The sequence below is a fragment of the Arthrobacter paludis genome (assembly GCF_056782315.1).
Map to the genome: position 1 here is coordinate 1 of NZ_JBXAEW010000021.1, position 51,778 is coordinate 51,778.

The window sequence follows — 51,778 nt, forward strand, 5'->3', positions numbered from 1 at the left end:
GGTTGCCACGACAGGGCGGTGAAAGGGTTACGGCGGCCATAGCGTGGGGGAAACGCCCGGTCCCATACCGAACCCGGAAGCTAAGACCCACAGCGCCGATGGTACTGCACCCGGGAGGGTGTGGGAGAGTAGGACACCGCCGGACAACCATTACCAGGACCCCCAACCCCCACCAGGGTTGGGGGTCCTGACGCTTAACCACCACAACCAACCCCAACGGCCCCGCGGACCGTGTCGCGCCCGCCCCGGCAGCGGATACGCTGGGGAGATGGACCCGATCTTCTCCCATGCCGGCCCGCCCGAGCGTCGCGGGGAGGACACCGCGCCGCCGCCGCCGATCACGGCCACGGTCACGGTCCCCGTCGAGCCGGACCAGGCGTACGAGGGCTTCACCGAGTACATCCACCTGTGGTGGCCCGTGAAGCGCTTCTCCCGCTTCGGACCCGCCACCCACGTCTCCTTCGAGGGGGACGTCCTGGGGGAGGAGGGCGAGGACGGCCGCGCGGCGGAGTGGGGCCGCGTCCGGGACACCGAACCGGCCCGGCGCATCGAGCTCGACTTCAGCCTCGGCATGGAGTCGGAGGCCCCGAGCCGCGTCGTCGTCGAATTCCGGCAGGCGGCGCCCTCGCGCACGGACGTGTCCCTCGTCCACGACGGCTGGGCCCGGGGCGACGCAGGCCGGCGGCAGCACGACACCTACACCGAGTGGCCGGTCGTGCTCGGGTTCTACGCCCGGTTCATGGGGGCCAAGACCAGCGGCTGACCGGGGCCCGGCCGGCGCCGCGCCGCCGTGCCGCGGCGTCCGGGGATTCGCTCGGTGAGACGGTCGCCACAAACCCGGCCCCCGATTTCGTTTCCACCGGATGAACCGGTAGGATCGTTCAGGTTGATAACCCCACGGGGTGTGGCGCAGCTTGGTAGCGCGCGTCGTTCGGGACGACGAGGTCGCAGGTTCAAATCCTGTCACCCCGACCAGTGGGAGAAGGGCTCCGATCCGCAGAGGATCGGGGCCCTTCTTGCGTCGGCGGACTCCTTGACCCTCTGCTTCCCCCGGCCGATGATGGGCACGTTCCCGATCCCGAAGCCTGCGCCGCCGCGGCGGGCGCAGGAGCGACCCAGGAGGCACCAGTGACCGAGCAGGGCCAGACACAGCACACCGGCGAGGGCACACCGAGGGGCGAGGGCAAGCCCACCTGGATCGACGTCTCCGTCCCGGACCTCAAGGCGGGCCAGGACTTCTACGGCCGCCTCTTCGGCTGGGAGTTCCAGGACCAGGGGGAGGACTACGGGCACTACCAGCTGGTCAGCCGGGGCGGGGCGACCATCGGCGGCATGATGGGGCCCATGCCGACCACCGACGGATCGGACCCCGCCGCCGTCCCGCCCACGTGGACGATCTACCTCGAGACGGCCGACCTCGAGGCGCGCCACGAGGAGGTCCTCGAGGCCGGCGGACAAAGCCTCGCCGCGCCGATGGACGTGGGGGAGCTCGGCCGGATGGCCATCGTGGCCGACCCCGTCGGCGCCGTCCTCGGGCTCTGGGAGCCCGGCCGGTACGGCGGCTTCGAGCTGCCGCTCACGACGGGGACCCCGGTCTGGTTCGAGACCCTGACTACCGGGTTCGACCGTGCCCTGGGCTTCTACCGCGACGTCCTCGGGTGGGACATCGCGTGGATGGGCGGCGTGGAGGGCGGGAGCGAAGGCGGGGTCCGCTACGTCACCCACGGGGCCGGGGACGCGGCCGTCGCCGGCCTGTGCGACGCGTCCGACTGGCTTCCCGAGGGCGCGCCGTCGTTCTGGCGCGTCTACTTCTCCGTGGAGGACACCGACCGCGCGCTCGAGCGGATCCAGGAGCTGGGCGGGGAACTCGTGGACGGGCCCATGGACTCGCCGTTCGGCCGCCTCGCGACCGTCCGCGACCCGTTCGGGGCCATGTTCCAGATCATCCAGCCGCCGCAGCGGGAGCCGCAGGCCTGAGACCGGGCGGGGGCGGTTAGGCTCGGGGGGCAGGAGCCACCCAGGGAGGACCATGATCGCCGAACCGCACCACGACGGATCCGCGCTGCACGTCGGGGACCGGCCCCGGGCGTTGGGCGACCCGGTGACCGTGCGCCTGCGCGTGCCCGCGGGGCACTGGGGCGTGGAGAGCGTCTGGCTGCGCAGCCTGCGCGACGCCGAGCCGCACTTCGACCGGGCGGTCCTCGCCGGCCGGGCCGCGGGGTGGGACTGGTGGGAGGCGCGCCTGCGCGTGCTCAACCCCGTCCAGTCCTACCGGTGGGTCCTCCGCGCGGACGGGCGGTCGCTGCACGTCAACGCCGCCGGGATGCACCAGCGGGACGTCCCCGACGCCCACGACTTCAGGATCGCCATCGACGGCCCGGCCCCCGACTGGGTGCCCGGCTCCGTGATGTATCAGGTCTTCCCGGACCGCTTCGCGCGCTCCGCCGCGGCCGACGCCCACCCCGTGCCGGACTGGGCCATCGCCTGCGACTGGGACGCCACCCCCGTCGTCGGGCACGGTCCCGAGACCCCGTACCAGTTCTACGGCGGCGACCTCGACGGCGTCCGCGAGCGACTCGACCACATCCAGGCCCTCGGCGCGACCGTCCTGTACCTGACGCCGGTCTTCCCGGCCCGCTCCAACCACCGCTACGACGCCGCCGACTTCCGCTCCGTGGACCCGCTCCTGGGCGGCGACGCCGCCCTGGTGCGGCTCGTGGAGGCGGCCCACGCCCGCGGCCTGCGGGTCATCGGCGATCTCACCACCAACCACTCGGGGGACGCGCACGAGTGGTTCCGGGCCGCCCGCGACGACGCCGACGCCCCCGAGGCCGACTACTACTACTTCAGCCCCGACCACACCAGCTACGTGGCCTGGCTCGGCGTGGAGTCCCTGCCGAAGTTCAACTGGAACTCCACGGCCCTGCGCCGCCGGTTCATCCTCGACGACGAGTCCGTCGTTGCCCGCATGCTCCGGCCCCCGTTCGACCTCGACGGGTGGCGCATCGACGTCGCCAACATGACCGGAAGGATGGGCGCCGACGACCTCAACCGCGAGGTCGCCCTGCTCGTCCGCGACGCCGTCCGGCGCATCAAGCCGGACGCGATGCTTCTGGCCGAGGCCACGTCCGACGCCGCCCCCGACTTCCAGGGCGACACGTGGCACGGCGCGATGACCTACACGAACTTCACGCGGCCGCTCTGGCAGTGGCTCGCCCGGGGGGAGGCGCCGGCGGTGCCGGACCCCGCCGCGGGGCAGGCGCGGATCGCCGCCGCGGACGCGGGTCCCCCGGAGGCGGGGCGGGGGCACGACGGCGGGGCACACCGTGGCGGCGCCCCCGACCGCGGGGACGACGCGCACCTGCACGCGACCGGCGACCTCGACGCGGCCGGGGACCCGGTGGACGACGACGAGGTCCCCGCCCCGGGCTTCGGGCCGGCGGGCGGCGCCTGGTTCTTCGGGCTGCCGCAAGACGGTCCCGACCGGATCGAGGCCGAGGAGTTCCTGGACACCCACCGGGACTTCGCCGCCGCCTTCCCGTGGTCCGTGCGCCGGGCCAACATGAACGCGATCGACACGCACGACACCGCCCGCGCCGCGACGGCCATGCTCGACGGCGGCCAGCCGGTGGGCGTCGCCCTGCAGTTCATGCTGCCGGGGATCCCGATGGTCTTCATGGGCGACGAGTTCGGCCTGCGCGGCACGAACGGGGAGGAATCGCGCACCCCCATGCCCTGGGACGACCCGGACCGGGTGCTCGACGACCTGCGGCCGCTGTATGCCCGGATGGCCGCCCTGCGCGCTGGGCACCCGGCGCTGCTCGAGGGCGGGATCCGCTGGCTGCACGCCGAGGGCGACGTGCTGGTGTTCGTCCGCGAGCACGCCGAGGCGTGCGCCCTCGTGGTGGCGTCCCGGGCCGGGTTCGACGGCGTGGAGCTGCCGGTCGCCCTCGTCGGGGCGGTGCCCGCGGGCGGGCCCGAGCGCCTCGGCGGCGTCGGCGGGGGGATCCAGGCCACGGTCCGGCCGGACGCGGCCGGCGACGTCGTCGTGCTCGCCGGCGCCGGGCCGGCCGCCGCGGTCTTCGGGCTCGGGGGAGTGGAGCTGCCCTAGGCGGGGGAGCCCGGCCCCCGCCCGGCCCCGGCGTCTCCGGCCCCGTTCGGGTCCCCGCTCCCGTTCGGTTCCCCGTCCTCCGGCTGGTGCCGCAGGTCGTAGACGCGCAGCAGCTCGGTCGGCGGGTTGAGCATGATCGCGGCCTCGTCGCGGCGGTGGCGGAGCACGTCGTCGACGTAGGCCTGGACGGCCTCCGTGAGCGGGACGTTGCGGCCCCTCCGTTCGGAGATGTACCAGCGGTGCTCCAGGACCTCGTGGACCACCTGGGCCGGCTCGAGCTTGCGCCGCAGCTCCTTCGGCACCATGCCCGTGATCCGCCCGAAGACCTGCTCCAGCCACAGCGCGGCGGCGAGGGACTCGTCGGCGTCCGGGTGCCGCTTGGCGCGGAACGCGTCGATGTCGTTGAGCAGCCGGCGGGCCTGCCGTTCCTGGACGTCGAGGCCGGTCAGGCGCATCAGCCGGCGCTGGTGGTGGCCGGCGTCGACCACCTTCGGCTGGATCTGCAGCTGGGCGCCGTCCTCGGTGGTGCGCAGGGACAGCTCGTCGACGTCGAACCCCAGTTCGTTGAGGCGGCGGATCCGCTCGTCGACGCGCCACCGCTCGGCCGCGTCGAACCGGTCCTTGCGCGTCAGCTCCGCCCAGAGCCCGCGGTACGCGTCCATGATCTGCTCACTGGTTTCCAGCGGCTCCACGGTGTCCTCGATGAGCTCGGCCTCCATGAGGTCCATCAGCTCGCCGGCGATGTTCACCCGCGCGATCTCGAGGTCGTACTCGCGCTGGCCCTGGGACAGCTCCGGGTAGAGCTCGCCGGTCTCCGCGTCCACGAGGTAGGCGGCGAACGCCTCGGCGTCGCGCAGGAACAGCGTGTTGGACAGGGACACGTCGCCCCAGAAGAACCCGGCGAGGTGCAGCCGCACCAGCAGCAGCGCCTGGGCATCGATGAGCCGGGTGAGGGTGTCCCGGGAGAGCCGTTGGGAGAACAGGGCGCGGTACGGCAGCGAGTAGCGCAGGTGCCGGGTGACCAGCACCGGGTCCAGCTCCTCGCCGTCGGGGGACGTGCGGCCGGTGATCACGGCGACCGGCTCGACGCTGGGCACGGAGAGCCGGCGCAGCTTGCGCAGCATGTGGTACTCGTGCCGGGCGATGTGCTCGCCCGTCTCCTTGACGGCGATCACCGCGTCGCCGAGCCGGGCGAAGCGCACGATGTGGCGGGAGATGCCGCGCGGCAGGGCCGCCAGGTACTCGGGCGGCCACTCCTCGAGCGGGACTTCCCAGGGCAGGTCCAGCAGGGCCGGGTCGGTGGTCGAGGAGGTGATGCTCAGGGAGCCGCGCGCGGAGGCCGCCGCGCGGTCGCGCGGGAGCTTGCCCCGCTGGGTGTAGTCGGTGGGCTCGTCGTTCCACTCGGCACCGGGCCGCCGCACGCCGCCCCCCCTACGCCTCGGCCGCCCCGCCGGAGAGCGCCGCCTCGACGTCCGCGAGCGAGGCCTCCGGCGTGCCGGCGGGGGAGCCGCCGAGCCGGAGCCCGGTGGCGGTGTCGAAGAGGTGGACCCGGCCCGCGGCGGGCAGCACGTGGAGGGTCTGCCCGGCGGCGGGCGGGGTGCGCCCGTCGACGCGGACGACGACGTCGTGCTCCGTCCCCCCGACCCGCGCCCGCCCGTAGACGTAGGCGTCGGCCCCGAGTTCCTCGACGACGTCCACGTCGACCGGCAGCCCCGCGCCGTCGTCGACCGGTTCCAGGTCCTCGGGCCGGACGCCGACGGTCGCCGTCGCCGCGCCGGCCACCGCGGCCTCCGGGACCGCGGCGTGGCCGGAGCCGAAGCGCACCCCGCCGTCCTCCAGCGGCAGCTCGAGCAGGTTCATGGCCGGGGAGCCGATGAACCCGGCGACGAACACGTTCGCGGGGCGGTCGTACAGGTTCCGCGGGGTGTCGACTTGCTGGAGGATCCCGTCCTTGAGCACGGCGACGCGGTCGCCCATCGTCATGGCCTCCACCTGGTCGTGCGTCACGTACACGGTGGTGACGCCCAGGCGCCGGGTCAGCGAGGCGATCTGGGTGCGGGTCTGCACGCGCAGCTTCGCGTCGAGGTTGGATAACGGCTCGTCCATGAGGAACACCTGGGGGGAGCGCACGATCGCCCGGCCCATGGCCACGCGCTGGCGCTGCCCGCCGGAGAGCGCCTTGGGCTTGCGGTCCAGGTACTCCTCCAGGTCCAGCAGCCGGGCCGCCTCCTCGACGCGTCGGCGGCGCTCCTCCTTGCCGATGCCTGCGATCTTCAGGGCGAAGCCCATGTTGTCCGCGACGCTCATGTGCGGGTAGAGGGCGTAGTTCTGGAACACCATGGCGATGTCCCGGTCCTTGGGCGGGACGTCCGTGACGTCGCGGCTGCCGATGAGGATCCGCCCCGAGTCCACGTCCTCGAGGCCGGCGAGCATGCGCAGCGACGTGGACTTGCCGCAGCCGGAGGGGCCGACGAGCACCAGGAACTCGCCGTCGGCGATCTCCAGGTCCAGGGCGTCGACGGCCGGCCTGGCGGTGCCGGGGTAGAGGCGGGTGGCTTTCTCGAACGTGACGCTGGCCATGGGCTGGTCCCTTCACGGGCACGTGGGTGCCCGACGGTCCGTGGTGGACGGGTGTTTAGCTTCTCACGCGGAGGACCTCGGCCAACAGGCCGGGGACGTCGTCGATGCCGGCCACGCGGTGCGCGGCCGCCGTCTCGCCGTCGCCGACCTTGACGCCGACGTCGCCGTCGCCGAGCACGGCGAACGCGTGCTCGTCCGTGACGTCGTCGCCGGCGAAGAGCACGGCGTCGGCGGCGGTGGCGCGGCGCAGCCACTCCAGGCCGGCGCCCTTGTCCGCGGCGACCACCGAGGTCTCCAGGACGGCCTTGCCCTCCGTGACCTTGAGCCCGTCGAGCCCGGCGACGGCGGCCCGTCCGGCCTCCAGGGCGTCGCGGGCGACGTCCTCCTCCGCTCCGCGCACGTGCAGCACCGTGCCGGCGGGCTTGTCCTCGCGCCGGGTGCCCGGGTGGGAGTCGACGACGGCGGCGAACCGGTCCCGCACGTCCTCCAGCAGGGCGCGCTGCGCGGCGTCCAGCTCGACGCCGGTCTCCCCGGCCGCGTCCGCGGGTGCCCAGCGTTCGGCCCCGTGGCTGCCGACGAGCAGCGTGTCGGGCCCCGGGGAGGCGACGTGGCGCAGTCCCGCGAGGTCCCGGCCGGAGAGCAGCGCCGTCGTCGTCCCCCGCGCCGACGCGAGGCGGCGCAGGGCCGCCGCCGACTCGGGCAGCGGGCGCGCGTCCTCGGGCCGCTGCACGAACGGCGCCATCACGCCGTCGAAGTCCATGGCCACCAGGAGGCGGTCGACGGCGGCGAGGCGCGCGATGGCCTCCCGCAGCGGATGCTCCAGCGCCACGGCTACTCTCCCAGCTCCGCGAGGGAGGCCAGGAAGGTGCGCTGCCACCGGTCCACGTCGTTCGCGACGATCTGCCGGCGCATGATGCGCATGCGGCGCGCCTTCTCGGCCTCCGGCATCCGCACGGCGTCCATGATCGACTCCTTGAGCCCGTCGATGTCGTGCGGGTTCACGAGCACGGCGTGCCGCAGCTGGTCGGCGGCCCCCGCGAACTCGGAGAGCACCAGCACGCCCCGGTTGTCGTGGTGGGCGGCGACGAACTCCTTGGCCACCAGGTTCATGCCGTCCCGCAGCGCGGTCACCAGCATCACGTCCGCGGCGAGGTAGAGGGCCACCATCTCCTCGACGGGGTAGGCGTGGTGGAGGTAGCGCACGGCCGTGTGGCCCATCGTGTCGTACTCGCCGTTGATGCGCCCGACCGTGCCCTCGACCTCCTCGCGCAGGGCCGCGTAGCTCTCCACGCGCTCGCGGCTGGGGCTGGCCACCTGGACCAGGCAGGCCTGCCCGACCCGCAGCTGGCCGTCCTCGAGGAGCTCGCCGAACGCCTTGATCCGGTGCCGGATGCCCTTCGTGTAGTCCAGGCGGTCCACGCCGAGCAGGATCGTCTCCGGGTTGCCGAGGTCCTCGCGGATCTCCCGGGCCCGGGCCTGGATCTCCGGGTCGCGGGCCAGGTCGGCGATGCGGGCCGCGTCGATGGAGATCGGGTGGGCCTCCGCGCGGACCAGCCGGTGCGGGGCGCCGCCGTCGTCCGCCACGTGCACGTGCTGGGCCTTGACCGTGTAGCCGAGGTAGCGGCGCACGCAGCGCAGGAAGTTGTTCGCGTCGGACTGGCGCTGGAAGCCGATCAGGTCCGCCCCGAGCAGCCCCTCCAGGACCCGCCGCCGCCACGGCAGCTGCGCGAAGATCTCCAGCGGCGGGAACGGTATGTGGTTGAAGAACCCGACCCGCACGTCGGGACGCAGCCGGCGCAGGATCGCGGGCACGAGCTGCAGCTGGTAGTCCTGCACCCACACCGTGGCGCCCTCGGACGCGGCCCCGGCCGCCGCCTCGGCGAATCGGCGGTTGACCTCGCGGTACCGGTCCCACCAGGTGCGGTGGAACTCGGGGGCGACGATCACGTCGTGGTAGAGGGGCCAGAGCGTGGCGTTGGAGAAGCCCTCGTAGTAGAGGGCGACGTCGGATTCGCTCAGCGGGACGGGGACCAGGTGCATGCCGCCCTCGTCGAACTCGCCCAGCGTCTCGTCCGGGGCGCCGTGCCAGCCGACCCACGCCCCGTCCGCGCTCTCCATCACGGGGGCGAGCGCGGTGACGAGCCCGCCGGGGGAGCGCCGCCAGGAGCGTGCCCCGTCGTCTCCGGTGACGCGGTCGACCGGCAGGCGGTTGGCGACCACGACGAAGTCGTAGTCCCCGGGCACGGTGGACGGGTGGGACGGTTCGGCAACTGACACTGCTGGCCCCCTCGGTTTCGGCGGACGTGCGTTTTGTCACCGAGCCTAGCCGCCCGTCGCGCTCTTGGCTGTGGTGGCCGTCATCTACACTGGCCGCAGGTTCTGACCCGCACTGGAGCTAAGGAACGGCAGTTGATGGCAGCGAACACCCCCCGCCCCCCGAAGGCGCAGCGGACCCAGCAGGCGCGGGAGGCCGCGCGGAGGCTGCACGAGGAGCAGCAGCGCAAGGCCAAGCGGAAGGGGATCCTGATCAAGGTCGGCGTGCTCGTCGCCGTCGTCCTGGTCATCGCGCTCGTCGCGGCCATCATCCTGCAGAACCGCAGCCAGGACATCGCCGACGCCGGCCCCGCCCCCGCGGGCGGCAACCAGTACGGCGGCATCACCCTGGCCGCGGACGGGCTCGAGCAGACCCCGGAGACCACGGTCGACAAGAACCAGATCCCGCCCGCCGGCGAGAACGGCCTGCCCGCCGGTGTCGAGGCCGCCCCCGAGGGCGAGCCCGCGCAGGTCGTCGTCTACGCGGACATGGGCTGCCCGTTCTGCGCCCAGTTCGAGCAGCAGAACCACGGCTTCCTCTCCGGGCTGGCCGAAAGCGGCGACGCCACGGTCGAGTACCGGATCGCCACGTTCCTGGACCGCGTCTCCACCACGAACTATTCCTCGCGGGCGGCCAACGCCGTCGCCTGCGTCGCCGACACCTCGCCGGAGGCGTACGGGGACTACGTCGCGGCCCTGTTCGCGCAGCAGCCGGCCGAGGGCGGCGCCGGCCTGGACAACGCGACGCTGGCCCGGATCGCGGGCGAGTCCGGCGCGGGCGACGTCGAGGGCTGCATCGAGGACGGCACGTTCCGGCCCTGGGCCCAGTTCACCAACGAGACGTTCAACGCCTACCAGGTCGGCGGGACGCCGACCGTGTACGTGCAGGGCCAGGAGTGGGACGCCCAGGCGGACCCGGACTTCGCCGCGTGGGCCCAGGAGGTCATCGGCGGGCAGTCGTAGGTCCCGGCCCTACGCCCGGATGTACGCCGGCGCCAGACGCCGACCTACGCCGGGCCCAGGCGCGGACCGCCGCTTGCCCTACGCGCGGACCGCGCCCGGCACGCGGTCGGCGACCTCGAACGCCGCGTGCGTGTACTGGCGGGCCGACCGGGTGGCGACGCTCTCGGCCATCCGGAACTCGGTCCGCCAGCGGTCCGGGGTGACGCTGCAGCGGACGTACCCGCGCCGGTCCCCGTCGAAGAACTTGATGTGGGGATTGAATTCGATCATGGGGCCGTAGTACGGCCCGTAGACCTCGCCGTCGCCGTTGGTGCTGACCGAGGTCCCGACGAACTCCGTGGCCACGACCGGGGAGCCGGGGCGGTCGAAGTCGAGGTGGATGTCGTTCACGAACGTCGAGTGCCAGTCGCCGGTGATGAAGACGGCGTTGCGCACCGACGGTCCGGCCACGGCGTCCAGGAGCCGCTTCCGGGCCGCCGGGAAGCCGTCCCACGCGTCGTGCCAGAGCAGGTCGCCGGCGGCGCCGTCGTGGTCGAGCCGGGAGACCATGACGTTGTTCCCGATGACGTTCCAGCGGACGTCCGAGGCGCGCAGGCCGTCGTCGAGCCACCGTTCCTGCTCGGCGCCGAGCATGCTGATCGACGGGTCGTAGGCCGCCTCGCAGGCCGGCGCCTCGCCCCAGCCGCAGGGCGGGGCGTCGCGGTACTGGCGGCCGTCGATCACGTCCAACTGGGCCAGCGTCCCGTACTGGAGGCGGCGGTAGAGGCGCATGTCGGCCCCGCGCGGCAGGGAGCGGGCGCGGAGCGGCTGGTGCTCGTAGTAGGCCTGGTACGCAGCGGCGCGGACGGCCGTGAACGCCTCCGTCTGTCCGGCCCAGCCCCCGGCGTAGTCGTTCGCGACCTCGTGGTCGTCCCACGTGACCATGAACGGGAACCGGGCGTGGGCGGCCTGCAGGTCGGGGTCGGACTTGTAGAGCGCATAGCGGGCGCGCCACTGGTCCAGCGTCTGCGGGGCGGGCCGGGCCGCGGCCGGGGTGGGGGTCCGGCGCAGGCCGCCGTCGGCCGGGACCTCGTACTCGTAGACGTAGTCGCCGAGGTGGACCACCAGGTCCAGGTCCTCGGCCGCGAGGTGGCGGTAGGACGGGAAGAAGCCGTGTTCCCAGCGTTGGCAGGAGACGAAGGCGAAGTCGAGGCGGTCGACGTCGGCGCCGGGGGCCGGCAGCGTCTTCGTGCGCCCGACGGGCGAGGTGTGGTTCCGGTGGCGGAACTCGTAGAAGTACTCGGTGTTGGGCCGCAGGCCCTCGGCCTCGACGTGGACGGAGTGCGCGAGCTCCGCCGGGGCGTGGCTCGTGCCCTGCAGGACGACGCGGCGCATGTCCGGGTCCGTGGCGATGCGCCACTGGACGACGGCGTGGCCGGCGGGCATGCCGCCGCCCGGCTCGAAGGGCGCCGGGGCGAGGCGGGTCCAGAGGACCACGCCGGAGGGGGTGGGGTCGCCGGAGGCGACGCCCATCGTGAAGGGGTTCCCGCGCGCGCGGCCGGGGGCGGCCGCGGCGTCGGACGCGGAGGCGGGGGCGGCGGCGAGGGCGGCCGCGGCGGAGACGCCGGCGACTCCCGTGAGGAAGCGGCGGCGGTCGACGAGGTGGGCGTTGCCGGGGAGAATCAGGGGCATGGGCCCACGGTGCCGTGGCGGCGTGAACGGACCGTGGCGTCCGGGTGGCGCACGGGCGCCACGGGGTGGCCGGGCGGTGTCCGGCCCGGTGGCGCCGCCGCCCGCGGCCGCCGACGGCACGCATGGAGTCGCCGGGCATCCCCGGCTACTGTCGGGCCGGCCGGGCCCGCTGTCCGCCGGCACCGTCACCGAGAGAGGGGCGCACCGTGTTTCTGTTGTTCGGGATGAATTCGTACCACCGCACCTCGGCCGCAGGCCCCGCCACGTGCCGCTTCTGCGGTCGGCACGCGCTGCAGGAGCTGACCGAACGCGGGACCAAACTGACCGTGTTCTTCATCCCGGTCTGGACCTTCGGCCGCAAGTACTCCGTCACGTGCTCGGCGTGCGGCGGGCACGCGCCGGTGGACCGCCGCGAGGCGTCGCGGATCCGGCGCGGGTAGGCGCCCGGGGCTAGAGCCGGTTGACGGTCAGCGTGGTGTTCGTGCAGCGGTCCGCCTGCCGGACCAGCGCCGTCTTCTCGGCGGAGTCGACCTTGAGGCCCCAGCGGATCTTCACGGCGATCCATTCCGCGATGTACCGGCACTTGTTGGCCGGGGGCATCCACTCCTCGGGCCCGCGGGCGGACTTGGAGGAGTTCAGGGCGGAGGTCTGCGCGTTCAGGGCGCGGGAGTCGCCCAGGTCGTTGTAGAAGGCCACCCGGCGCGCCTGCGTCCAGGACCTGGCGCCGGAACCCCAGGCCTCGTGGACGGGCACCGTGTGGTCGATCTGGACCGTGGACGCGTAGGTGTGCGTGCGGTTGTCCCAGGTCGTCACCCATTTGCCGGACTTCACGGTGCAGCCCGTGGAGCTGAACCGGGCCGTCACGCGGGACTCCTTCTGCAGCACCTCGGCCCGCGTGTTGCGGCAGTCCCGGTCGGCGTCCTTCCAGTCCCCGAAGTAGCGGTCGCGGTCGTAGCCCGAGTTCTGCTCGGCGGCCACCGGCAGGGACCGGGCCGCGGTGCGCAGCGGCGCCTTGTAGACGGTCGCGGCCTCGGCCGGCACGGCCAGGCCAGAAACGATGATCGCGCACGCAGCGACGACGGCAGAGATCTTCCCCCGCATGTGGCTCCCCCCGGGAATGCGGGCCGCTACCGGCTCCGGCGGACGCGCCGGGCCTCGGCCGCCCGCCGCAGCAACGATCCCACGGCCGGCCGGTGCGCGGAGCCGGGTGGGGCGATTCCTCGGGGATTCCTGCGGCAAAGCGCGGGCCCGCACGATTCCCGGAGGGGCGGCTGGGCAGGAAGGGACCCGCAGGGAGGGTTCCCTGGCGTCCGACCAGTAGGGTGGCTCCATCAGGGGGAGGGGGCGCCATGGCCGAAGGGCTGGAACATCTCGTCGCGGTGGTTCGGGCCGCCACGGCTCGGCGGCGAGGGGAGATGGTGCTGGCCACCGTGGACGTCGCCGGGGCCGTTCCCGAGACGTTCGAGGTGCGGGCGTTCACGCCCGAGGGGACCATCGAAGCGGAATCGGAGTTCCTCCGCGCCAGCTACCACCCGGGCACCCGGGTGCGCCTCCTGCAGGAGACGGGGCGTCCGGCCGCGGTGGAGAAGCTCGAGGCGTTCCCGATGCAGCCGATGGTGCTGGGCATGTTCAGCCCCTTGGATCTCCCGATCTGGGGCGGCTTGGACCCCAACCCTTCCGTCGTCTCCGCGACCCGGGACGCAAACCTCGTGCGGCTCGAGCTGTCCGGGCCGATCGGCCAGGGCCATGCCGTCGTGGACCTGGATGTGGGCGTGGCGGTGGATCTGCATTACCTCCGCTGGCGCTACACCGCGCGCAACGTCCGGGTCGTCGGCCACCTCTTCGCGGGCGAGGGCGCCTGAGGGGCGACATCTACAGTGGTGGAGCAGAGCCCCTTGCCGGATTCGAACCGGCGACCCCCTGTTTACAAGACAGGTGCTCTGGCCAACTGAGCTAAAGAGGCGCGGGACCATGGCGGTCCGTGGCACAAGGTTAACCCACCCGGCGCGGGCGCCGGAAACGGCAGGGGGAGCGGGCCCGGCCCCCGCGGGCCCCGGCGCCGCCTCCGCCGCCCCTTTCGGCCCCGACGGGCCGCCGCTAGCCTGACGGCACCGCCCGAGGAACGGCACCCGACCGAGGAGCAGCCCATGCGCGCACTGACCGTCACGCCCGGAACGAAGGACTCGCTGGAGCTGCGGGACGTCCCGGAACCCGACGAGGCGGAGGGCCCCGTCGTGGTCGACGCGCTCGCCGTCGGCCTGTGCGGCACGGACCGGGAGATCGTCGCCGCGGAGTACGGCGAGGCCCCGCCGGCGGAGGAGCACCTGGTGCTGGGGCACGAGAACCTCGGCCGCGTCCGCCGCGCCCCGCAGGAATCGGGGCTGGCGGCCGGCGACCTCGTCGTCGGCATCGTCCGCCGCCCCGACCCCGAGCCCTGCCGCGCGTGCGCGGTCGGCGAGTGGGACATGTGTCTCAACGGCGAGTACACCGAGCACGGCATCAAGGGCCTGCACGGCTTCGCCCGGGACCAGTGGCGCGCCCAGCCGGAGGCGCTCGTGCGGCTGGACCCGGAGCTGGGATCGCTCGGCGTGCTCCTCGAGCCCGCGACCGTCGTCGCCAAGGCGTGGGAGCAGATCCAGCGCATCGGCGACCGCGCTTGGTTCGAGCCGAAGACGGTCGCCGTCACCGGCGCCGGCCCGATCGGGCTGCTCGCTGCGCTGCTCGGCGCCCAGCGCGGCCTCGAGGTCCACGTGTACGACATCGTCGACAGCGGCCCCAAACCCGAGCTCGTCGCGGACTTGGGCGCCATCTACCACACCGACTCCCTCGGGGAATCGGGCCTGGACCCGGACGTCGTCGTCGAGTGCACCGGCGTGCCCGCCGTCGTCGTCGAGGCCATGACGCGCACCGGGAAGAACGCCATCACGTGCCTGACCGGGATCTCCGCGGCCGGCTCGGAGCGGCAGGTCGACGTCGGCGGCCTCAACCGCACCGCCGTCCTGGAGAACGACGTCGTCTTCGGCACCGTCAACGCCAACCGCCAGCACTACCTGCTCGCCGCCGACGCCCTGGCCCAGGCCGAGCGGCACTGGCTCGAGCGCCTCATCAGCCGCCGGCACCCGCTGGAGGACTTCGCGGCCGCGTTCGAGCCGCGCGACGGCGACATCAAGGTCGTCCTGGACGTGCAGGACGCCTGAGGATCGGCGCTGCCGATCGTCCGTCCCGCCGACCGGGGCGGCGGGTCCCGGGCTGACCGTCCGGGTCGGGGCCGATTTGGAGAGGCGCCCGGCGCTCGGGTAACCTTTCACGGTACGCCCGCGCGGCGCACGCCCCGGTTCCTTAGCTCAGTTGGTTAGAGCGCTCGCTTCACACGCGAGAGGTCGCTGGTTCGAGTCCAGTAGGAACCACCACACGAAAAGGCCCCCGCCTCGGCGGGGGCCTTTCGCGTGTCCGGGTCCGCGGCCGGACTCAGGAGCCGGCGAGCATGTCCAGCACGAGCGGCTTGACCTTGGTCCCGAGCAGCTCGATGCTGCGCAGCATCGGCCCGTGGGGGAGCGTGCCGGCGCTGTACTTGATGTCCAAGCGGGACAGACCGAGGCCTTGGGCGGCGCGCACGTACTTCCGCGCGACGGTCTCCGGGCTGCCCGCGAACAGGTTTCCGGCCGGCCCGGCCGAGGCCTCGAACCGGATCCGCGACGCCGCCGGCCAGCCGCGCTCCCGACCGAGCCGGTTCATGGTCCGCTCGTAGTGCGGCCACAGGATGTCGAGGGCCTCCTCGTCCGTGTCCGCCACGAAGCCGTGCACGTGCGCGCCCACGCGCCGGGCCGGCTGCCCGGCCTCGGCGAGGGAGCGGTGGTACAGGTCGACGAGCGGCCTGAACTGCAGCGGGTCCCCGCCGATGATCGCCAGGAACAGGGGCAGCCCGTGGCGGGCGGCGCGGACGACGGACCCCGGGCTGCCGCCGACGCCGACCCAGGCGTCCAGCCCGCCCTCCGTCTCCGGATACACGCGCAGCCCGTTGATGGCCGGTCGTAGGCCGCCGCGCCAGTGCACGGGCCGCTCCTTGAGCAGCTCCGCGAACAGCTCCAGCTTCTGCTCGAACAGCGACTCGTAGTCGTTGAGGTCGTAGCCGAAGAGCGGGAACGACTCGATGAAGGAGCCGCGCCCGAGGATCGCCTCCGCGCGGCCGTTCGAGATCGCGTCCACCGTCGCGAAGCGCTGGAACACGCGCACCGGGTCGTCCGAGCTGAGCACGGTCACGGCCGAGCCCAGGCGGATGCGCTCCGTCCGGGCCGCGACGGCCGCCAGGACCGTCTCGGGCGCTGAGACCGCGTAGTCGGCCCGGTGGTGCTCGCCCACGCCGAAGAAGTCCAGCCCCGCCTGCTCGGCGGCCACGCCCTCCTCGACCACGTCGCGCAACACCTGCGCGTGGTGCAGGAGCGACCCGTCCGGGCCCTCCGTGACGTCGCCGAACGTCTCGACACCGATCTCCAGTTGCTGCTCCATCAACCCTCCAGCCGTCGTTTCATGCAATCGCATGCATCAACGGGTGGGGCTCCCGGTGTATTCCCGCGGCCCGCCCGGGCGCGGCTCCGACCCCGGTCCCGGCTGCCGCCCCGGCTCCGGTCCCGACGGCGGCTCCGGTCCCGACGCCGGCCCGGCCCCGGGGTCCGGCTCCCGCCGTGCGCCCGTCCCGCCGCCGGCGTGGCCGGGCGCGGGCGTCCGGGCGGGCCACCACCAGCGCGGCCCCAGGTCGTACGCGAGCGCGGGCACCAACAGCGAGCGGACCACCAGGGCGTCCAGGAGCACGCCGAACGCCACGATGAACCCGAGCTGGACCAGGAACAGCACCGGCAGCACGCCGAGCGCGGCGAACGTGGCCGCCAGGACCACGCCGGCCGACGTGATGACCCCGCCGGTCGCGGCCAGCGCCCGCAGCACCCCGGCCCGCGTCCCGTGCGCGCCCGTCTCCTCGCGGGCCCGCGCCATGAGGAAGATGTTGTAGTCCACGCCCAGGGCCACGAGGAACACGAACGCGAACAGGGGGACCGACGCGTCCGCCCCGGGGAAGCCCAGGACGTGGTTGAACACGAGCGCCGAGACGCCCAGGGCCGTGCCGAAGGACAGCACGGTCGTGGCGACCAGCAGCAGCGGCGCCACCAGCGAGCGCAGCAGCAGGGCCAGGATGGCCAGGATCACCGCCAGGACCAGGGGCATGACGACGGCGCGGTCCCGCACCGCGGCGTCCCGCGTGTCCAGCGCGACGGCGGTGTCCCCGCCGACCAGCACCGAGCCGCCGAAGCGCGGCGCGTCGAAGTCGGCGCGCAGGCGCTCCACCGTGGCCTCGGCGGCCGCGGACTCGGGTGCGTCGCGCAGCGTCGCCTGGAACAGGACGGCCGGCCCGCCGCCGGTCTCGGCGGCGCCGACGCCGCCGGCCGCCGTGGCCGGACCGACGGCGGCCACGCCCGGGTCCGCCCCCAGCGCGGCGGCGACCGCGTCCTGGTGCGTGGCCGGGGCCGCGACGACGGTCGGGGACGCCGCGCCGGCGGGGAAGTGCTCCGCCAGCGCCGCCTCTCCGGCCTTCGAGTCGGTGGGGCCGACGACGAAGTCGGCCTGCGAAACGCCCGTGGCCTGCAGCTGGAGCAGGCCCAGGGCACCGAGGCCGAGGACCAGCGTCGTCGCCACCCACACGCGGCGCGGGCGCGCCGCGACCACGCGTCCGACCCGGGCCGAGACGCCGCCGTCGGGCTGCGCCGCCGCGCGCCCCGCCTGTGCCGCGGCCGCGACGGACGATGCCGGGACGGTGCCCCTGCCGCCGGGGAACTCCCGCGCCCCGGCCGGGGAGGCCGCCGGAATCCGCCGCGGCCAGTAGGCGGCGCGGCCCGCCGCGAGGAGGAGGGCCGGCAGCAGGGTCAGGGCGGCGGCCACGGCGCAGGCGATGCCCAGCGCGGCGACGGGCCCCATGGCGCGGTTGGACTCGAGCCCGGAGAGCAGCAGGCACAGCAGCCCGGCGGCGACCGTGCCTCCCGAGGCGAGCACGGGCCCGGCCGTCGCGCGGACGGCGGCCACGGTGGCGTCCCACCGGCCGGGGTGGCGCGCCAGCTCCTCGCGGTAGCGGGCGATGTAGAGGAGCGCGTAGTCCGTCGCCGCGCCGACCACGAGGATCATGAGCACGCCCTGGGTCTGCCCGCTGAGCCCGAACACGCCGGCCCGGGCCAGCGCCACCGTCGCGGCCATCGCCCCGGTCAGGGCGGCCAGCGCCGTGGCCAGCGCCGCCAGCGGCAGCAGCGGCGAGCGGTACACCGCCACGAGCACGGCGAGCACGACGGCGAGGGCCACGAGCAGCAGCAGCCCGTCCAGCCCGGCGAACGCGCCGCCGATGTCCGCCACGAGCCCGGCCGGGCCGGCGACGTGCGTGGCCACCCCCGGCACGGGGTGCCCGGCCAGGGCCGCCCTGATGGATTCGACGGACTCGCGGACGCCGGCGCCGCCGTCGTCCTCACCGCGCAGGGCGACGACGGCGACGGCCGCCTTCCCGTCGTCGCTGGGGCGCGCCGCCGGGGGCGGGCCGGCGACGACGGGCAGCGCGCCGACCGACGCCAGGGCCGACCGGATCCCCGCCAGGTCGGACGGGGAGAGCGGATCCGCGGAGTCGAAGACCACCACGGCCGGGGCCGGGGCGTCGCCGCGCAGCGAGCGCTGGATCCGGTCGACGGCGGTGGCCTCCGCGGCCGCGGGCAGGTGGGCCGCCGGATCGTTGGTGGAGACCTCGGACGCGGCCGAGAACGACCGGCCGCCGACGGCCAGGACGGCGAGCCAGGCCACGACGAGCAGGGCGGGGACGAGCACGCGCAGCCACCGCCGGGGCGGGCGGCGGCGGGCGCCGGGGGAGGGGTTCATGGGGGTCCTTCGCACGGGAGGGCCCGGGGCCGTCCCGGGCTCGCCACCGACGCTACGGACGGCCGGCCGGGCCCGGATCAACCGTTTGGTGGACCGCGGGCGTGGCCTCCGCAACACCGCGCGGACACCCCCGCGCCCGCGGCCCCGGAACGCATTCCGCCGCCCCGTGGAACGCCCCTCCGGACGCACCCCGACAGGCCCCCGCGCGGCGGTACAGTGGACGGGACCCCAGCAGCGAGAACAGGAGGTCCGGTGTCCGGCAGCGACGTTCCCGAGCCGCGCGACCACGGCACCCCCGAGTCCGAGCCGCACCCCGACGCGGGGCCCATCCGCCGCGTCACGACGGGCGAGATGCACCGCGCCGCCGCCCACCCCGGCGACACCCCCGGGTCCGGCGCGGAGGAGCCGGGGCAGGACGACGGCGAGGGGCCGTTGCACCCCGGCACGCCCAGCGCGACGCCGACGCTCGGGATCAACATCGACGAGCTCGAGGCCCCGGAGCCGGCCGCGCCCGAGGACGGGCCCGAGCGCCCGCGGACCTCCGCCGTCCTGCCCACCGGCAGCGTGGAGCTGCCGGGGTCCCCGGACGACCGCTCCAAGACGGAGCCGGACTGGGACGCCGTCGACCTGCCGGACGCCGCGCCCCACGCGCCGAGCGAGCCGTACCCGGGCGCCGAGATCCCCTTCGCGCCGACCGTCGCGCCCGAGCCGCCGCCCACCACCGGCCTCATCGACCCGGCCATCGCCCGCGCGTCCATGGTCGCCTACCCGTCCGAGGACGCCCCGCGGACCGCGCAGACGCCCATCGTCGAGGCCCCGGCCCGGCCCCTGCCCGCGCGCGAGGCCGGCCCCCGCACCGCCCCGATTCCCCGCGTCCCGGCGCGTCCCGCCGAGCCCTCGGCCCCCTCGCCGGCCAAGGCGCCCGGCCCGCCGCCGCCGTCGACCCGGCTGCCCGCCGGGCGGCGGCCATCGATCCACCTGCCCGGCGCGCGTCGCGTCATCTCCCGCCTGTGGCAGACCGAGTCGCCGCCCACGCAGGCGTTCTCGATCGTGGACCGGCTCATCGGCAGCCCCTACGCGAACCCCCGCGTCATCGCCGAGACGCACGACGTCACCGCGCGCCGCACCCTCGAGTTCACGGTGGACCTGGCGGAGACCATGTTCCGCTTCGGCGCCGGCGCCCTGGAGGTCGAGACCAGCGTCATCGCCGTGACCGCGTCTCTGGGCCTGCGCCACGTCGACGTCGACATCACCAACCAGTCGATCCACCTGAACTGGGCCCCCGAGGACCAGGTCCCGATCAGCATCCTGCGCGTCGTGCGCTCCTGGAGCGGGAACTTCGGGGGGCTGGCGCTGGTGCACCAGCTGGTTTCGGACATCGTCGCCGGGACGCTGACGCGGGGCCAGGCCATGGAGCGGCTCGCGGAGATCCAGCGCCAGCCCAAGCCCTTCCCCCGGTGGATGGCGCAGGCGGGCGGCGGCATGTTCTCGGGCGCGTTCGTGCTGTTCGCCGGGGGGTCGTGGCTCGGTGCGGTCATCGCGTTCGCGTCCTTCTACTCCGTCATGGAGGTCATGCGCGCGTTCGGGCGCCTGCGGGTCCCCGACTTCTTCTCCACGATGTTCGCCTCGGCCTACGTCACCGGCATCGCCATGCTGCTGTGGGCGCTCTCCGTGCCGATCGAGCCGTCGATCGTCGTGGCCGGCGGGATCATGCTGCTGCTGCCCTCGACCCGGTTCGTCTCGGCGATCCAGGACGCGATCAACGGCTTCCCCGTCACCGCGGCGGGCCGCTTCTTCTCGGCCCTGATCACGTACGGGGCCATCATCGGGGGGATCATGGCCGCGCTGGGCGTGGCCGGGATCCTCGGGCTGCCCATCCTCGACGTCACGCAGGTCGGGGCCATCACGTATCCGGGGTGGCTGCTCGCCGTCTTCGTGGGGGTGGCGCTGCTCCACGGCTCCGTGTACGAGCAGACCGCGCGCAGCCTGGCCCTGCCCACCGCCGCCGTCGGGCTGCTCTCCTACGCCGTGTACGTCCTCGCGCAGGCCGCGGGGGTGGGGGACCGCCTCACCCCGGCCGTCGCGGCCGTAGTGGCCGGCGCCGCCGGACGCTGGGTCGCGCTGCGCCTCGGGGCCCCGCAGCTCGTGGTCGCCGTCCCGGCCGCCTACTACCTGCTGCCCGGCCTGACGATCTTCCGGGCCATGTACGACATCACGATCAACGCCGGCACGATCAGCGTCGGCCTGATCCAGATGTTCAACGCCATGACCGTCATCCTGGCCATGTCCGGGGGCATCGTCCTGGGCGACACGATCGCCCGGCCGCTGACCAAGGGCTGGGCCAGCCACGAGCGGCGCCGGATCCGCCGCCGGTAGGCCGGGGCCGCTACCCGGGCAGCGACCAGTCCACGGGCGGCGCGCCCTGCTCGGCGAGCAGCTGGTTGACGCGGCTGAACGGCCGGGACCCGAAGAAGCCCCGCCGGGCGGACAGCGGGGAGGGGTGCGCGCTGGCGACGACCGGCACGCTGCCCAACAGGGGCGCCATGGCCTGCGCGTCCCGGCCCCACAGGACCGCCACCAGCGGGCCTCCCCGCTCCACCAGCGCGGACACGGCCGCGTCCGTCACGGCCTGCCAGCCCAGGGAGCGGTGCGAGCCCGAGTCGCCGGCGCGCACCGTGAGCACGCGGTTGAGCAGCAGCACCCCCTGGTCGGCCCAGGCCGAGAGGTCTCCGTGGCGCGGTGCGGGGACGCCGAGGTCGTCCTCGAGCTCGCGGTAGATGTTCGCCAGGCTGCGCGGCAGGGGGCGGACGTGGCGTTCGACGGCGAAGCACATCCCGATCGAGTGCCCCGGCGTCGGGTACGGGTCCTGGCCGACGACGAGGACCCGCACGTCCGCCAGGGGCCTCGTGAACGCGCGCAGGATGTTCGGGGCCTCGGGCAGGATCACCTCGCCTGCCGCGTGCCGCTCCCGCAGGCGCTCGCCGACCGCGGCCAGTTGGCCGGCCGCCGGCTCCAGCGCCGCCCGCCAGTCGGGCGCCATGGCCCGGTCCCAGTCCGGCGCCACCGGCCCGCGCGGGGCCCTGGCGCCAGGCACCGAGCCGCCGCGCGGGGCCCCGGCGTCCGGCGCCGCGCCCGCGCCGTCGTCGAACAGGGGCTGCTGCGGCTGCGGGACGTCCATGCGGCCATTGTGCCGCCCCCTCCACCGGTGAGCCCAAATGACAAGCCTGTTCTTCGGCGCTTAACATGGGAGCCGTGGCCCGCGCACCGGCGGGCCGCGGAAACGGAGAGGAAGGTGCGGGTGGAAGCCGAAGCCGCCGGGCTGGAGTTCAGCGTCGACGCCGGGAGCGCCCTCGGGGAGCGCGAACAGCGCATGCTCGCCCTCGAGCGCCAGTGGTGGAAGTACGCTGGGGCCAAGGAACAGGCGATCCGGGACCTGTTCGACCTCTCCGCCGCCCACTACTACCAGTTGCTCAACGCCCTCATCGACACCGACGAGGCCCTGGCCCACGACCCGATGCTGGTGAAGCGGCTGCGGCGCCAGCGGGCGACGCGCCACCGGGCCCGCAGCGCCCGGCGCCTGGCCGGCGAGGCCTGAGCCGCGCCGCCGTCGACCGACCTGCCCACCGACCCCTTCGACCCACGAGCACCGAGGACTGACGCGCGATGAGCAAGTACCCCAACGACGAGTTCGACCGGGTCCCCGAGTTCACCGACCGACAGGGGGTGCACCGGGAGGCCGGGCGCACCGTGCCGACGCGGCGGGGGCTCGGCGTCCTGATCGGGGCCGGCGCCCTCGCCCTGCTGGTCGGCGTGCTGTCCTTCTTCCTGCTTCCGGGAAGCAGCGACACGCCCACCGCGGCCTCGTCCGCCACCAGCCCGGCCGCGTCGTCGGCGGGACAGTCCTCCGGGGAACCGGGCGGGGGTTCCGGGTCCGCGGAACCCACGGAGTCCGCGGAGCCCACCGAATCCGCCGAACCGACCGAGTCCGCGGAGCCTACGGAGACCGCCGAGCCGACCGAGTCCGCGGAGCCCACCGAGTCGGAGGAGCCGGCCACCGTGGACCGATCGCTGCAGGTCGGGGTCTACAACGGGGCCGGGGTCAACGGACTGGCCGGCCAGGGGCAGGCGACGCTGCAGGGCGCGGGCTACACGTCCGTGGGAGCGGACAACTGGGTGCGGACCGAGGACTTCTCCGCCGTCTACTACCGTTCCGACGCCTCGCGCGCCACCGCGGAGGACGTCGCCGCGCAGCTCGGCGTCGGGACCGTCTACCAGACCTCCAACATCCCGGTCGAGGTCGCCGCCGTCCTCGGCACCGACTACCCGTAGGCCCCGCCCGCCCGGAGGGCCCGGGCAGCGCCCGTCCCGCCTCCCGGGGGCCGCGCGGCCGCGGGGGCGGCAACCCGCCGCGGCGGCTTGCACTCGGCGGGGTCGAGTGCCAAGATTGGGCCTAGCACTCGGGGAGCGTGACTGCTAAGGCGCTCCCCGGTGACCCGGGCCAGGCGCAGCGAGGGGCCCCGGGGCCGGCGTACCGAATCGCCTTCCCCGACCCCGTCCGTCGCGGGCGTTGCCTCCGGCCCACCGGTACGCATGACTGTCCCGAAAGGACCACAGCCGCCATGGCCAAGATGATTGCATTTGACGAGGAAGCCCGCCGCGGCCTCGAGCGGGGCCTGAACACCCTCGCCGACGCCGTGAAGGTGACCCTCGGCCCGCGTGGCCGCAACGTCGTTCTGGAGAAGAAGTGGGGCGCGCCCACGATCACCAACGACGGCGTCTCCATCGCCAAGGAGATCGAGCTCGAGGACGCCTACGAGAAGATCGGCGCCGAGCTCGTCAAGGAGGTCGCCAAGAAGACCGACGACGTCGCGGGCGACGGCACCACCACCGCCACCGTGCTGGCCCAGGCCCTGGTCAAGGAGGGCCTGCGCAACGTCGCCGCCGGCGCCGACCCGCTGAGCCTGAAGCGCGGCATCGAGAAGGCCGTCGAGGCCGTCACCGCCGAGCTGATCGCCTCCGCCAAGGAGATCGAGACCAAGGAGCAGATCGCCGCCACCGCGTCGATCTCCGCCGGCGACCCCCAGATCGGCAGCCTGATCGCCGAGGCGCTGGACAAGGTCGGCAAGGAAGGCGTCATCACGGTCGAGGAGTCCAACACCTTCGGGCTGGACCTCGAGCTGACCGAGGGCATGCGCTTCGACAAGGGCTACATCTCCGCCTACTTCGTCTCCGACGCCGAGCGCCAGGAGACCGTCCTCGAGGACCCGTACATCCTCATCGTCAACTCCAAGATCTCCTCCGTGAAGGACATGGTCGCGATCCTGGAGAAGGTCATGCAGTCCGGCAAGCCGCTGCTGATCATCGCCGAGGACGTCGAGGCGGAGGCCCTGGCCACCCTGGTCCTCAACAAGATCCGCGGCATCTTCAAGTCCGTCGCCGTCAAGGCCCCGGGCTTCGGCGACCGCCGCAAGGCCATGCTGGCCGACATCGCCATCCTCACCGGTGGCCAGGTCATCGCCGAGGAGGTCGGCCTCAAGCTGGAGACCGCCACCCTGGACCTGCTGGGCACCGCCCGCAAGGTCGTCGTCACCAAGGACGAGACCACCATCATCGAGGGTGCCGGGTCCGCCGACGAGATCGCCGGCCGGGTCAACCAGATCCGCGCCGAGATCGAGAACTCCGACTCCGACTACGACCGCGAGAAGCTGCAGGAGCGCCTCGCCAAGCTCGCCGGCGGCGTCGCCGTCATCAAGGCGGGCGCGGCCACCGAGGTGGAGCTCAAGGAGCGCAAGCACCGCATCGAGGACGCCGTGCGCAACGCCAAGGCCGCCGTCGAGGAGGGCATCGTCGCCGGTGGCGGCGTGGCCCTCATCCAGGCCGGCGAGAAGGCCTTCGCGCAGCTCTCCCTCGAGGGCGACGAGGCCACCGGTGCCAACATCGTCAAGGTCGCCGTTGAGGCCCCGCTGAAGCAGATCGCGTTCAACGCCGGCCTGGAGCCGGGCGTCGTCGCCGACAAGGTCAAGGGCCTGCCCGCCGCGCACGGCCTCAACGCCGCCACCGGCGAGTACGAGGACCTGCTGGCCGCCGGCGTCAACGACCCGGTGAAGGTCACCCGCTCCGCGCTGCAGAACGCCGCGTCCATCGCGGGCCTGTTCCTCACCACCGAGGCCGTCGTCGCCGACAAGCCCGAGAAGGCCGCCGCCGCGGCCCCGGGCGCCGACGAGATGGGCGGCATGGGCGGCTTCTAGCCGGTCCGCCGCACAGGCACCGACACCGCGCCGGCCGCGGCCCCGTCCTGGGGCCGCGGCCGGCGCCGTCATGTGGCGAGCGTGCGCAGCTCGGCCTCCAGGTTCCACCGCGCCGCCGCGTCCCACCAGCGGCGGGCCGTCGGCGTCGAGTACAGGTGCGGGCGCTCCAGCAGCCCCCGGAGCACCCGGGCGCGGCCGGCCGCGAAGTCGGCGTCCGGCACGTGCGCGTAGTCCCGGCGCACGGCCTCCGCGTAGCGCCGGTAGGCCGGCCCCGGGCGGGCCAGGACCTCGAGGTCCGCGTCGCAGAGGAGCCTCCCGGCGTCGTCGCCGGCTGCGGGGTCGTGGGCGGCCGTGGTCCGGACCAGCCGCGCGGCCTCCCGGCGCTCGGCCCCCGGCACGGCATCGGCCGGCAGGAGCGTCTCCGCGAGCGCCGCCGACTCCTCCTCGTCCCGGCCCGGCACCCCCTGGTACACGGCGTCGTGCAGCCAGGCCGCCAGCCGGACCGCCCGCGGCAGCGGCCCCGCCGGTTCCCCGGCCCCCTCCAGCCGCTCCAGGGCGTGCAGCACCGACTCCAGGTGCGCCAGGTCGTGGTAGTGCCGGTGCGGTTCGGACCACCGCCGGATCAGTTCGCGGCCGGCGCCCGGGCTTCCGGGAACGAGCCGCTCCCACGCGTCCGCCAGGACCCCCGGCAGCCGCTCCGGCCGCTGGCGGGCCGGCACCCGCAGCCCGCTCGCCACCAGCCGGCGCACCAGCTCGCCGCCGCTGACGGGCACCGCCCCGCGCGCCACGAGGTCCGCGTGCCGTTCGGCGGCGACGTCGTAGTGGTCGCGGTCGAAGGCCCGGCACGGGAGCCCTGCCGCCCGGGCGAACCCGTGCAGCTCCTCGAGCGACGCGTCGGAGACGAGGTGCGAGAAGTGCGTCCCGTGGGCGGGCCACCGGGGCGGATCGATGAACACGGCCATGCGCCCAGAGTACGGCCCGCGCCCGGGGGATGCCCGGCCGGACGCCGGGGGAAGGATCGTCCGGCCGGGCGGCTTGGTGGTCCGCTAGCGGGAGAACATGACCGTGTTGGCGGCCTCGGCCTGCTCGTAGTGCTCGGTCGCGCGCGCCAGGGCCTCGTTGATGCCGGCCAGCGACGCCTCGACCTGCTGCTGCGTGGCCCGCCAGTCCGTGACCACGGCCTGGAAGTTGGCGGACGCGGCCCCCTGCCACGTCGCCTCGAGCTCCCGCAGGCCGGCCTGCATCGCGTCGACCTCGGCCCGCAGCCGCTCGATCGTGCCCTGCACGGCCGCGGCCCGGGACCGCATCTCGTCGGTGTTGGTGGCGAAGCTGCCCATCGCTGCCCTCCTCGTCGGCGTCCGCCCCCCCGGGGCGGCACGGCGCCGGCGCGCCGTGTCCCGCGAGCGTATGCCCGCGGCGGTGGGCGCGGGGCCGCCCGGGCCCCGATGTGGATAACTACCGGGCGGGACGGTTCCCGCCGTCGTCCTCCGGGGGAGCGGCGAGCGGCAGGCGCACCGACATGGTGGCCCCGCCGCCGGGGGTCTCGGTGAGGCGGACGGAGCCGTCGTGCTGCGCGGCGATCGCGGCGACGATCGCGAGGCCCAGGCCAGTCCCGCCGGTCTCCCGCTGGCGGGACGTGTCGGCGCGGTAGAAGCGCTCGAAGACGCGGGCGGCGTCCTCCTCCGAGATGCCCGGCCCGTGGTCGCGCACCTCCAGGACGGCGTCGGAGCGGCCGTTGATCACCGGCATCACGCCCACCGCGATCTCCAGGTCGCTGCCCTCGGGCGAGTAGCGCAGGGCGTTGGTCATCAGGTTCGACACGACCTGGCGCAGCCGGGCCTCGTCGCCGCTCGTCGGCGCGCTCTCCGGGGGGCCGCCGTCGAGCCCCACCAGCCGCACGCGCCGTTCGGGCGCGTTGACGCGCGCGTCCTCGACCGCGTCCGTCGCCAGGACCAGCAGGTCCAGCGGCCGGCGCTCGAGCGGCCGGTGCTCGTCCAGGCGGGCGAGGGTCAGCAGGTCCTCGACGAGCTGGCCCATCCGCTTGGCCTCGCCCTCGATCCGGCCCATGGCGACGCCGACCTGGTCGGAGTCCTGCAGCCCGCCGTGGCGGTACAGCTCAGAGTACCCCTGGATCGTGACCAGCGGAGTGCGCAGCTCGTGGCTCGCGTCCTGGACGAAGCGGCGGATCTTCCGCTCCGACGCGGCGCGGGCCCGGAACGCGTGCTCGATGTGGGCCAGCATGGCGTTGAGGGAGCGGGACAGCCGCCCGACCTCGGTCTCCGGCGGGTACTCCTCGACGCGCCGGGACAGGTCGCCGGCGGCGATCGCGGCCGCCGTCCGCTCCACCCGGACCAGCGGCCGGAAGGTGCGGCTGACCACGCCGTACGCGACCAGGGACATGAGCATGGTGGCGAGCAGCCCGCTCGTGAGCACGAGGATGGCCGTGTACCGCACCGTCTTGCTGACGTCGGACAGCGGCAGGGCGATCGTGATGTAGGCGGAGTTGTTCTCCATGCGGATCATCCGCACGCGCCACCCGTCGGAGCCGCGCGCGGTCCCGGGCACGTCGAACGCCGCCGTGCCGCGGTCCTCCACCTCCTCGATCGTGGGGTTGCCCAGGACCGGCGCGTCGTCGTCGGTCGAGAGCGTGTAGAGCACGCGTCCGTCGGGGGCGCGCAGGGTCCCGTGGTAGCGCAGGAGCTCGATGTTCGCCGGGGGCGGCGTCGCCTGCCCCGCGACGCGGTCGCGCCACTCGCCCCACATGAAGTTCGCCAGCGGCGTGCTGTTGCCGCCCAGGTCGGCGTCCATCTGCTGGATCTGCGTCGCCCGCAGGGACACGGAGGCGGCGACGGTCGTGGCGGCCACGCCGAACGCCATGAGCACGGCCATGAGGGCCACGAGCTTCGAGCGCAGGGAGACCCGGCGCCAGAGCCGCGACAACCGGTGCACCGGCGGGCCCTAGCGGCGGTCGGCCGAACGCAGCAGGTAGCCCACGCCGCGCTTGGTCTGGATCATGGCCGGCCAGTCCTCGCGCGCGTCGATCTTGCGGCGCAGGTAGGAGATGTAGGACTCGACGATCGACGCGTCGCCGTTGAAGTCGTACTCCCACACGTGGTCCAGGATCTGGGCCTTGGACAGGACGCGGTTCGGGTTCATCATCAGGTAGCGCAGCAGCTTGAACTCGGTGGGGGAGAGGTCCACGACCTCGCCCGCGCGGCGCACCTCGTGCGCGTCGTCGTCGAGCTCCAGGTCGTCGACGCGGATGACGGCGGCGTCGTCGCCCAGGGGGTGCGTGCGCCGCAGGACCGCGCGGATGCGGGCCACGACCTCGTCGAGGCTGAACGGCTTGGTGACGTAGTCGTCCCCGCCCACCGTCAGCCCGGTGACCTTGTCCTCCGTGTCGTCGCGGGCGGTGAGGAACAGGACGGGGAAGTGGCGGCCCGCGGCGCGCAGGCGGCGGGTCACGGTGAACCCGTCCATGTCCGGGAGCATGACGTCTAGGACGGCCAGGTCCGGCTGGTCCCGCTCGACGGCCGCGAGGGCCTCGCGTCCGTTCGCCGCGGCCACGACCTCGAAGCCGGCGAAGCGGAGGGAGGTGGAGAGCAGTTCGCGGATGTTCGGCTCGTCGTCGACGACCAGCAGCCGCGCTTCCGGGGTCTTGGCAGTCATGGCTCCCAGTCTCCAACCGGAGTCTGGGAGTTTGCTGTGCGCCCGCTGGAGGGGTGGGGGCTAGGCGCGGCGCCGGTCGCGCGCCGCGAGGACGACGGCGGCGGCCAGCAGGGCCAGGGCCAGCGGCAGTCCGTACAGCCCGACCGCCACCAGCGCGGGCCACGGCGTTCCCTCGGCCGCGTACACCGCGAGGATGGCCGCCACGCAGGCGAGGGACACGAGGGCCACGACCCACGTCGCGGTGACGATCGCTCGGCGGGCGGGGGAGGCGGCGGGGTCGGGGTTCACGCCCTATAGGGTACCGCCGCGCGCGGGGCGATGCCGTAGGCTAGGCGGAAGACTTCCCCGGGCCGCCGCGTGCCCACCGGCAGGTGCCGGAGCGGCCGGCGCGCCCGGGATCCGGTACCGCCGCCGGGCGATGGGCCCGCAAGCGGCGACGCATGACAGCGCAAGGGAGCAACAGCAGTGCCACAGGGCAAGGTTAAGTTCTACGAGGCCGCGAAGGGCTTCGGGTTCCTCGTCACCGACGACGGGCAGGAGGTGTACCTCCCCAGCTCCGCGCTGCCCGCGGGCGTGCGGGAGGTGCGCAGCGGCACGCGCATGGAGTTCGGCATCGCGCAGGGGCGGCGCGGCGCGCAGGCCCTGTCCGCGCGGATCCTCGACGCCGGCCCCTCCGTCGCCCGCGCCAAGCGCAAGCCCGCCGAGCAGACCGCGGTGCTCGTCGAGGACCTGATCAAGGTGCTCGACGGGATCTCCAACGGCCTGCGCCGGGGCAACTACCCCGACCCCGCCAAGGGCGCCAAGATCGCCGCGGTCCTCCGCGCGGTCGCCGACGACCTGGACGCCTAGCCCATGGCGCGCACACCGAAACTCGACCCGGCGCTGGCCGCCGAGACCGACGCGGCCCGGCGGGCCCTGCTCGCCGAGGACGTGCCGGAGGCGGCGATCGGGGGGCACGTCTCCGCCGTCCCCGACGGGGAGCGGCTGGTGACCCACCGCTTCGCGGCCGTGCTGCCCGGCTATGGGGGCTGGGAGTGGTACGCCACCCTGGCCCGGGTGCCGCGCGGCAAGGTCGCCACCGTGTGCGAGACCGGGCTGCTGCCCGGCGCGTCGGCGCTCCTGTCGCCGGCCTGGGTCCCGTGGTCCGAGCGCGTGCGGCCCGAGGAGCTGGCGGCGCAGCGGGCGGCCGAGGCCGCGGAGTCCGCCGGCCAGGCCGGCGAGGCCGGCGAGGCGGCCGGCGGCCGGGACAACGACGGCGCCTCCGGCGGCGGGCCGGGCGCGGACCGGAGCCGGGGCGCGGACGCGAAGGACGACGGCGGCGCCCCCGCCCCGGAGCCGGCCGCCGCGGCCGGGAGCCCGGCCGGGCCGGAGGGCTCCGTCCCGGCGGGCACGGCAGTCCGCCACCCCGAAGGCGACGAAGGCCCCGCCGGCGGCCCGGAGCCCGGGGACGACGGCGGCGCAGGCCCCGAGGCCGGCGAGCGTCCCGAGCGGCGCCGGCGCCGCCGCCGGACCAGCGGCCGCACCGCCGGGTCCGGGACGGCGGACCAGGCCCGGAACGACGGCCCGGCGTAGCCCGACCCGGCACGCCGCGCACGCGAAAGGGTCCCGGCCCCCCAGGGGAGCCGGGACCCTTTCGCGTGCCCGGGGCCGCGGGGCGGACCTAGAGGCGCTCGAGCACGTAGTCGATCGAGCGGGTCAGCGCGGTCACGTCGTCCGGTTCGATGGCGACGAACGTGGCGATGCGCAGCTGGTTGCGGCCGAGCTTGCGGTAGGGCTCCGTGTCGACGACGCCGTTGGCGCGCAGGACCTTGGCCACCGCGGCGGCGTCCACGGAGTCGTCGAAGTCCACGGTGACGATGACGTTGGAGCGGTCCTCGGCGCGCTCGACGAACGGGCGGGCCACCGGGGAGGACCCGGCCCACTCGTAGACCCGGCCGGCGGAGTCCGCCGTGCGGGCGGCGGCCCAGGCGAGGCCGCCGTTCGAGTTCAGCCACTCCACCTGCGCGTTCAGGGTGACCAGGGTCGACAGGCTCGGGGTGTTGTACGTCTGGTTCTTCCGGGAGTTGTCGATCGCCGTCGGCAGGCTCAGGAAGTCGGGCGCCCAGCGTCCCGACGCGGCCACGGCCTCGGCGCGCTCCAGCGCGGCGGGGGAGAACAGGGCCAGCCACAGGCCGCCGTCGGAGGCGAAGTTCTTCTGCGGGGCGAAGTAGTAGACGTCCGACTGCGCGACGTCCACGTCCAGGCCGCCGGCCGCGCTCGTGGCGTCGACGAGCACGAGGGAGCCCGGGTCGGCGCCCTCGACGCGGCGCACGGGCGCGGCGACGCCGGTCGACGTCTCGTTCTGCGGCCAGGCGTAGACGTCGACGCCGGCCTCGGCCACCGGCTCCGGGCGGGTGCCGGGGGTGGCCTCGAGGATGGAGGACGCGTCCAGGAACGGGGCGCGGTCCGTGGCCTTGGCGAACTTGGAGCCGAACTCGCCGAAGGAGAGGTGCTGGGCCTTGCGCTCCACGAGCCCGAACGCGGCCACGTCCCAGAACGCGGTCGAGCCGCCGACGCCGAGGACCACCTCGTAGCCCTCCGGCGCGCGGAAGAACTCGAGCAGGCCCTCCTGGACGCTCTTGACGAGGTTCTTGACGGGGGCCTGGCGGTGGGACGTCCCGAGGAGGCGGGCCCCCGCGGCGGACAGGGCCTCGACCTGCGCGGCGCGGACCTTCGACGGGCCGGCGCCGAACCTGCCGTCCGCCGGAAGGAGGTCGGAGGGGATGGTGATGTCAGCCGTCATGGGGTTCCTGCCTGTCGTGCCGGTGGGGAGGCGGGGCCGGGCGCCCGGCGCCGCCCCCATCGTCGCGCAGGGGCGGCCCGCGCCGCCAACCGGCGCGCATTGTTTACGCCGGTAGAGTGGTGCCCACCGGTTCCCCCAACCACCACCCCACAGGAGCCTGCCCGACGTGACGGACCTCATCGACACCACGGAGATGTACCTCAGGACGATCCTCGAGCTCGAGGAGGAGGAGATCACCGCCCTGCGCGCGCGCATCGCCGAGCGCCTCGGCCACTCCGGCCCGACCGTCTCCCAGACCGTCGCCCGCATGGAGCGCGACGGGCTCGTCGTGGTCTCCCCGAACCGGCACCTCGAGTTGACGGAGCAGGGGCGCCTACGGGCCACCGAGGTCATGCGCAAGCACCGGCTCGCCGAGCGCCTGCTCTCCGACGTCATCGGGCTCGACTGGGAGTACGTCCACGACGAGGCCTGCCGGTGGGAGCACGTCATGAGCGAGCGGGTGGAGCAGCGCCTCTACGAACTGCTGGGGCGACCCACGGACTCGCCCTACGGCAACCCGATCCCCGGGCTGGAGGCCCTCGGCGGCTCCTCCGCCGCCGGCTTCGTCGCCGGGGTCCAGAACCTCGACGCGGCCCTGGAGGCGGGGAACACCGGCCCGGTCGAGGTCCTGCGCCTGGCCGAGACGATCCAGGTGGACCCGGAACTGCTGGCGCAGCTGGACGAGGGCGGCATCCGCCCGGGCGCGGTCGTCACGCTGGAGGCCAGCGGCGGGTACACGCTGGTGCGCGTGCAGGGGGTGGAGGGGGCCCTGGAACTGCCCCCCGAAGTGAGCGCGCACATCTTCGTGGCGCGCTGAGCCAGATCACGGAATTATTACTTTTCGCCGGACTCCGGTACGTTTGATGACGGAGTGGACTCGTCCGCTCCGTCCGGTCCGTACCGCCCTTCCCTGCCGGCGGGCCGGAGTCGTTCACCGTTCACCGGCAGGGTGAGGCATCCCTCCGGCCCCCCTGGGCCGTTGACTCCCGCCGGCTCTCCCTGTGCCGGATCGCCTCGCGGGCGGCAGGAGAGGTTTCCATTGACTGAGCAGAAGTTCCCGGGGCGCCGCCGTGCCGCGAACCCGGACGGCGTGCCCGCCGCCAGCCCCGCCGCGCCGACCGCCCCCTCCGGTCGCCGCGCGGCGCGCCAGGCCGAGGCCGGGCACCGTTCCGCCCATCCGTCGTCGCTGGCCGAGGCCCTCGCCGGGACGCAGGCGGCGCCGGCCGACACCGCCGCGCGCCGCTTTACCACCTCCATGCGCTACGGGCCGTCCACGGCCGAGGCGCGCCAGCCCCAGGCAGCCGCGGAGGCCGCGCCCGCCGTGGCCGAAGACGCCGCGGAGGCCGCCGCCGTCGTCCACCTCCCCGCGCCGCGCCCCCGCCGCGCCGTGCACCACCTGGCCGCCGCGGCCGCCGCCGTCTCCGGGCTGGCCCTCGCCGCGGCCTGGCCGGCCGGCAGCGCGCCGGAGGCAGAGGCGCGCGTCGCGCACACCACCGGCCCCGTGGCCGACGTCCAGGTCGCCCCGAGCGAGGACTACACGATCGCCCGGGCGTCCGTGACGAGCTCCTACAGCGACGACGACAAGATGGACCACGTCCTCTCCGCCGCGGGCGGGGACGTCACCACCGTCGACACCGGCGGCATGCTCGCGCAGCCCCTGGACACCGTCCGCATCACCTCGCGCTTCGGCCACCGGCCGGACCCGTGGGGAGGCGGCGGGACGGTGCCGCACATCGGGCAGGACTACGGCATCCAGTGCGGGACGCCGGTCAAGGCCTCCGCGGAGGGCAAGGTCGTGCAGGCCGCCTACGCCGGGCACTCCGGCAACCGCGTGCGGATCGACCACGGCAACGGCCTGCAGACCACGTACAACCACAACTCCGCGCTGAAGGTCTCGGTGGGGGAGAAGGTCGAGCGGGGCGACGTCGTGGCACTGAGCGGCACGACCGGCAATTCGACCGGCTGCCACCTGCACTTCGAGGTCCTCATCGACGGCGAGGCCGTCGACCCGGCGGGCTGGCTCTAGCCCTCCACAGCTCCGAAAGTCACCGGAAACATACACAACCGTGATCTGAATGTGACTTTTGGATTCCCTTCAGATAGGCTCGTCGTCGTGCCGGACCGCCCAAGGGTCCGGCACCCCCGGTCGGAATGCCGAGCACTGCCGCCGTCCGGGGTCCGTTCGCCAAGCAAATCCGGCAGTGGCGGGGGAACCACTTTGTGGGTCCCTACAGAGGGCCCTTGGGGTTAAGCGCACAGACAGCCCTGTCTCGACGTGTGCCGAGTGACTCCCACTCGAACCCGACAGCTCACCTCGCAGGCAAAGGGAGAGGTAACCACGTGTCCAAGCGCCAAGCCCTGGGTCGCCACCGCGCGACTCCCGTTCGCACCAACCCGTTGGAGTCGATCTCGAAGGCCGTCGCCTCGAACGCCGGCTCCGTGGGCCGCCAGGCCGCGGTCATCGCCGCCGCCTCCGGCCTGGTCCTGACCCTCGGCGTCCCCGCCCAGGGTGCGCCCGCCGTCCGCGAGGCCGCCCAGGCCCCGGCCGACGTCGCGGCCAACTCCAAGGCGACCGCCGCCGGCAACGTCACCGTCGCCGCCGTGAAGGTCTCCGCCGACGCCGACGCCGACCTCGCCATCGAGCGCCCGGCCATCGTCTCCGCGCCCGCCCCGGAGCCGGAGCCCGAGCCGGAGCCGGTCGTCGTGTCCACGGCCAACGAGGCCGAGGCGGAGGTCGAGACCGAGTCCGTCGCCCCGGTGACCCGCGAGAACCGGACCGAGGCCGTCGCCGAGCCCGCGCCCGCCCCCGAGCCGGAGCCGGCCCCGGTCAGCTCCAACCTGTCCGGCATCGCCGCCATCGCCGCGCAGTACGAGGGCGTTCCGTACGTCTGGGGCGGCAACACGCCCGCCGGCTGGGACTGCTCCGGCTTCGTCAAGTACGTCTACAACCAGGCCGGCATCGACGTCGCCCGCGGCACGTCCGCCCTGCTCGCCTCCGGCGACTTCGTCCGCACCAGCAACCCGAAGCCGGGCGACCTGGTGTTCCAGAACGGCGGCGGCCACGTCGGCATCTACCTGGGCGGGGGCCGCATGATCGGCGCCCAGAACCCGAGCGTCGACACGTTCAGCCACAACGTCACCCGCAACCCGCTCTACGGCTACTACACCTACGTCGGCTAGCCGAGACGAGAACCGCGCCCGGAGGGGCCCCGCACCGCGGGGCCCCTCCGGCGTTTCCGGGGCCGGACACGCCCGGCTGTGGGGCGCGCCACACCGACGGGGGCCGCTCGGGGTTTAGGCTATGGTCCGTAAGCCCACCACGGGGCCGCCGCAGCGCCGGCCGGACCGGACGAGGCCCCGTCCGGACGCAAGGAACGCGTATGCGCACCCTGGTGTTGAACGCAGGATACGAGCCGCTCGCGGTGGTCACGTTCCGCCGCGCCCTCGTGCTCGTGCTGGCCGGCAAGGCCAGCGTCCTGGCCGAGGACGGCGAGCCGGTCGTCTGCCCCGACGCGGTCTTCGGGCGCCCGTCCGTGATCCTGCTCAACCGCTACGTGCGCCTCCCGCACCGCCCGGCCGCCCGCCCCACCCGGCGCGGCGTCCTGCGCCGGGACGGGCACCGCTGCGCGTACTGCGGCCGGTCGGCGGCCACCGTCGACCACGTCGTCCCGCGCTCCCGCGGCGGCGGGGACACGTGGGAGAACCTGGTCGCGTGCTGCCTGCGCTGCAACGGCTTCAAGGGCGCCCGGACGCCGCACCAGCTCGGCTGGACGCTGCGCACCGTGCCCAGGGCCCCCCGCGGGCCCCTGTGGAACCTCCCCGACCTGGAGAAGCCCGCCCCGGCCTGGGGCGAGTTCCTCGACCCGGCGGCCGCGTGACGGGCCGGTCCGAGGGGACGGGCGGCACGCCCGCGGCCTTCGACGCCGTCATCGTCGCCGGCGGGCGCGGCAGCCGCCTCGGCGGCGTCGCCAAGCCCCTGCTCGAGCACGGGGGCGGGACGCTGCTCGGCCACGCGCTCGCCGCGGCGGCCGCAGCCCGGCGCACCGTCGTGGTGGGGCCCGACGGCCTCGCCCCGGCCGTGCCCGCCCAGCGCGCCCTGCTCACCCGCGAGGATCCGCCGTTCGGGGGCCCGGCCGCCGCCGTCGCGGCCGGCCTCGACGCGCTCGCCGCCGACCGCCCCGCGGGGGAGGGCCCGGCGCCGCTCGTGCTCGTGCTCGCCGCGGACCTCGTCGAGCCCGGCCCGGCCACGGGGCGCGTGCTCGAGGCCGCCCGGGCCGGCTACCGCGAGGACGCGGCGTGGGTCCCGGTCGACGCCTCCGGCCGCCTGCAGCCGCTGTGCTGCGCCGTCGCCGCCCCCGCGCTGGCCGGGGCCGTCGCCGACGCGCGCGAGCGCGGGGGCATCGAGCACGCGTCGATGATGCGTCTGCTTGCTATGGTGCATATGGTCCGGCTCCCGATGCCGGACACCCCGTTCGACGACGTCGACACGTGGGAGGACGCCGGCCGGGCGGGGATCGCCCGTCCGGGCCCCGACGGCCGAGAGCGCCGACCAGGAGGATGACGTGGCCCAGCCCGAGCTCGACGAGTGGACCCGCCGGCTGCTGGAGGCCTACGAGATCCCCGACGCCCCGGTCGACATCGACCGGATCCTGGGCCTCGCCGGGGAGGCCGCGCACACCGTCGTCCGGCCCGCGGCGCCGCTGACCACGTTCATCGCCGGGTACGCGGCCGGGCTCGCCGCCGGGCACGGGATGGCCGCCGAGGCCGACTGCGTGGACTCCGCCCTCCGCCTGGCCCGCACGGTCATCGCCCGGCGCGCCCAGGAGGACGCCGGCGCACCCGAGCCCGCCCCGGGCGACGACGCCCGTTGATCCGCGACGCCGACTGGGCCGCGGCGCGCGCCGCGGCCCACGCGGCCGGCGCCGCGCTCCGCCCGCTGCTGCCGGCGGCCGCCGAGACGCCGCTCGCCGAGGCCACGGGCCGGTTCGCCGCCGCGGACGTGCGCGCGCTGGCCGACCTGCCCCACTACGCGTCGTCCGCCATGGACGGGTGGGCCGTCGCCGGCCCCGGCCCGTGGCGGCTGCGCCCCGCCCCGCCCGGCCACGGGCGCCCCGCGCCGCTCGCCCCCGGCGACGCCGTCCCGATCCTCACCGGGGGCGCGCTGCCGGAGGGCGCGACGGCGGTGCTCCGCCGCGAGCGCGGCCGCCCCGACGGGACCGGGCTGCGCGCCGAGGACGACCCGGCGCCGGGCGCGGACATCCGCCCGGCCGGACGCGAGGCCGCGGCGGGGGAGGTCCTCGTCCCCGCCGGCGCCCGCATCACGCCCGGGGCCGTCGCCGCCGCCGCCGTCGCCGGGCACGACACGCTGCCGACGTCCCCGCCGGCGCCCGTGCGGCTCGTCTACACCGGCGACGAGGTCCTCACACGTGGGCTGCCGGTGGCGGGCCAGGTTCGCGACAGCTTCGGCCCCGTGCTGCCGGCGTGCGTGGCCGGGCTCGGGGGGACGGTCGCCGGGACGGTGCGGATCGGCGACGACGCCGCCGCCACGCGCGACGCCCTCGACGGGCCCGAGGCGCGGCGCGCCGCCGTCGTCGTCACCACGGGCGGGACCGGGAACTCGCCGGCCGACCACATCCGCCCCGTCGCCCACGCGCTCGGCGCCGACGCGGTCGTCGACGGCGTCGCCATGCGCCCCGGCCACCCCGCGCTCCTCGCCCGGCTGCCGGACGGGCGGCTGCTGGTCGGACTGCCCGGCAACCCACTGGCCGCCCTCATGGCCGTCGCCACCCTCCTCGAGCCCGTGCTCCGCGGCGCGGCCGGCGCCGGGCCGTCGGCACCCGGGCTGGCCCTGGCCGGCGAGGAGCTGCCCGGCGGGCGCGGCGGCCACCGCCTGGTTCCGGCCCGGTGGGCTGGGGCCGGCGCCCTCGTGCCCTCCGAACACACCGGGTCCGCCATGATGCGCGGCCTCGCCGGGGCGGACGCCGTCCTCGTCGTCCCGCCCGGCGGCGCCCGGGCCGGGACGCCCGTCCCGTGGCTGCCGCTGCCGTGGTAGCCTCCCCCGAGGGCGGCCGCCGGAGGCCGCCGAAACACCGACAGGAGGCGGCCCCGTGGGCAGGTTGACGACCCGCACCCGCGCCCTGCGCGTCACGGCCCAGGGCGCCGCGCGACGGCGCGAGGAGACGCTCGCGGCCGAGGAACCCCTGGAGATCCGGCTGGGCCAGCGCGCCTTCTCCGTCACCATGCGCACGCCCGGCGACGACTTCGACCTCGTGGCCGGCTTCCTCGTCGGCGAGGGGGTCGTCTGGGAGCAGGGGCACCTGGAGAGCCTGCGCTTCTGCGCCGGCGAGGACGAGGAGGGGCGCCAGACGTTCAACGTCGTCGAGGCGCGGCTCGGACCCGGCGCCGCCGTCCCGGACCCGTCCCTGGACCGGCACGTCTACACCACCAGCTCCTGCGGCATCTGCGGCACGGCGTCGCTCGACGCCGTCGCCAAGTCCGCGCGCCTGCCCCTGGACCCCGACGGCGGCCACCTGGACCTCGAGACGCTCCTGGCGCTGCCGGACACCCTGCGCGAGCACCAGGCGCTGTTCGGCAAGACCGGCGGCGTGCACGCGGCCGGCCTCTTCGCCACCGACGGGACCCTCCTCTGCCTCCGCGAGGACGTCGGGCGCCACAACGCCGTCGACAAGGCGGTCGGGTGGGCGCTGCGCCAGGGGCGGCTCCCGCTCTCCGACACGGTCCTGCAGGTCTCCGGGCGCGCGTCGTTCGAACTCGTCCAGAAGGCGCGGCTCGCCGGCATCCCGGTGCTGTCCGCCGTGAGCGCCCCGTCGTCACTTGCCGTCCAATTGGCGGACCGCGAGGGGCTCACCCTTGCGGGCTTCAGCAGGGGTAGTAGCGTGAACCTATACACGCACCCGGAGCGGATCCGGGGGGCGACGGCGTAGCCGCCAGCGTGGGCGGCCCGGACACCAGGAGGCGCACCATGCGGCGCAGTGCACCCATCGATGACATCAACGAGGACCGGCTGGAGGTTGCGCCGCCGAAGACCTCCGCGGCTGGCGTCAAGGCCGTCATGGTCGCGCTCGAGCGCGGCTACGAGCAGGCCGGCGTCGCCCGGACCCTGCGCTCCATGCTCCGCGTCAACCAGCGCCACGGCGTCGACTGCCCCGGCTGCGCCTGGCCCGAGTCCATCACCGGCGCGCGCAAGCCCGCCGAGTTCTGCGAGAACGGCGCCAAGGCCCTCGCCGAGGAGAACACCACCCGCACGGCCGACGCCGCCTGGTGGGCCGCCCACCCGATCTCCGAGCTGCGCGGCAAGACCGAGTACTGGCTCGGCAACCAGGGCCGCATCACCGAGCCCATGATGATCCGCGAGGGCGAGGAGCACTACCGGCCCGTCCCGTGGGCCGAGGCGTTCTCCACCATCGCCGAGCACATCAACGCGACCACGCCGGACCGCTGCGTGTTCTACACGTCCGGGCGCACCGCCAACGAGACGGCGTTCCTGTACCAGCTGTTCGCCCGCTCGCTGGGGACCAACAACCTGCCGGACTGCTCCAACATGTGCCACGAGTCCTCCGGCTCCGCGCTGAACCCCACCATCGGCATCGGCAAGGGGACGGTCTCGCTCGAGGACTTCGACCACGCCGAGGTCATCATGGTCGTCGGCCAGAACCCGGGGACCAACCACCCGCGGATGCTCTCCGCGCTCGCCGACGCCCGCAAGCGCGGGGCGAAGGTCGTCGCCGTGAACCCGCTGCCCGAGGCCGGGCTGCTGAACTTCAAGGACCCGCAGACCGTCGAGGGCGTCGTCGGCTCCGGGTCGCAGATCGCGGACGAGTTCCTGCAGATCCGCGTCGGCGGCGACCTGGCCCTCTTCCAGGCCCTCGGGCACCTGCTGCTCCAGGAGGAGGAGCGCCGCCCCGGCACGGTCGTCGACCAGGCGTTCGTCGACGCGCAAACCGAGGGGTTCGAGGCCTACCGCGAGGCCCGTTCTGAGATCGACTGGGACGCGACCGAGGAGGCCACCGGCCTGTCCCGGCTCGAGATCTCCACCATCGCCGGCCTGCTCGCCAAGTCCAAGGGCACCATCATCTGCTGGGCGCTGGGCCTGACCCAGCAGCCGCACTCCGTGGACACGCTCAAGGAGATCGTCAACCTCCTCCTGCTGCAGGGCAACTTCGGCAAGCCCGGGGCCGGCGCGTGCCCCGTCCGCGGGCACTCCAACGTCCAGGGCGACCGCACCATGGGCATCTGGGAGAAGCCGAAGGAGGAGTGGCTGGCCTCCCTCGACGCCGAGTTCAACATCGCGAGCCCGCGCCCCCACGGCTACGACTCCACGGAGACCGTCAAGGCGTTCGAGGACGGCGATGTCGACGTGTTCATGTCCCTCGGCGGCAACTTCGCGCTCGCCTGCTCCGACACGGAGGCGCTCGAGGCCGGCATGCAGCGCGCCGGGCTGACGGTGCACGTCTCCACGAAGCCGAACCGCTCCCACGTGGTCCACGGGCGCACGTCGATCATCCTGCCGACGCTCGGCCGGACCGACCGGGACGACAAGCACCCGGGCGGCCCGCAGTTCCTCTCCGTCGAGGACTCGATGTCGGTCGTCAAGTCCACGCAGGGCCGCCTGAAGCCGGTGTCCGAGCACCTGCTGGCCGAGCCCGTGATCATCGCGCGCCTCGCCGAGGCCGTGTTCGGGCCGGGCCACGCCGTCGACTGGCGGGCGATGGCCGAGGACTACGACGTCATCCGCGACCACATCGCGCGCGTCGTGCCCGGCTTCGCGGACTTCAACCGGCGCGTGCGCACCCGCAACGGGTTCGTGCTGCCCAACCCGCCGCGCGACACGCGCACCTTCGCGACGGACATCGGCCGCGCCCGGTTCACCGTCAGCCCGCTCGAGTACCTCGTGGCGCCGAAGGACCACCTGATCCTGCAGACGGTGCGCAGCCACGACCAGTACAACACCACCTTCTACGGGCTCGACGACCGGTACCGCGGCATCTCCGAGGGCCGCCGGGTCATCCTGGTGCACCCCGAGGACCTGGAGCACCTCGGCTACCAGGACCGGGAGCTCGTGGACGTCATCTCCACGTTCTCGGGCACCGAGCGGCGGGCCAACCGGTTCCGCCTGGTCGCCTACCCGACGGCCCGCGGGTGCGCCGCCGCGTACTTCCCGGAGGCCAACGCGCTCGTGCACCGCGGCCTCGTCGCCCGCGAGTCCAACACGCCGGGCTACAAGGCGATGATGGTGCGCTTTGTGCCGCACACGCGCGAGCCGTCCGAGACGTTCGACGACCGCAAGGTGATGTCCTAGGGCGCCGGGGCGCCACGGAAGGGGAGGCACGGATGAGCGAGAACCCAGAGGGACCGGCGCCGCGGCTGGTCGTCCTGCTGCCCGGAACGCTCGTCCCGCCCTCCACCTACGCGGGGGTCGAGGCGCTGCTGGCCGACGGCGGCGGGCACTTCGAGACGCTCGTCTTCGACTGGGGCCAGCTCGTGCCCGAACCGACGCTGGAGACCGTGGCGGAGGCGGTCGCCGTCGCCATCTCCGACGCCGGCCGGGGCGCGGCGATTCTCGTGGGCCACTCCACGGGCGGTGCCATCGCGGCGCGCACCGCCCTGTCGCACACCGGCACGGTCGCGGGGCTGGTGCTCATCGACTCCGGCCCCAACATGCACGGCCACGGCTCCGTGGAGGCGATGATCGCCGACCTGCAGTCGGCGGCGACGGAGGCCGACTGGCGCACCTACGCCGAGCTGAACGTCGCCACCGGGCCGCCCGCCAAGCGCGAGGCGTGGATCGCCGCCATGGTGGACTACAGCCGGGCGGTCGGGCCCGCGCCGGCCGTGTCGATCCTGGAGAGCCAGCACGCGACCGACTTCCTCACCGAGGTCGGCACGCACCCCGCCGCCGGCCTCCCCGTGCAGGTCCTCCATGGGGAGCTGGACCCGAAGCGCAAGCCCGTGGATTCGCGCGCGTGGCAGGGGGTCTTCCCGGAGGCCGAGTTCGAGCTCGTCCCGGGCTGCGGGCACACGCCGCCCCTCGAGGCGCCGCGCGAGGTCGCCGCCAGTATCCGGCGCGTCGACGAGCGGATCGGGGAGCACGCGGCCGGCTGACCGTGCGCCCGGCGTAGACTCGGCCCGACCGAGGGTGTGAGGGGATGCAGCGCGCATGAGCATGGAACACGCCGCCTGGGGATCCCTGTGGCGGTTGCAGAAGGACCAGGGGACGGCCCTGACGCCCGGAACGGTGCGCCGGGTGGTGGACTTCGCGCGCCAGTACCGCGGCCGGCTGGCCGCGTTCGTGCTCGTCTCGGTGGTCTCCGCGGCGCTGGCCGTCGCCACGCCCGTCCTCGCCGGGTCCGTCATCGACGCCATCGTCGCCGGCGGGCCGCTCGAGCGCGTGCTGGGCCTGGCGGTGCTGATCGCGGCCGTGGCCGTCGCCGAATCCGGCGCGTCCCTGCTCACGCGCTGGCTGTCCTCCAGCCTGGGCGAGCGCGTGATCTACGACCTGCGCACCGCCGTGTTCGACCACGTGCAGCGGATGCCGGTCGCGTTCTTCACCCGCACCCGCACGGGGGCGCTGGTCAGCCGCCTCAACAACGACGTCATCGGCGCCCAGTCCGCGTTCGCGGGGACGCTCTCCGGCGTCGTGAGCAACGTCGTGGCGCTGGTCCTCACGGCCGCCGTCATGTTCTCCACCTCGTGGCAGGTCACGGTGCTGGCCGTGCTCATGCTCCCCGTGTTTCTGATCCCGGCGCGCCGGATGGGCCGGACCATCGCGCGCCTGCGGCGGGAGGCCGCCGACCACAACGCGGCCATGGGCAACCAGATGACGGAGCGCTTCTCCGCGCCGGGCGCTACCCTGGTCAAGCTCTTCGGCCGGCCGGACGCCGAGTCCGCCGAGTTCGCGGTGCGCGCGGACCGGGTCCGGCAGATCGGGGTGCGCATGGCGATGCGGCAGTTCGCGTTCGTCGCGGCCCTGACGCTCGTCGCCGCGCTGGCCCTGGCCCTCGTCTACGGGCTCGGCGGGCTCTACGCCCTGCGCGGCGACCTGGCCGCCGGCGACGTCGTGACCCTGGCCCTCCTCCTGACCCGCCTCTACGCGCCGCTGACCTCCCTGGCGAACGCGCGGGTGGAGATCATGGCCGCCCTCGTGAGTTTCGACCGCGTCTTCGAGGTCCTCGACCTGGAGCCGCTGATCCGGGAGGCCCCCGGGGCCCGGGGGCTTCCCGGCGGCCCCGTGGCGGTCCGCTTCGATGACGTCCGCTTCGGCTACCCGGGCGCGGACAAGGTGTCCCTGGCCTCCCTCGAGGAGGTGGCCGTCCTCGACACCCGGGCCGGGGGAGAGGTCCTCCACGGCATCGACTTCGAGGTCCCGGCCGGGCAGACGTACGCCCTCGTCGGGTCGTCCGGGGCCGGGAAGTCCACGATCGCGCAGCTGCTGGCCCGCCTGTACGACGTCGATTCCGGGGCGGTCCGCATCGGCGGGGTCGACGTCCGCGAGGCCACGTTCGACTCCATGCGCGCCACGGTCGGCATGGTGACCCAGGACGGGCACCTCTTCCACGAGACCATCGCCGCCAACCTGCGGCTGCCCAACCCCGACGCCACCGACGAACAGCTCTGGGACGCGCTGCGCCGCGCCCGGCTGGAGACCCTGGTCCGCTCGCTGCCCGACGGGCTGGAGACTATGGTCGGGGAGCGCGGCTACCGGCTCTCCGGCGGGGAGCGCCAGCGGATGACGATCGCCCGGCTGCTGCTCGCCGCCCCGCGCGTGGTCGTGCTGGACGAGGCCACGGCCGCCCTCGACTCGACCAACGAGGCGGCCGTCCAGGCCGCCCTGGGGGAGGCCCTCGCCGAGCGCACCGCCGTCGTCATCGCCCACCGGCTCTCCACCATCCGGTCCGCGGACGCGATCCTGGTCGTCGAGGACGGGAGGATCGTCGAGCGGGGCACGCACTCCGAGCTCCTCGCGGTCGGCGGCCGGTACGCGGAGCTGTACGAGACCCAGTTCGCCGGCGCCTGACCGGCCGCCGGCGCCGCGGTCAGCGGCGGGGGCCGCCGACCAGCGGCGGCAGCACGACCTCGCGCAGCAGCGGCGCGATGTCCGTGCGGGCGAGGGCGTCGGCCGGGTGCGCCCACAGCATTTCCTCGAGCTCGGCCGCGACGCGGGGCTCGCCGGCCAGCCGCGCGCCGAAGAGGTGGGCGTCGATCAGGGTGTCCGGCTCGTTCGCCGCCGGCCCCACCCAGTGGCCCAGGTCCTCCAGGTCCTCCGCGGCGACCACCAGCCCCAGCTCCTCGGCGACCTCGCGCGCGGCGGCGTCCGCCGGGGCCTCGCCCGGCTCGAGTTTGCCGCCCGGCTGCATGAACGCGGACGTGCCCCGCTTGCGCACGAGCAGGATCCGGCCCGCGTCGTCGAGGAGGCGGACGGCGGCGATGTGCAGGACGCTGGGCATGCGCCCAACGGTAGCAACCGCGCGCCGGGAGGATGGGCCGCGGGACGCGCCCGGGGGCGGGGCGCACCTGACCGGCCGCCGGGTGCGCGCATACAATGACGCTTGGCCACCCTCGAAAGCCCTCTTCAACCCCGGAATCTGGAGACCACATGCAGCGCGGCACCAACCTCGGCCGGCTCGGAGACTTCAACCAAGCCGTGATCCTCGAGTCGATCCGGCGCGCCAGCGGGGGCATCAGCCGGGTCGAGTTGGCGGAGTCCACGGGGCTCTCGCCGCAGACCATCTCCAACGTGGTCCGGCGTCTCCTCGACGACGGGCTGGTGCGGGAGGACCGCACGGTCGTGTCCGGGCCGGGGAAGCCGCGCACCGTCCTCGAACTCGAGCCCAACCGGCTCCTGGCCGTCGGGATCCACCTGGACCCGAGCGTCGTCGCCATTGTCGTGTTGAACCTGTGCGGCGAGGTCGTCGCGTCGCGCCGCCTGGACACCCCGGACATGGGGGACCCCCAGCGCACCATCGCGCTGGTCGCCGCCGCGGTCGAGGACGTGGTCGCCGAGACGGGACTGCCGCGCGAGCGGATCGTCGGCGTCGGTGTGGCCGCGCCCGGCCCCCTGAACCCCGAGCGGGGCGTCGTCACGGCGCCGCCGCTGCTGGACGGCTGGAGCGAGGTCGAGGTCGTCGGGCCGCTGTCGCGCGCCCTCGGCCTGAAGGTCCTCCTCGAGAAGGACACGATCGCGACGGCGATCGCCGAGGTGTGGAACGGCAGCGGCCTGCCGGAGGACGGCAACTTCGCCAGCATCTACGTGGGCACCGGGGTCGGTGCCGGCATGGTCCTGGGCGGCGAGGTGCTGCGCGGGGTCAGCAACAACGCCGGCGAGATCGGGCACTTCCTCGTCGGCGAGGAGGCCGACGAGCCGTGCCTGTGCGGACGGCGGGACTGCCTCGCGGCGACCACGGCCCAGGGCTACGCGGCCCGCAAGGCCGCCGCCCGGGGGCTGGACCTGGGGATGCCCGAGGGGGCGAACGTGGCGGAGCGCGGCGCCGCGATGCTGCGGCTGGCCGAGCTCGCCGAGGCGGGCGACACCCGGGCGCTGGAGATCGTGCGCGAGGCCGCGCTGGCGATCGGAGCCATGGTGTCCCAGCTGGTCAACGCGCTCGACGTGGACCGCGTGGTCTTCGGGGGCCCCATGTGGGACCGGATGGGACGTCGTTTCCTGGACGACGTCGCCGCCGTCATCAACACCGGGTTCGTCTGCCGGCAGATCCACGGGATCCGTGTCGAGAACTCGGGGCTCGGGCCCCACGTCGCGGCCATCGGCGGCGCGTGCGCCGTCCTGGACGCGGCCCTCTCGCCGAAGGCCTCCGTCCTGCTCCTGCGCTGACGCGCGGAGGGTCCGGGCCTTCCCTCCGGCCGGGGAAAAGCAAATTCCGCACCGGCCAAGCGAAATTTTTCCTGACGTAGTTGACACCGGAACGTCGAATGGATTTAGATATAACACGTTGGTGATTGCGGCGACCGAACTGCCCACCGAAAACTGCGGCACTCAGCGTCTTCACGCTGCCGCCCGAGGTGGGGGAACGGCGGTTCGGCAGCCGGGGGGACAACACCAACCCGGCCGTCGGCCCGGGTTTAACCCACAACGGATGTGGTACAGGGAGCCATCCGTGGGGAACCAGGGCCGGCGGCCACACACGTTTCCGGACCCCAGTTGGCGCGGCCACCGAGGCGGCCTCCAGAGCCGGCCCTGCGCGCCTCCCGAACCGGGCGGCAGCGGATGGGTGCCCCTGACCGGAATTGAACCGATGGCCTACCCTTTAGGAGAGGGTCGCTCTATCCAACTGAGCTACAGGGGCCGGTCCACACGCCCCGCGGTGCGGCCGCGCGCGGACAGCCCCATCCTACTGCCCGGCCCGCTCCAGCATGCAAAACCGCACGGCGGCGCGCTCCGCGCCGGCGGGCACCTGCCCGCCACAGCCGCCCCCGGGCGCCCGGGCCGACCGTAGACTGGAAGGACCATGGATTTCCTCTTCGACGATTTCGCCGCGCCGCCACGCCCTCCCGCCGCCCCGAGCCCGGAGGCGTTGCTGGAGGGCCTGAACCCGGAACAGGAGCAGGCCGTCCGCCACTCGGGGAGCCCGCTGCTGATCGTCGCCGGCGCCGGGTCCGGCAAGACCCGCGTCCTGTCCCACCGCATCGCGTACCTGCTGGCCACGGGCCGGGCCCGCCCACACGAAATCCTCGCGATCACGTTCACCAACAAGGCCGCCGCGGAGATGCGGGAGCGGATCGGCGCCCTCGTCGGGGAGGCCGCGGACCGGATGTGGATCTCCACGTTCCACTCGTCCTGCGTGCGCATCCTGCGCCGGGAGGCGGCGTCCGTCGGCCTCAAGTCCAACTTCTCGATCTACGACTCCGCCGACTCCCTGCGCCTGGCCACGCTGGTCGCCAAGGGCCTGGACCTGGACCCCAAGCGGTTCGCCCCGAAGGCGATGCTGCACCGCATCTCCGCGCTCAAGAACGAGCTCATCGACGACGAGGAGTACGCGTCCTCGATCAACCCCCAGGACCCGTTCGCGGCGGCCGTGGCCGCCGTCTACCGCGGCTACACGCAGCGCCTGCGCCAGGCCAACGCCATGGACTTCGACGACCTCATCGCGCAGGTCGTCCACATCTTCCGGGCCTTCCCCGCCGTCGCCGACAACTACCGGCGCCGCTTCCGCCACGTCATGGTCGACGAGTACCAGGACACCAACCACGCCCAGTACGCGCTCGTGCGCGAGCTGACCGGACCCGACGGGCCGACCCCGGGCGGGGAGCTGACGGTCGTGGGCGACTCCGACCAGTCCATCTACGCGTTCCGCGGCGCCGACATCCGCAACATCGTGGAGTTCGGCAAGGACTACCCGGACGCCGAAACCATCAAGCTCGAGCAGAACTACCGCTCCACCCAGACGATCCTCTCCGCGGCCAACGCGGTGATCGCGAAGAACCCCGACCGGCCGGAGAAGCGCCTCTGGACCGCCGAGGGGGACGGCCCGAAGATCATCGGCTACGTGGGCGAGTCCGAGCAGGACGAGGCCCGGTGGATCGCCGACGAGATCCTGCGCCTGAACGACGAGGACGGGATCCGCCCCGGCGACGTCGCCGTCTTCTACCGCACGAACGCCCAGTCCCGCTCCCTCGAGGAGCAGCTGATGCGCGTGGACCTGAAGTACAAGGTCGTGGGCGGGACGCGGTTCTACGACCGCAAGGAGATCAAGGACGCGCTGGCCTACCTGCGCGTGCTCGTCAACCCGGACGACGACGTCTCGATCCGCCGGATCCTCAACGAGCCCAAGCGGGGGATCGGGGACCGGGCCGAGTACGCCGTCGCGGCGCTGGCCGACCGCGAGCGCATCGGGTTCCTGGCCGCCCTCCGGCGGGCCGAGGAGGCGCCCGGCATGGCCACGCGGAGCCTGAACGCGGTGCGGGCCTTCGCGAAGATCCTCGACGACCTAGCCGTCGTCGCCGAAGGCTCCGGAGCCGCCGCCTCCCTGGAGGCCGTGCTGGAGCAGACCGGCTACCTCGAGACGCTCCGGGCCAGCGACGACCCGCAGGACGAGTCGCGGGTCGAGAACCTGGCGGAGCTCGTCGCCGTCGTGCGCGACTTCGAGGCAGCGAACCCCGAGGGCGGCCTCGGGGGGTTCCTCGAACAGGTCTCCCTCGTCGCCGACGCCGACCAGGTCCCGGACGCCCCCACCGACGAGGAGGGCGCCGAGATGGCCCGCCGCGAGGGGGTCGTGACGCTGATGACGCTGCACACCGCCAAGGGGCTGGAGTTCCCGGTCGTGTTCCTCACCGGCATGGAGCACGGGATCTTCCCGCACCAGCGCTCCATGGTCGACGAGAAGGAGCTGGCCGAGGAGCGCCGCCTCGCGTACGTCGGGCTCACCAGGGCCCGGCGCCGGCTCTACGTCACGCGCGCCGAGACCCGCAGCCTGTGGGGACAGGCGCAGTACAACCCGGCCAGCCAGTTCCTCGAGGAGATCCCCCAGGCCCTGCTCGACTGGAAGCGCGAGGGCACCCCGCGCGTGCCGCTGGGCGGGTTCGGCGGTTCCATCCGGCGCGACTTCTCCGCCAGCCGCTACGACAACGGGTCCCACTGGGGCGCCGGCGCGCCCGCGGGCCGCCGCTCCGGCGACCCGGAGCGGAGCTCCCTGCGCACCGCCCCGACGGCGCGGGCCGCCGGCCGGGTCCAGCCGGCCAAGGAGGTCATCGCCCTCTCCGTCGGCGACGCCGTGAGGCACACGACGTTCGGCGAGGGCGTGGTGCTCGCGCTCGAGGGCGCGGGGGACAAGACGGTCGCGAAGGTCCGGTTCGCGGCGGAGGAGAAGAGGCTGCTGCTGCGGTACGCGCCCCTGACGAAGGCCCCGTAGCCGCGGCGCCGCCGGCGTCGTCCCCATACCGCGCGGCCGCGCGTCTCTACAAACCGTAGAACTGTGCGGTTGGTCACGAAAGGGATACGCTAAGCGGGGCACTCGGCGCCCACGCACTAGAGTTCAGCGTGGGACGGGCCCGCAGGGGACCGCCCCTCGACCGACACGACTTCGACGCAGAAGGACACCATCCCGTGGACCTGTATGAGTACCAGGCGCGCGATCTGTTCGAGGCACACGGTGTACCCGTGCTCGCCGGAATCATCGCGCACACCCCCGAAGAGGCCAAGGCCGCCGCGGAAAAGATCGGCGGCGTCGTCGTCGTCAAGGCGCAGGTGAAGGTCGGTGGCCGCGGCAAGGCCGGCGGCGTGAAGGTCGCCAAGACCGCCGACGAGGCGTTCGAGCACGCCACCAACATCCTCGGGATGGACATCAAGGGCCACACCGTCAACAAGGTGATGATCGCCCAGGGCGCCGACATCGCGGAGGAGTACTACTTCTCCGTGCTGCTGGACCGCGCCAACCGCAACTACCTGGCCATGTGCTCGGTCGAGGGCGGCATGGAGATCGAGCAGCTGGCCGTCGAGCGCCCCGAGGCGCTCGCCAAGGTCGCCATCGACCCGCTGGCCGGCATCGACCAGGCCAAGGCCGACGAGATCGTCGCCGCCGCCAACTTCCCCGAGGAGCTGCGCGCCAAGGTCGCCGAGGCCATCGTCAAGCTCTGGGGCGTCTTCACCGCCGAGGACGCGACCCTCGTCGAGGTCAACCCGCTGGTCAAGACCGGCGCCGGCGACATCATCGCCCTCGACGGCAAGGTCTCCCTCGACGAAAACGCCTCCGAGGTCCGCCACCCGGCGCACGAGGAGCTCGAGGACAAGGGCGCCGCCGACCCGCTCGAGGCCAAGGCCAAGGCCGCCGGCCTGAACTACGTCAAGCTCGACGGCCAAGTCGGCATCATCGGCAACGGCGCGGGCCTGGTCATGTCCACGCTCGACGTCGTCGCCTACGCCGGCGAGAACCACGGCAACGTCAAGCCCGCCAACTTCCTGGACATCGGCGGCGGCGCCTCCGCCGAGATCATGGCCTCCGGCCTGGACGTCATCCTCAACGACGCGCAGGTCAAGTCCGTGTTCGTCAACGTCTTCGGCGGCATCACCGCGTGCGACGCGGTCGCCAACGGCATCGTCAAGGCCCTGGAGATCCTGGGCGACAAGGCCACCAAGCCGCTGGTCGTGCGCCTGGACGGCAACAACGTCGACGAGGGCCGCCGCATCCTGCGCGACGCCAACCACCCGCTGGTCACGCTGGCGACCTCCATGGACGAGGGCGCCGACAAGGCCGCCGAGCTGGCCAACGCCTAGGACCGAGGGAACAGAAACATGGCTATCTTCATCAACAAGGACTCCAAGGTCATCGTCCAGGGCATCACCGGCGGCGAGGGCTCCAAGCACACCGCGCGCATGCTGCACGCCGGGACCAACATCGTCGGCGGCGTGAACGCCCGGAAGGCCGGCACGACCGTCTCCCACAAGGACCAGCACGGCGCGGAACTCGAGCTGCCCGTGTTCGGCTCCGTCAAGGAGGCCATGGCCGAGACCGGCGCCGACGTCTCGATCGTCTTCGTCCCGCCGAAGTTCACCAAGGACGCCGTCGTCGAGGCCATCGAGGCCGAGATCGGCCTCGTCGTCGTCATCACCGAGGGCGTGCCCGTCCAGGACTCCGCCGAGTTCTGGGCCCTGGCCCAGTCCAAGAAGGACGCGGAGGGCAACCAGACCACCCGCATCATCGGCCCGAACTGCCCCGGCATCATCACGCCGGGCGAGTCGCTGGTCGGCATCACCCCCGCCAACATCACCGGCAAGGGCGGTGTCGGCCTGGTCTCCAAGTCCGGCACCCTGACCTACCAGATGATGTACGAGCTGCGCGACCTGGGCTTCTCCACCGCCATCGGCATCGGCGGCGACCCGGTCATCGGCACCACCCACATCGACGCCCTGGCCGCGTTCGAGGCGGACCCGGAGACCAAGGCGATCGTCATGATCGGCGAGATCGGCGGCGACGCCGAGGAGCGCGCGGCCGAGTTCATCAAGAACAACGTCACGAAGCCGGTCGTCGGCTACGTCGCGGGCTTCACCGCCCCGGAGGGCAAGACCATGGGCCACGCCGGCGCCATCGTCTCCGGCTCCTCCGGCACGGCCCAGGCCAAGAAGGAGGCCCTCGAGGCCGCGGGCGTGAAGGTCGGCAAGACCCCGTCCGAGACCGCGCACCTGCTGCGCGAGGTCTACCCGGAGCACGAGGAGCCCTCGAACCTCTAGGCCCCCGCGCCCCGCGCCAACGGCCGCCGCCCTCCCCGGAGGGCGGCGGCCGTTGCCGTCTGGGCCTAGGCTGATGGACGACCCCGGAACCGCACCGCAAGGAGGACCATGCGCGCCACCATCATCCACGGCCCCCGTGACATCCGCGTCGAGGACCGGCCGGAGCCGCGCGTCCTGCGCGGCACGGACGCCGTCGTCAGGGTCCACGCCGCCTGCGTCTGCGGTTCCGACCTCTGGCCCTACCGCGGCGTCCGGGACCCCGGCGACCCGCACCCCATCGGACACGAGTTCATCGGCACCGTCACCGAGGTCGGCGACGCCGTGGCCACGCTCCGGCCCGGCGACTTCGTCATCGCGCCGTGGGCGAACAGCTGCGGGACGTGCCCGAACTGCCGCAACGGAGTGCAGGTCGCCTGCGAGCGGCGCGCCATCTGGGGCGGCCGGGACGAGCACGGGGACCCCGTCGAGGGCGGCCAGGGCGAGGCGGTGCGCGTGCCCCACGCCGACGGCACACTGGTCCCGGTCCCCGGGGTCGCCGAACCGGACGAGGCCCTCGCCAAGTCGCTGCTGACCCTCTCCGACGTGCTGGGCACCGGGCACCACGCCGCGCTCGCGGCCCAGGCCGGGCCCGGGCGGACCGTGGTCGTGGTGGGCGACGGCGCCGTCGGGCTGTGCGGCGTCCTGGCCGCGAAGCGCCTCGGCGCGGAGCGGATCATCGCCATGTCCCGCCACGAGGACCGGGCCGCGATCGCGACGGCGTTCGGGGCGACCGACGTCGTGCCCGAGCGCGGGCGCGAGGCGGCCGGGCGGGTGCGGGACCTCCTCGGCGGGGTCGCGGCCGACTCCGTCCTCGAGTGCGTCGGGACGGCCGAGTCCATGGACCAGGCGCTTCGCTCCACCCGGCCGGGCGGCGCCGTGGGCTTCGTCGGCGTCCCGGCCGGCGGTGCCGAACTGCCCATCGGCGTCCTGTTCTCCAAGAACATCTCCGTCGCCGGCGGGGCGGCGTCCACCCGCAACTACATCCCCGAGCTGCTGGAGGACGTGCTCTCCGGGGCCATCAACCCCGGGCTCGTGTTCGACTCCGTGATGCCGCTCGAGGAGGCGGCGGAGGCGTACCGCGCCATGGACGAACGGCGCGCCACGAAGGTGATGCTCGTTCCGTAGGGGAGCCGCGCGTGCAACTCGTGGCAACTATTTAGCGGCGGGAGGGGACGGCCGCTAGCGTGCTGGGGTCCGGAGGCCGTGCCGGGCCCGAGCGCCGCGGGGCGGGGGCGGGCGGGAACAGGACCCCGAGAGGAGAGGCGTCC

At 74.2% G+C, this 51,778-nt stretch carries 45 protein-coding genes, 4 tRNA genes, 1 rRNA gene and 1 riboswitch; of the genes, 32 read left to right on the forward strand and 18 right to left on the reverse strand.

Annotation, left to right across the window (positions count from 1 at the left end; all coding sequences use genetic code 11):
• The first annotated feature begins 28 nt into the window (after positions 1–28).
• The 5 genes from rrf (at position 29) to AC1Q5D_RS15695 (ending at position 4,111) form a co-directional block, all read left to right on the forward strand.
• Positions 29–145, forward strand: a 5S ribosomal RNA gene (gene rrf / locus AC1Q5D_RS15675).
• Between the two features lie 123 nt (positions 146–268).
• Complete coding sequence (locus tag AC1Q5D_RS15680) at positions 269–763, forward strand: SRPBCC domain-containing protein (protein WP_481739395.1); 495 nt, start codon at positions 269–271, stop codon at positions 761–763.
• A gap of 135 nt (positions 764–898) precedes the next feature.
• Positions 899–975 (forward strand) — tRNA-Pro (locus AC1Q5D_RS15685).
• 153 nt (positions 976–1,128) lie between these two features.
• Entirely contained in the window at positions 1,129–1,977 is an 849-nt protein-coding gene (locus AC1Q5D_RS15690; protein WP_481739396.1) for a VOC family protein, read from the forward strand.
• Between the two features lie 52 nt (positions 1,978–2,029).
• Positions 2,030–4,111 (forward strand): glycoside hydrolase family 13 protein, encoded by a 2,082-nt coding sequence (locus tag AC1Q5D_RS15695; RefSeq protein WP_481739397.1) that lies wholly within the window; start codon positions 2,030–2,032, stop codon positions 4,109–4,111.
• On the opposite strand, the gene AC1Q5D_RS15700 is transcribed toward AC1Q5D_RS15695, so the two are convergent.
• The 4 genes from AC1Q5D_RS15700 to otsA are packed head-to-tail and all read right to left on the reverse strand — an operon-like array spanning position 4,108 to position 8,968.
• On the reverse strand, positions 4,108–5,532 hold the full coding sequence (locus tag AC1Q5D_RS15700) for a DUF4032 domain-containing protein (RefSeq protein WP_481739398.1): 1,425 nt from the start codon (positions 5,530–5,532) through the stop codon (positions 4,108–4,110). The two genes, AC1Q5D_RS15695 and AC1Q5D_RS15700, sit on opposite strands and share 4 nt — an antisense overlap.
• A gap of 10 nt (positions 5,533–5,542) precedes the next feature.
• Positions 5,543–6,691: an ABC transporter ATP-binding protein gene (locus tag AC1Q5D_RS15705; RefSeq protein ID WP_481739399.1), complete on the reverse strand. Its 1,149-nt coding sequence runs from the start codon at positions 6,689–6,691 to the stop codon at positions 5,543–5,545.
• Positions 6,692–6,746: 55 nt separating this feature from the next.
• Entirely contained in the window at positions 6,747–7,520 is a 774-nt protein-coding gene (otsB, locus tag AC1Q5D_RS15710) for a trehalose-phosphatase (RefSeq protein WP_481739400.1), read from the reverse strand.
• Positions 7,521–7,522: 2 nt separating this feature from the next.
• On the reverse strand, positions 7,523–8,968 hold the full coding sequence (otsA, locus tag AC1Q5D_RS15715; RefSeq protein ID WP_481739401.1) for an alpha,alpha-trehalose-phosphate synthase (UDP-forming): 1,446 nt from the start codon (positions 8,966–8,968) through the stop codon (positions 7,523–7,525).
• A gap of 135 nt (positions 8,969–9,103) precedes the next feature.
• Between otsA and AC1Q5D_RS15720 the strand changes: the two genes are divergently transcribed.
• Positions 9,104–9,967 (forward strand): DsbA family protein, encoded by an 864-nt coding sequence (locus AC1Q5D_RS15720; RefSeq protein WP_481739402.1) that lies wholly within the window; start codon positions 9,104–9,106, stop codon positions 9,965–9,967.
• Between the two features lie 78 nt (positions 9,968–10,045).
• On the opposite strand, the gene AC1Q5D_RS15725 is transcribed toward AC1Q5D_RS15720, so the two are convergent.
• A complete protein-coding gene (locus AC1Q5D_RS15725) occupies positions 10,046–11,638 on the reverse strand; it encodes an alkaline phosphatase D family protein (protein WP_481739403.1) in 1,593 nt (530 codons plus the stop codon).
• Positions 11,639–11,862: 224 nt separating this feature from the next.
• Between AC1Q5D_RS15725 and AC1Q5D_RS15730 the strand changes: the two genes are divergently transcribed.
• Positions 11,863–12,078, forward strand: a complete 216-nt coding sequence (locus AC1Q5D_RS15730; protein WP_481739404.1) for a zinc-ribbon domain-containing protein — start codon at positions 11,863–11,865, stop codon at positions 12,076–12,078.
• 10 nt (positions 12,079–12,088) lie between these two features.
• Here the strand turns inward: AC1Q5D_RS15730 and AC1Q5D_RS15735 are convergent, their stop codons facing one another.
• Entirely contained in the window at positions 12,089–12,739 is a 651-nt protein-coding gene (locus AC1Q5D_RS15735) for an HNH endonuclease family protein (protein ID WP_481739405.1), read from the reverse strand.
• Between the two features lie 314 nt (positions 12,740–13,053).
• Here AC1Q5D_RS15735 and AC1Q5D_RS15740 point away from each other — a divergent pair, with 314 nt between their 5' ends.
• The gene (locus tag AC1Q5D_RS15740; protein ID WP_481739406.1) at positions 13,054–13,500 is read left to right on the forward strand and encodes a hypothetical protein; all 447 of its coding nucleotides are present in this window, start codon (positions 13,054–13,056) and stop codon (positions 13,498–13,500) included.
• Positions 13,501–13,527: 27 nt separating this feature from the next.
• Here AC1Q5D_RS15740 and AC1Q5D_RS15745 read toward each other — a convergent pair.
• Positions 13,528–13,601, reverse strand: a tRNA-Thr gene (locus AC1Q5D_RS15745).
• 184 nt (positions 13,602–13,785) lie between these two features.
• Between AC1Q5D_RS15745 and AC1Q5D_RS15750 the strand changes: the two genes are divergently transcribed.
• Entirely contained in the window at positions 13,786–14,835 is a 1,050-nt protein-coding gene (locus tag AC1Q5D_RS15750; protein WP_481739407.1) for a glucose 1-dehydrogenase, read from the forward strand.
• Positions 14,836–14,971: 136 nt separating this feature from the next.
• Positions 14,972–15,048, forward strand: a tRNA-Val gene (locus AC1Q5D_RS15755).
• Positions 15,049–15,106: 58 nt separating this feature from the next.
• Here the strand turns inward: AC1Q5D_RS15755 and AC1Q5D_RS15760 are convergent.
• Together AC1Q5D_RS15760 and AC1Q5D_RS15765 are read right to left on the reverse strand one after the other, a co-directional pair.
• Positions 15,107–16,144, reverse strand: coding sequence for an LLM class flavin-dependent oxidoreductase (locus tag AC1Q5D_RS15760; protein WP_481739408.1), 1,038 nt, complete (start codon positions 16,142–16,144; stop codon positions 15,107–15,109).
• Positions 16,145–16,180: 36 nt separating this feature from the next.
• Complete coding sequence (locus tag AC1Q5D_RS15765) at positions 16,181–18,538, reverse strand: MMPL family transporter (RefSeq protein ID WP_481739409.1); 2,358 nt, start codon at positions 18,536–18,538, stop codon at positions 16,181–16,183.
• A 252-nt stretch (positions 18,539–18,790) separates the two neighbouring features.
• Between AC1Q5D_RS15765 and AC1Q5D_RS15770 the strand changes: the two genes are divergently transcribed.
• Positions 18,791–20,914, forward strand: a complete 2,124-nt coding sequence (locus AC1Q5D_RS15770; protein ID WP_481739410.1) for a threonine/serine exporter family protein — start codon at positions 18,791–18,793, stop codon at positions 20,912–20,914.
• Positions 20,915–20,924: 10 nt separating this feature from the next.
• Here the strand turns inward: AC1Q5D_RS15770 and AC1Q5D_RS15775 are convergent, their stop codons facing one another.
• Positions 20,925–21,578: a uracil-DNA glycosylase gene (locus tag AC1Q5D_RS15775; RefSeq protein WP_481739451.1), complete on the reverse strand. Its 654-nt coding sequence runs from the start codon at positions 21,576–21,578 to the stop codon at positions 20,925–20,927.
• A 252-nt stretch (positions 21,579–21,830) separates the two neighbouring features.
• Here AC1Q5D_RS15775 and AC1Q5D_RS15780 point away from each other — a divergent pair, with 252 nt between their 5' ends.
• The 3 genes from AC1Q5D_RS15780 to groL all read left to right on the forward strand — a co-directional run bounded on the left by AC1Q5D_RS15780 (position 21,831) and on the right by groL (position 24,786).
• A complete protein-coding gene (locus AC1Q5D_RS15780) occupies positions 21,831–22,133 on the forward strand; it encodes a DUF3263 domain-containing protein (protein WP_481739411.1) in 303 nt (100 codons plus the stop codon).
• Between the two features lie 68 nt (positions 22,134–22,201).
• Complete coding sequence (locus AC1Q5D_RS15785) at positions 22,202–22,867, forward strand: LytR C-terminal domain-containing protein (protein ID WP_481739412.1); 666 nt, start codon at positions 22,202–22,204, stop codon at positions 22,865–22,867.
• Positions 22,868–23,157: 290 nt separating this feature from the next.
• Positions 23,158–24,786, forward strand: a complete 1,629-nt coding sequence (gene groL / locus AC1Q5D_RS15790; protein ID WP_481739413.1) for a chaperonin GroEL — start codon at positions 23,158–23,160, stop codon at positions 24,784–24,786.
• A gap of 68 nt (positions 24,787–24,854) precedes the next feature.
• On the opposite strand, the gene AC1Q5D_RS15795 is transcribed toward groL, so the two are convergent.
• The 5 genes from AC1Q5D_RS15795 to AC1Q5D_RS15815 form a co-directional block, all read right to left on the reverse strand.
• Positions 24,855–25,748 (reverse strand): DUF4031 domain-containing protein, encoded by an 894-nt coding sequence (locus tag AC1Q5D_RS15795; RefSeq protein ID WP_481739414.1) that lies wholly within the window; start codon positions 25,746–25,748, stop codon positions 24,855–24,857.
• 84 nt (positions 25,749–25,832) lie between these two features.
• Positions 25,833–26,123, reverse strand: coding sequence for a WXG100 family type VII secretion target (locus AC1Q5D_RS15800; RefSeq protein ID WP_481739415.1), 291 nt, complete (start codon positions 26,121–26,123; stop codon positions 25,833–25,835).
• A gap of 118 nt (positions 26,124–26,241) precedes the next feature.
• Entirely contained in the window at positions 26,242–27,735 is a 1,494-nt protein-coding gene (locus AC1Q5D_RS15805) for a sensor histidine kinase (RefSeq protein ID WP_481739416.1), read from the reverse strand.
• A gap of 9 nt (positions 27,736–27,744) precedes the next feature.
• Positions 27,745–28,455, reverse strand: a complete 711-nt coding sequence (locus AC1Q5D_RS15810; RefSeq protein WP_481739417.1) for a response regulator transcription factor — start codon at positions 28,453–28,455, stop codon at positions 27,745–27,747.
• Positions 28,456–28,515: 60 nt separating this feature from the next.
• Positions 28,516–28,743 carry a hypothetical protein gene (locus tag AC1Q5D_RS15815; protein WP_481739418.1) on the reverse strand — a complete coding sequence of 76 codons (228 nt, stop codon included), beginning with the start codon at positions 28,741–28,743 and terminating at the stop codon, positions 28,516–28,518.
• Between the two features lie 177 nt (positions 28,744–28,920).
• Here AC1Q5D_RS15815 and AC1Q5D_RS15820 point away from each other — a divergent pair, with 177 nt between their 5' ends.
• Both AC1Q5D_RS15820 and AC1Q5D_RS15825 read left to right on the forward strand, forming a co-directional pair.
• A complete protein-coding gene (locus tag AC1Q5D_RS15820; protein ID WP_481739419.1) occupies positions 28,921–29,304 on the forward strand; it encodes a cold-shock protein in 384 nt (127 codons plus the stop codon).
• A 3-nt stretch (positions 29,305–29,307) separates the two neighbouring features.
• Entirely contained in the window at positions 29,308–30,027 is a 720-nt protein-coding gene (locus tag AC1Q5D_RS15825) for a DUF3027 domain-containing protein (protein ID WP_481739420.1), read from the forward strand.
• An 88-nt stretch (positions 30,028–30,115) separates the two neighbouring features.
• Here AC1Q5D_RS15825 and serC read toward each other — a convergent pair whose 3' ends face one another.
• Positions 30,116–31,237, reverse strand: coding sequence for a phosphoserine transaminase (gene serC / locus AC1Q5D_RS15830; RefSeq protein WP_481739421.1), 1,122 nt, complete (start codon positions 31,235–31,237; stop codon positions 30,116–30,118).
• 166 nt (positions 31,238–31,403) lie between these two features.
• Between serC and AC1Q5D_RS15835 the strand changes: the two genes are divergently transcribed.
• From AC1Q5D_RS15835 to AC1Q5D_RS15885, 11 genes are all read left to right on the forward strand, one after another.
• Positions 31,404–32,093, forward strand: a complete 690-nt coding sequence (locus AC1Q5D_RS15835; RefSeq protein ID WP_481739422.1) for an iron-dependent transcriptional repressor DtxR — start codon at positions 31,404–31,406, stop codon at positions 32,091–32,093.
• 222 nt (positions 32,094–32,315) lie between these two features.
• Entirely contained in the window at positions 32,316–33,302 is a 987-nt protein-coding gene (locus AC1Q5D_RS15840; RefSeq protein ID WP_481739423.1) for a M23 family metallopeptidase, read from the forward strand.
• A 147-nt stretch (positions 33,303–33,449) separates the two neighbouring features.
• Positions 33,450–33,613: riboswitch (cyclic di-AMP (ydaO/yuaA leader) on the forward strand.
• A 3-nt stretch (positions 33,614–33,616) separates the two neighbouring features.
• The gene (locus tag AC1Q5D_RS15845; RefSeq protein WP_481739424.1) at positions 33,617–34,456 is read left to right on the forward strand and encodes a C40 family peptidase; all 840 of its coding nucleotides are present in this window, start codon (positions 33,617–33,619) and stop codon (positions 34,454–34,456) included.
• A gap of 200 nt (positions 34,457–34,656) precedes the next feature.
• Positions 34,657–35,154, forward strand: coding sequence for an HNH endonuclease (locus AC1Q5D_RS15850; RefSeq protein WP_481739425.1), 498 nt, complete (start codon positions 34,657–34,659; stop codon positions 35,152–35,154).
• On the forward strand, positions 35,151–35,837 hold the full coding sequence (locus AC1Q5D_RS15855; RefSeq protein ID WP_481739426.1) for an NTP transferase domain-containing protein: 687 nt from the start codon (positions 35,151–35,153) through the stop codon (positions 35,835–35,837). Before AC1Q5D_RS15850 ends, AC1Q5D_RS15855 begins: the two co-directional genes overlap by 4 nt.
• Before the next feature lies 1 nt (position 35,838).
• On the forward strand, positions 35,839–36,147 hold the full coding sequence (locus AC1Q5D_RS15860) for a DUF6457 domain-containing protein (protein ID WP_481739427.1): 309 nt from the start codon (positions 35,839–35,841) through the stop codon (positions 36,145–36,147).
• Positions 36,144–37,328, forward strand: coding sequence for a molybdopterin molybdotransferase MoeA (locus AC1Q5D_RS15865; RefSeq protein WP_481739428.1), 1,185 nt, complete (start codon positions 36,144–36,146; stop codon positions 37,326–37,328). The genes AC1Q5D_RS15860 and AC1Q5D_RS15865 overlap by 4 nt, the downstream gene beginning before the upstream one ends.
• Before the next feature lie 55 nt (positions 37,329–37,383).
• Positions 37,384–38,220, forward strand: a complete 837-nt coding sequence (fdhD, locus tag AC1Q5D_RS15870; RefSeq protein WP_481739429.1) for a formate dehydrogenase accessory sulfurtransferase FdhD — start codon at positions 37,384–37,386, stop codon at positions 38,218–38,220.
• Positions 38,221–38,258: 38 nt separating this feature from the next.
• Positions 38,259–40,595, forward strand: coding sequence for an FdhF/YdeP family oxidoreductase (locus tag AC1Q5D_RS15875; RefSeq protein WP_481739430.1), 2,337 nt, complete (start codon positions 38,259–38,261; stop codon positions 40,593–40,595).
• 32 nt (positions 40,596–40,627) lie between these two features.
• Positions 40,628–41,398 carry an alpha/beta fold hydrolase gene (locus AC1Q5D_RS15880; protein WP_481739431.1) on the forward strand — a complete coding sequence of 257 codons (771 nt, stop codon included), beginning with the start codon at positions 40,628–40,630 and terminating at the stop codon, positions 41,396–41,398.
• A gap of 55 nt (positions 41,399–41,453) precedes the next feature.
• Positions 41,454–43,310, forward strand: coding sequence for an ABC transporter ATP-binding protein (locus tag AC1Q5D_RS15885; RefSeq protein ID WP_481739432.1), 1,857 nt, complete (start codon positions 41,454–41,456; stop codon positions 43,308–43,310).
• A 19-nt stretch (positions 43,311–43,329) separates the two neighbouring features.
• On the opposite strand, the gene AC1Q5D_RS15890 is transcribed toward AC1Q5D_RS15885, so the two are convergent.
• Complete coding sequence (locus AC1Q5D_RS15890) at positions 43,330–43,740, reverse strand: NUDIX hydrolase (RefSeq protein WP_481739433.1); 411 nt, start codon at positions 43,738–43,740, stop codon at positions 43,330–43,332.
• A 149-nt stretch (positions 43,741–43,889) separates the two neighbouring features.
• On the opposite strand from AC1Q5D_RS15890, the gene AC1Q5D_RS15895 reads away from it, so the two are divergent.
• A complete protein-coding gene (locus AC1Q5D_RS15895) occupies positions 43,890–45,122 on the forward strand; it encodes an ROK family transcriptional regulator (protein WP_481739434.1) in 1,233 nt (410 codons plus the stop codon).
• Between the two features lie 398 nt (positions 45,123–45,520).
• On the opposite strand, the gene AC1Q5D_RS15900 is transcribed toward AC1Q5D_RS15895, so the two are convergent.
• Positions 45,521–45,594: transfer RNA gene (locus AC1Q5D_RS15900), tRNA-Arg, on the reverse strand.
• A gap of 162 nt (positions 45,595–45,756) precedes the next feature.
• On the opposite strand from AC1Q5D_RS15900, the gene pcrA reads away from it, so the two are divergent.
• The 4 genes from pcrA to AC1Q5D_RS15920 all read left to right on the forward strand — a co-directional run bounded on the left by pcrA (position 45,757) and on the right by AC1Q5D_RS15920 (position 51,635).
• Positions 45,757–48,156: a DNA helicase PcrA gene (gene pcrA / locus AC1Q5D_RS15905; protein WP_481739435.1), complete on the forward strand. Its 2,400-nt coding sequence runs from the start codon at positions 45,757–45,759 to the stop codon at positions 48,154–48,156.
• Positions 48,157–48,350: 194 nt separating this feature from the next.
• Positions 48,351–49,517, forward strand: a complete 1,167-nt coding sequence (gene sucC, locus AC1Q5D_RS15910; RefSeq protein ID WP_481739436.1) for an ADP-forming succinate--CoA ligase subunit beta — start codon at positions 48,351–48,353, stop codon at positions 49,515–49,517.
• An 18-nt stretch (positions 49,518–49,535) separates the two neighbouring features.
• Positions 49,536–50,471 (forward strand): succinate--CoA ligase subunit alpha, encoded by a 936-nt coding sequence (gene sucD, locus AC1Q5D_RS15915; protein WP_481739437.1) that lies wholly within the window; start codon positions 49,536–49,538, stop codon positions 50,469–50,471.
• Between the two features lie 108 nt (positions 50,472–50,579).
• Positions 50,580–51,635: a zinc-dependent alcohol dehydrogenase family protein gene (locus AC1Q5D_RS15920; protein WP_481739438.1), complete on the forward strand. Its 1,056-nt coding sequence runs from the start codon at positions 50,580–50,582 to the stop codon at positions 51,633–51,635.
• Positions 51,636–51,778: the final 143 nt, after the last annotated feature.

Bases quoted from the DNA above. Each gene is read 5' to 3' on its own strand.
- AC1Q5D_RS15810 (WP_481739417.1), bottom strand. From the start codon at position 28,455: ATGACTGCCAAGACCCCGGAAGCGCGGCTGCTGGTCGTCGACGACGAG.
- AC1Q5D_RS15760 (WP_481739408.1), bottom strand. From the start codon at position 16,144: ATGGAGCAGCAACTGGAGATCGGTGTCGAGACGTTCGGCGACGTCACG.
- sucD (WP_481739437.1), top strand. From the start codon at position 49,536: ATGGCTATCTTCATCAACAAGGACTCCAAGGTCATCGTCCAGGGCATC.
- AC1Q5D_RS15750 (WP_481739407.1), top strand. From the start codon at position 13,786: ATGCGCGCACTGACCGTCACGCCCGGAACGAAGGACTCGCTGGAGCTG.
- AC1Q5D_RS15795 (WP_481739414.1), bottom strand. From the start codon at position 25,748: ATGGCCGTGTTCATCGATCCGCCCCGGTGGCCCGCCCACGGGACGCAC.
- groL (WP_481739413.1), top strand. From the start codon at position 23,158: ATGGCCAAGATGATTGCATTTGACGAGGAAGCCCGCCGCGGCCTCGAG.
- AC1Q5D_RS15850 (WP_481739425.1), top strand. From the start codon at position 34,657: ATGCGCACCCTGGTGTTGAACGCAGGATACGAGCCGCTCGCGGTGGTC.
- AC1Q5D_RS15695 (WP_481739397.1), top strand. From the start codon at position 2,030: ATGATCGCCGAACCGCACCACGACGGATCCGCGCTGCACGTCGGGGAC.
- AC1Q5D_RS15920 (WP_481739438.1), top strand. From the start codon at position 50,580: ATGCGCGCCACCATCATCCACGGCCCCCGTGACATCCGCGTCGAGGAC.
- serC (WP_481739421.1), bottom strand. From the start codon at position 31,237: ATGACGGCTGACATCACCATCCCCTCCGACCTCCTTCCGGCGGACGGC.
- AC1Q5D_RS15730 (WP_481739404.1), top strand. From the start codon at position 11,863: ATGAATTCGTACCACCGCACCTCGGCCGCAGGCCCCGCCACGTGCCGC.
- AC1Q5D_RS15875 (WP_481739430.1), top strand. From the start codon at position 38,259: ATGCGGCGCAGTGCACCCATCGATGACATCAACGAGGACCGGCTGGAG.
- AC1Q5D_RS15680 (WP_481739395.1), top strand. From the start codon at position 269: ATGGACCCGATCTTCTCCCATGCCGGCCCGCCCGAGCGTCGCGGGGAG.
- AC1Q5D_RS15775 (WP_481739451.1), bottom strand. From the start codon at position 21,578: ATGGCGCCCGACTGGCGGGCGGCGCTGGAGCCGGCGGCCGGCCAACTG.
- AC1Q5D_RS15705 (WP_481739399.1), bottom strand. From the start codon at position 6,691: ATGGCCAGCGTCACGTTCGAGAAAGCCACCCGCCTCTACCCCGGCACC.
- pcrA (WP_481739435.1), top strand. From the start codon at position 45,757: ATGGATTTCCTCTTCGACGATTTCGCCGCGCCGCCACGCCCTCCCGCC.
- AC1Q5D_RS15890 (WP_481739433.1), bottom strand. From the start codon at position 43,740: ATGCCCAGCGTCCTGCACATCGCCGCCGTCCGCCTCCTCGACGACGCG.
- AC1Q5D_RS15720 (WP_481739402.1), top strand. From the start codon at position 9,104: ATGGCAGCGAACACCCCCCGCCCCCCGAAGGCGCAGCGGACCCAGCAG.
- AC1Q5D_RS15735 (WP_481739405.1), bottom strand. From the start codon at position 12,739: ATGCGGGGGAAGATCTCTGCCGTCGTCGCTGCGTGCGCGATCATCGTT.
- AC1Q5D_RS15740 (WP_481739406.1), top strand. From the start codon at position 13,054: ATGGTGCTGGCCACCGTGGACGTCGCCGGGGCCGTTCCCGAGACGTTC.
- AC1Q5D_RS15885 (WP_481739432.1), top strand. From the start codon at position 41,454: ATGAGCATGGAACACGCCGCCTGGGGATCCCTGTGGCGGTTGCAGAAG.
- AC1Q5D_RS15765 (WP_481739409.1), bottom strand. From the start codon at position 18,538: ATGAACCCCTCCCCCGGCGCCCGCCGCCGCCCGCCCCGGCGGTGGCTG.
- AC1Q5D_RS15800 (WP_481739415.1), bottom strand. From the start codon at position 26,123: ATGGGCAGCTTCGCCACCAACACCGACGAGATGCGGTCCCGGGCCGCG.
- AC1Q5D_RS15825 (WP_481739420.1), top strand. From the start codon at position 29,308: ATGGCGCGCACACCGAAACTCGACCCGGCGCTGGCCGCCGAGACCGAC.
- AC1Q5D_RS15880 (WP_481739431.1), top strand. From the start codon at position 40,628: ATGAGCGAGAACCCAGAGGGACCGGCGCCGCGGCTGGTCGTCCTGCTG.
- AC1Q5D_RS15785 (WP_481739412.1), top strand. From the start codon at position 22,202: ATGAGCAAGTACCCCAACGACGAGTTCGACCGGGTCCCCGAGTTCACC.
- AC1Q5D_RS15895 (WP_481739434.1), top strand. From the start codon at position 43,890: ATGCAGCGCGGCACCAACCTCGGCCGGCTCGGAGACTTCAACCAAGCC.
- AC1Q5D_RS15725 (WP_481739403.1), bottom strand. From the start codon at position 11,638: ATGCCCCTGATTCTCCCCGGCAACGCCCACCTCGTCGACCGCCGCCGC.